The sequence below is a fragment of the Citrobacter sp. Marseille-Q5395 genome, assembly GCF_947057495.1.
Classification (GTDB): Bacteria; Pseudomonadota; Gammaproteobacteria; order Enterobacterales; family Enterobacteriaceae; genus Citrobacter; species Citrobacter murliniae.
In genome coordinates this window covers 1-56595 of the sequence record NZ_CAMSEL010000005.1, presented here as the reverse complement: position 1 = coordinate 56595, position 56595 = coordinate 1, and the positions used below count along the sequence as shown (strand labels likewise).

General features: G+C 51.6%; 59 protein-coding genes and 1 pseudogene (1 of these 60 only partly in view). 42 read left to right on the top strand and 18 right to left on the bottom strand.

What is annotated here, in order from left to right:
- The 4 genes from hslO to igaA all read right to left on the bottom strand — a co-directional run.
- Positions 1–18, bottom strand: the beginning of a protein-coding gene (gene hslO / locus OH663_RS06540; RefSeq protein ID WP_045449817.1) for an Hsp33 family molecular chaperone HslO. The gene continues 861 nt to the left of window position 1, outside the view; only the first 18 of its 879 coding nucleotides appear in the window; it begins with the start codon at positions 16–18; its stop codon lies beyond the left edge, outside the window.
- A gap of 24 nt (positions 19–42) precedes the next feature.
- Positions 43–444: a ribosome-associated heat shock protein Hsp15 gene (gene hslR / locus OH663_RS06535; protein WP_200013170.1), complete on the bottom strand. Its 402-nt coding sequence runs from the start codon at positions 442–444 to the stop codon at positions 43–45.
- Positions 445–454: 10 nt separating this feature from the next.
- Positions 455–1126: a GMP/IMP nucleotidase gene (gene yrfG, locus OH663_RS06530; RefSeq protein ID WP_045449815.1), complete on the bottom strand. Its 672-nt coding sequence runs from the start codon at positions 1124–1126 to the stop codon at positions 455–457.
- Positions 1127–1243: 117 nt separating this feature from the next.
- The gene (gene igaA, locus OH663_RS06525; RefSeq protein WP_200013171.1) at positions 1244–3379 is read right to left on the bottom strand and encodes an intracellular growth attenuator protein IgaA; all 2136 of its coding nucleotides are present in this window, start codon (positions 3377–3379) and stop codon (positions 1244–1246) included.
- 322 nt (positions 3380–3701) lie between these two features.
- Here igaA and nudE point away from each other — a divergent pair, with 322 nt between their 5' ends.
- Complete coding sequence (nudE, locus tag OH663_RS06520) at positions 3702–4262, top strand: ADP compounds hydrolase NudE (protein ID WP_045449813.1); 561 nt, start codon at positions 3702–3704, stop codon at positions 4260–4262.
- Between the two features lie 90 nt (positions 4263–4352).
- Here nudE and mrcA read toward each other — a convergent pair whose 3' ends face one another.
- Positions 4353–6905, bottom strand: a complete 2553-nt coding sequence (mrcA, locus tag OH663_RS06515; protein WP_200013172.1) for a peptidoglycan glycosyltransferase/peptidoglycan DD-transpeptidase MrcA — start codon at positions 6903–6905, stop codon at positions 4353–4355.
- A 120-nt stretch (positions 6906–7025) separates the two neighbouring features.
- Between mrcA and OH663_RS06510 the strand changes: the two genes are divergently transcribed.
- The 20 genes from OH663_RS06510 (at position 7026) to OH663_RS06415 (ending at position 24768) form a co-directional block, all read left to right on the top strand.
- A complete protein-coding gene (locus tag OH663_RS06510) occupies positions 7026–7805 on the top strand; it encodes a type IV pilus biogenesis protein PilM (RefSeq protein ID WP_200013173.1) in 780 nt (259 codons plus the stop codon).
- Entirely contained in the window at positions 7805–8344 is a 540-nt protein-coding gene (locus OH663_RS06505) for a PilN domain-containing protein (RefSeq protein ID WP_200013189.1), read from the top strand. Before OH663_RS06510 ends, OH663_RS06505 begins: the two co-directional genes overlap by 1 nt.
- The gene (locus tag OH663_RS06500) at positions 8328–8798 is read left to right on the top strand and encodes a HofO family protein (protein ID WP_200013174.1); all 471 of its coding nucleotides are present in this window, start codon (positions 8328–8330) and stop codon (positions 8796–8798) included. The genes OH663_RS06505 and OH663_RS06500 overlap by 17 nt, the downstream gene beginning before the upstream one ends.
- On the top strand, positions 8788–9192 hold the full coding sequence (locus OH663_RS06495) for a HofP DNA utilization family protein (RefSeq protein ID WP_045448425.1): 405 nt from the start codon (positions 8788–8790) through the stop codon (positions 9190–9192). The genes OH663_RS06500 and OH663_RS06495 overlap by 11 nt, the downstream gene beginning before the upstream one ends.
- The gene (gene hofQ, locus OH663_RS06490) at positions 9104–10342 is read left to right on the top strand and encodes a DNA uptake porin HofQ (protein WP_200013175.1); all 1239 of its coding nucleotides are present in this window, start codon (positions 9104–9106) and stop codon (positions 10340–10342) included. Before OH663_RS06495 ends, hofQ begins: the two co-directional genes overlap by 89 nt.
- 405 nt (positions 10343–10747) lie before the next feature.
- Positions 10748–11269, top strand: a complete 522-nt coding sequence (gene aroK / locus OH663_RS06485; protein ID WP_003023552.1) for a shikimate kinase AroK — start codon at positions 10748–10750, stop codon at positions 11267–11269.
- Between the two features lie 55 nt (positions 11270–11324).
- Positions 11325–12413, top strand: a complete 1089-nt coding sequence (gene aroB, locus OH663_RS06480; protein WP_048222884.1) for a 3-dehydroquinate synthase — start codon at positions 11325–11327, stop codon at positions 12411–12413.
- Positions 12414–12509: 96 nt separating this feature from the next.
- Positions 12510–13790 (top strand): cell division protein DamX, encoded by a 1281-nt coding sequence (damX, locus tag OH663_RS06475; protein ID WP_045448418.1) that lies wholly within the window; start codon positions 12510–12512, stop codon positions 13788–13790.
- A 117-nt stretch (positions 13791–13907) separates the two neighbouring features.
- Entirely contained in the window at positions 13908–14744 is an 837-nt protein-coding gene (gene dam / locus OH663_RS06470; RefSeq protein ID WP_045448416.1) for an adenine-specific DNA-methyltransferase, read from the top strand.
- A 17-nt stretch (positions 14745–14761) separates the two neighbouring features.
- Positions 14762–15439 (top strand): ribulose-phosphate 3-epimerase, encoded by a 678-nt coding sequence (gene rpe / locus OH663_RS06465; protein ID WP_045448414.1) that lies wholly within the window; start codon positions 14762–14764, stop codon positions 15437–15439.
- Positions 15432–16190 (top strand): phosphoglycolate phosphatase, encoded by a 759-nt coding sequence (gene gph / locus OH663_RS06460; RefSeq protein WP_200013177.1) that lies wholly within the window; start codon positions 15432–15434, stop codon positions 16188–16190. The genes rpe and gph overlap by 8 nt, the downstream gene beginning before the upstream one ends.
- Positions 16183–17187 carry a tryptophan--tRNA ligase gene (gene trpS / locus OH663_RS06455; RefSeq protein WP_045448410.1) on the top strand — a complete coding sequence of 335 codons (1005 nt, stop codon included), beginning with the start codon at positions 16183–16185 and terminating at the stop codon, positions 17185–17187. Before gph ends, trpS begins: the two co-directional genes overlap by 8 nt.
- A 166-nt stretch (positions 17188–17353) precedes the next feature.
- Complete coding sequence (gene yhfZ / locus OH663_RS06450; RefSeq protein WP_045448408.1) at positions 17354–18259, top strand: GntR family transcriptional regulator YhfZ; 906 nt, start codon at positions 17354–17356, stop codon at positions 18257–18259.
- A 14-nt stretch (positions 18260–18273) separates the two neighbouring features.
- A complete protein-coding gene (locus OH663_RS06445) occupies positions 18274–18636 on the top strand; it encodes a hypothetical protein (RefSeq protein WP_045448407.1) in 363 nt (120 codons plus the stop codon).
- Between the two features lie 83 nt (positions 18637–18719).
- Complete coding sequence (locus OH663_RS06440; RefSeq protein ID WP_200013178.1) at positions 18720–19883, top strand: YhfX family PLP-dependent enzyme; 1164 nt, start codon at positions 18720–18722, stop codon at positions 19881–19883.
- Positions 19883–21109, top strand: a complete 1227-nt coding sequence (locus OH663_RS06435; RefSeq protein WP_200013179.1) for a phosphopentomutase — start codon at positions 19883–19885, stop codon at positions 21107–21109. The genes OH663_RS06440 and OH663_RS06435 overlap by 1 nt, the downstream gene beginning before the upstream one ends.
- Positions 21106–21984: a phosphotriesterase-related protein gene (locus tag OH663_RS06430; protein ID WP_048222865.1), complete on the top strand. Its 879-nt coding sequence runs from the start codon at positions 21106–21108 to the stop codon at positions 21982–21984. The genes OH663_RS06435 and OH663_RS06430 overlap by 4 nt, the downstream gene beginning before the upstream one ends.
- 10 nt (positions 21985–21994) lie before the next feature.
- The gene (locus OH663_RS06425) at positions 21995–22348 is read left to right on the top strand and encodes a DUF2620 domain-containing protein (RefSeq protein ID WP_045448399.1); all 354 of its coding nucleotides are present in this window, start codon (positions 21995–21997) and stop codon (positions 22346–22348) included.
- Positions 22349–22358: 10 nt separating this feature from the next.
- Positions 22359–23663, top strand: a complete 1305-nt coding sequence (locus OH663_RS06420) for a YhfT family protein (RefSeq protein ID WP_200013180.1) — start codon at positions 22359–22361, stop codon at positions 23661–23663.
- A 10-nt stretch (positions 23664–23673) separates the two neighbouring features.
- On the top strand, positions 23674–24768 hold the full coding sequence (locus tag OH663_RS06415) for an aminotransferase class I/II-fold pyridoxal phosphate-dependent enzyme (protein ID WP_200013181.1): 1095 nt from the start codon (positions 23674–23676) through the stop codon (positions 24766–24768).
- An 80-nt stretch (positions 24769–24848) separates the two neighbouring features.
- Here OH663_RS06415 and cysG read toward each other — a convergent pair whose 3' ends face one another.
- The 5 genes from cysG to tsgA form a co-directional block, all read right to left on the bottom strand.
- Positions 24849–26222, bottom strand: a complete 1374-nt coding sequence (gene cysG, locus OH663_RS06410; protein WP_045448393.1) for a siroheme synthase CysG — start codon at positions 26220–26222, stop codon at positions 24849–24851.
- Positions 26223–26248: 26 nt separating this feature from the next.
- On the bottom strand, positions 26249–27052 hold the full coding sequence (gene nirC / locus OH663_RS06405; RefSeq protein WP_045449812.1) for a nitrite transporter NirC: 804 nt from the start codon (positions 27050–27052) through the stop codon (positions 26249–26251).
- Positions 27053–27191: 139 nt separating this feature from the next.
- Positions 27192–27518, bottom strand: coding sequence for a nitrite reductase small subunit NirD (gene nirD, locus OH663_RS06400; protein ID WP_045448391.1), 327 nt, complete (start codon positions 27516–27518; stop codon positions 27192–27194).
- Entirely contained in the window at positions 27515–30058 is a 2544-nt protein-coding gene (gene nirB / locus OH663_RS06395; RefSeq protein WP_200013182.1) for an NADPH-nitrite reductase large subunit, read from the bottom strand. The genes nirD and nirB overlap by 4 nt, the downstream gene beginning before the upstream one ends.
- A gap of 338 nt (positions 30059–30396) precedes the next feature.
- Positions 30397–31578, bottom strand: a complete 1182-nt coding sequence (gene tsgA, locus OH663_RS06390; protein ID WP_045448387.1) for an MFS transporter TsgA — start codon at positions 31576–31578, stop codon at positions 30397–30399.
- 277 nt (positions 31579–31855) lie between these two features.
- Between tsgA and ppiA the strand changes: the two genes are divergently transcribed.
- The 5 genes from ppiA to argD all read left to right on the top strand — a co-directional run bounded on the left by ppiA (position 31856) and on the right by argD (position 35192).
- Complete coding sequence (ppiA, locus tag OH663_RS06385; RefSeq protein WP_048222857.1) at positions 31856–32428, top strand: peptidylprolyl isomerase A; 573 nt, start codon at positions 31856–31858, stop codon at positions 32426–32428.
- A 106-nt stretch (positions 32429–32534) separates the two neighbouring features.
- A complete protein-coding gene (locus tag OH663_RS06380; protein WP_200013183.1) occupies positions 32535–32702 on the top strand; it encodes a YhfG family protein in 168 nt (55 codons plus the stop codon).
- A complete protein-coding gene (locus OH663_RS06375; protein WP_045448383.1) occupies positions 32692–33294 on the top strand; it encodes a putative adenosine monophosphate-protein transferase Fic in 603 nt (200 codons plus the stop codon). Before OH663_RS06380 ends, OH663_RS06375 begins: the two co-directional genes overlap by 11 nt.
- Before the next feature lie 31 nt (positions 33295–33325).
- Positions 33326–33889, top strand: coding sequence for an aminodeoxychorismate synthase component 2 (pabA, locus tag OH663_RS06370; RefSeq protein WP_263525705.1), 564 nt, complete (start codon positions 33326–33328; stop codon positions 33887–33889).
- Positions 33890–33974: 85 nt separating this feature from the next.
- Positions 33975–35192, top strand: coding sequence for a bifunctional acetylornithine/succinyldiaminopimelate transaminase (gene argD, locus OH663_RS06365; protein ID WP_045448379.1), 1218 nt, complete (start codon positions 33975–33977; stop codon positions 35190–35192).
- 43 nt (positions 35193–35235) lie between these two features.
- Here argD and OH663_RS06360 read toward each other — a convergent pair whose 3' ends face one another.
- Positions 35236–37323, bottom strand: coding sequence for a YccS/YhfK family putative transporter (locus tag OH663_RS06360; RefSeq protein ID WP_045448377.1), 2088 nt, complete (start codon positions 37321–37323; stop codon positions 35236–35238).
- A gap of 51 nt (positions 37324–37374) precedes the next feature.
- Complete coding sequence (gene crp / locus OH663_RS06355; protein ID WP_000242758.1) at positions 37375–38007, bottom strand: cAMP-activated global transcriptional regulator CRP; 633 nt, start codon at positions 38005–38007, stop codon at positions 37375–37377.
- 309 nt (positions 38008–38316) lie between these two features.
- Between crp and OH663_RS06350 the strand changes: the two genes are divergently transcribed.
- Positions 38317–38724 (top strand): OsmC family protein, encoded by a 408-nt coding sequence (locus tag OH663_RS06350; protein WP_045448374.1) that lies wholly within the window; start codon positions 38317–38319, stop codon positions 38722–38724.
- An 87-nt stretch (positions 38725–38811) separates the two neighbouring features.
- On the opposite strand, the gene OH663_RS06345 is transcribed toward OH663_RS06350, so the two are convergent.
- The 4 genes and pseudogenes from OH663_RS06345 to OH663_RS06330 form a co-directional block, all read right to left on the bottom strand.
- The gene (locus tag OH663_RS06345) at positions 38812–39681 is read right to left on the bottom strand and encodes a phosphoribulokinase (protein ID WP_045448372.1); all 870 of its coding nucleotides are present in this window, start codon (positions 39679–39681) and stop codon (positions 38812–38814) included.
- Between the two features lie 54 nt (positions 39682–39735).
- Positions 39736–39954, bottom strand: a complete 219-nt coding sequence (locus OH663_RS06340; protein WP_045448370.1) for a YheU family protein — start codon at positions 39952–39954, stop codon at positions 39736–39738.
- Positions 39951–41019 (bottom strand): annotated as a pseudogene (locus OH663_RS06335) (hydrolase). Before OH663_RS06335 ends, OH663_RS06340 begins: the two are co-directional and overlap by 4 nt.
- A gap of 29 nt (positions 41020–41048) precedes the next feature.
- Positions 41049–41774, bottom strand: coding sequence for an NUDIX hydrolase (locus tag OH663_RS06330; RefSeq protein WP_200013190.1), 726 nt, complete (start codon positions 41772–41774; stop codon positions 41049–41051).
- 189 nt (positions 41775–41963) lie between these two features.
- On the opposite strand from OH663_RS06330, the gene prs reads away from it, so the two are divergent.
- Together prs and OH663_RS06320 are read left to right on the top strand one after the other, a co-directional pair.
- Positions 41964–42824, top strand: coding sequence for a ribose-phosphate diphosphokinase (gene prs, locus OH663_RS06325; RefSeq protein ID WP_200013185.1), 861 nt, complete (start codon positions 41964–41966; stop codon positions 42822–42824).
- A 14-nt stretch (positions 42825–42838) separates the two neighbouring features.
- A complete protein-coding gene (locus OH663_RS06320) occupies positions 42839–44329 on the top strand; it encodes a nicotinate phosphoribosyltransferase (protein ID WP_200013186.1) in 1491 nt (496 codons plus the stop codon).
- Between the two features lie 70 nt (positions 44330–44399).
- Here the strand turns inward: OH663_RS06320 and OH663_RS06315 are convergent, their stop codons facing one another.
- The gene (locus OH663_RS06315; protein WP_045448362.1) at positions 44400–46301 is read right to left on the bottom strand and encodes an ABC transporter ATP-binding protein; all 1902 of its coding nucleotides are present in this window, start codon (positions 46299–46301) and stop codon (positions 44400–44402) included.
- A gap of 132 nt (positions 46302–46433) precedes the next feature.
- Between OH663_RS06315 and kefG the strand changes: the two genes are divergently transcribed.
- From kefG to slyD, 4 genes are all read left to right on the top strand, one after another.
- Positions 46434–46985 (top strand): glutathione-regulated potassium-efflux system ancillary protein KefG, encoded by a 552-nt coding sequence (kefG, locus tag OH663_RS06310; protein WP_048223473.1) that lies wholly within the window; start codon positions 46434–46436, stop codon positions 46983–46985.
- Complete coding sequence (gene kefB, locus OH663_RS06305) at positions 46985–48790, top strand: glutathione-regulated potassium-efflux system protein KefB (RefSeq protein ID WP_045448360.1); 1806 nt, start codon at positions 46985–46987, stop codon at positions 48788–48790. The genes kefG and kefB overlap by 1 nt, the downstream gene beginning before the upstream one ends.
- Positions 48791–48799: 9 nt before the next feature.
- Positions 48800–49000, top strand: a complete 201-nt coding sequence (locus tag OH663_RS06300; RefSeq protein ID WP_005121675.1) for a YheV family putative zinc ribbon protein — start codon at positions 48800–48802, stop codon at positions 48998–49000.
- Positions 49001–49094: 94 nt separating this feature from the next.
- On the top strand, positions 49095–49691 hold the full coding sequence (gene slyD / locus OH663_RS06295) for a peptidylprolyl isomerase (RefSeq protein ID WP_045448357.1): 597 nt from the start codon (positions 49095–49097) through the stop codon (positions 49689–49691).
- A 135-nt stretch (positions 49692–49826) separates the two neighbouring features.
- On the opposite strand, the gene OH663_RS06290 is transcribed toward slyD, so the two are convergent.
- Positions 49827–50045 carry a protein SlyX gene (locus OH663_RS06290; protein WP_003023639.1) on the bottom strand — a complete coding sequence of 73 codons (219 nt, stop codon included), beginning with the start codon at positions 50043–50045 and terminating at the stop codon, positions 49827–49829.
- 231 nt (positions 50046–50276) lie between these two features.
- Between OH663_RS06290 and fkpA the strand changes: the two genes are divergently transcribed.
- The 9 genes from fkpA to OH663_RS06245 all read left to right on the top strand — a co-directional run.
- The gene (fkpA, locus tag OH663_RS06285) at positions 50277–51095 is read left to right on the top strand and encodes an FKBP-type peptidyl-prolyl cis-trans isomerase (RefSeq protein ID WP_045448355.1); all 819 of its coding nucleotides are present in this window, start codon (positions 50277–50279) and stop codon (positions 51093–51095) included.
- A 165-nt stretch (positions 51096–51260) separates the two neighbouring features.
- Entirely contained in the window at positions 51261–51983 is a 723-nt protein-coding gene (locus tag OH663_RS06280; protein ID WP_003023643.1) for a helix-turn-helix transcriptional regulator, read from the top strand.
- On the top strand, positions 51983–52369 hold the full coding sequence (gene tusD, locus OH663_RS06275) for a sulfurtransferase complex subunit TusD (protein ID WP_200013188.1): 387 nt from the start codon (positions 51983–51985) through the stop codon (positions 52367–52369). Before OH663_RS06280 ends, tusD begins: the two co-directional genes overlap by 1 nt.
- Positions 52369–52728: a sulfurtransferase complex subunit TusC gene (tusC, locus tag OH663_RS06270; RefSeq protein ID WP_048222844.1), complete on the top strand. Its 360-nt coding sequence runs from the start codon at positions 52369–52371 to the stop codon at positions 52726–52728. Before tusD ends, tusC begins: the two co-directional genes overlap by 1 nt.
- 7 nt (positions 52729–52735) lie before the next feature.
- A complete protein-coding gene (gene tusB / locus OH663_RS06265; protein WP_045448350.1) occupies positions 52736–53023 on the top strand; it encodes a sulfurtransferase complex subunit TusB in 288 nt (95 codons plus the stop codon).
- Positions 53024–53148: 125 nt separating this feature from the next.
- Positions 53149–53523, top strand: coding sequence for a 30S ribosomal protein S12 (gene rpsL / locus OH663_RS06260; protein ID WP_003023654.1), 375 nt, complete (start codon positions 53149–53151; stop codon positions 53521–53523).
- 95 nt (positions 53524–53618) lie between these two features.
- A complete protein-coding gene (rpsG, locus tag OH663_RS06255) occupies positions 53619–54089 on the top strand; it encodes a 30S ribosomal protein S7 (protein ID WP_003023657.1) in 471 nt (156 codons plus the stop codon).
- Positions 54090–54185: 96 nt separating this feature from the next.
- Complete coding sequence (gene fusA, locus OH663_RS06250) at positions 54186–56300, top strand: elongation factor G (RefSeq protein ID WP_045448338.1); 2115 nt, start codon at positions 54186–54188, stop codon at positions 56298–56300.
- Between the two features lie 69 nt (positions 56301–56369).
- Positions 56370–56595: GTP-binding protein (locus OH663_RS06245; protein WP_001403315.1), on the top strand; the 226-nt coding region annotated here is incomplete at its 3' end.

Sequence of the window (56595 nt, the reverse complement as noted above, 5' to 3'; positions counted from 1 at the left end):
TTGGTCATGTTGCGGCATAATCATCTCTCTTGCAGGTGACAGTCATTCACTGTCGCCGTGTTTAAATCGTAACAGGTCGCGGCGCTCTTTTTTGTCCGGTCGTCTGTCCGGGTGCGGCATAGTCAGGGCGTTAAGCTTACGTGCCTGCGCCATTTTTTCGCGTTTTTCAACGCTCTCCGCGGTTTCTTCATACAGCGAAACGGCTTCAGTTGCCGGGCGACGCTGTTCGGTAATGGCCTTGATAATGACCGTCCGCTCGTCATTTCCCTGGCGCAGGGTGAGGGTGGCATTCAGTTCGACAATTTTACTCGGCTTACTGCGCTGCCCGTTGTAATGCACCTTACCGCCTTCAACCATTTCACGGGCTATCGCACGTGTTTTATAAAAACGTGCTGCCCACAGCCATTTATCCAGCCTGACTTCAACAGAGGGCTTCTCTTTCATGGCATCTCCTTCACATCAGTGAGGGGATCAGTCGGCGGTAGTCATTCAGTGACGGATGGCGTGCATACTGTTTTTCCGCAATACCTGAGTCGGGATTGGTCACGCCGAGGCAGTAACGAATGCCGAATTGAGCAGCGGCGTCGAGAATGGGTTCGCTGTCGTCTATAAACAGCGTCTTCTCGGCACTTATTCCCGTTTCTTCAGCCACAGCGTGCCATAACCGCTGATCCTCTTTGGGATAACCAAATGTGTGGGTGGAAAGTAATAAATCAAGGTGTGAGGCCAGTCCGGTATGCTCCAGCTTCACCGCCAGGTTGTGCGGATGTGCATTGGTGAGCAAAATACGTCGTTTACCGGACGCTTTTAAGGCATCAAGAAACGGAACCGTATCTTCACGCAGCACTGCACGCGGCCCCTGTTCCGTCGTCATGGCGCAAATATCCAGACCCAGGCACTCGCTCCAGTAATCCAGGCAGTACCAGTTTAGCGTATGCTGTACGGCATGATACTGCTGGCGAATATATTCCTGAGCTTCCCGGGGGGTAATGCCTTGCTGAGCGCCATAGGTTTCCGGCACCAGTTTTTGCCAGAAATAGTTATCGAACGCCAGATCGAGCAGCGTGCCGTCCATGTCCAGCAAGACCGTGTCGACATTCTGCCAGGCAATATCAATACACTTCATCATTCAAGCTGCCCCTGCGTTTGTTGACCCCAGAGACTGACTTTCATCAGCACCTGGGAATTATCCTGAGGAAAATTAGATGCGCGACAGGGTAGCATATCCTGTCGCGCGGGCGTGTTATCGAATCAGGCTTTCCGGGTCGTCAATCAGCGTTGGATTCAGGCAACTTTCGTAGTATCCCTGAATTTCCGCGATGCGGGAGCGGTGACGCTGGTAGCGTCTGAAGGCCTGAACGCCGTTGTATATGGCGCAACCCAGCATGCTAAACATCAACAGCGTGGTGCCAAGATAACGCCATAAGCCCGCGCGATCCGGGATTCGATGCAGGCCAATGTGCTGAGTGCCGTTGGCGTCGGTAGAGATATTGGTGACAATTCCTTCAGCGCGGAAGGGAGTCTGCATTAGCATCTGTGCCAGGCGCTGGAAGGCGCTCCACTGTTCTTGCGGCGGGTAGTCGTACAGAGAGGTCGATGGCCAGGCTTGATCGACCAGATCGCTGCCTTCATCACTAATAATCAGGAATCCCCCTGGGGCAGGGCTGTTTAGCGCCTGAGCCGCCCGTGCGGTCTCTCGTGAAATAAACGGTGATGTAGACGTATTCACCAGATTATCCAGCGACTCTGCGCTAACCGGTCGCAGCAGAACGTTTACGCCATCCAGCTTCCCAGCGTTTGCCCGCTTAACCAGCGCCGTCCAGTCTTTACTGTTGCCTAAATTAACCAGCGCATTTTTCAGGCGCACGCATTCATCCTCGGCGGCGCACAGATCGGCAGTTTTCAAGACAATTTCACCAAAATCATCCAGCAGTACCATACCGGATTTTTGGATTGCTGAACGTAGCGATGCGCTGACACGGGAGTCATCATCTGGTTTTGGATGGAGCTGACGGTTGACGGCCTGCGTTAGCGCAATGGCTTTATTCACCAGATCGGATTCTGGCAACGGCAGCGCACGGGCATCGTTCCAGATAATTTGCGAGCAGTCGAAAGGCGTAAAAGGCGTGGCGGGCAGCGCGCTCCAGCTCCCTGGTGTATGAATATTACACATTCCCGTACCGCTCAGATGCAGTGTGTCACCAACACGAACGCCTGCGTTTTCAAGCTGCTTAACGCTGGTGGCTTCGATAGTTTGTGCGCCTTTCATCCATGAAAGGGTGAATTTTATCGGCATATCCAGCGGGATCCAAAACAGCAGCATCAGCAGTACCAGCAACGAGCCGCCAGCGATGACGGCGCTGCGTAACCAATGCTGTAGCGGAAAGTTTTTTACTTCGTCGTGCAGGGATAAAAAACGGCCCTGGCGGACAACGTGGCGATCCAGATAAATATCGATATCCGTTTGCTGCCCGAGGTCCTGCGCAATGTATGGCTGCCAGTGAGGCGGGTAAATCAAATCGATAATTCCCAGCGAGATATTATTGATTTGCTCCTGGTCGTTTTCACCAAATAGTCCCCACCGGCGCGGGGTTCCACGCAGACAATGTATTTCCCGCAGCGCGGTTTTAGACGGCGGGGCAAACAATCCCCACAGCCCAGCGGCTAGCAGCAGCACGGCTCCGCCGACCATCCACGGCACGAAAGTATCCGGCATAATTAAACAGAAAAAGAACAGCAGGAACGAAGCCACAATCAGTAACGCTTCGCGCAGCCCCGCAGGGCGGCTAAGTACATACTCTTCGTGTGTTTCCTGGCGAATATTCAGCAGTTCAATCTGCTCACTCTCTTCGCCGCGAATGGATGCCTGCGTAGACGCGGTGTGTTGCAGCGCGTAGCCACGCGCCTCCTGCATATACTCTTGCAGTGTGTGCCCGTTTAAAGAGATAACCAAAGGCAGCGTATTGGTGTGGATCAGCTCAACGTTATTTTCGTCATTGATGTACTGTTCCCAGAATGGAGGCAGGTGTACCTCAACGGAGTCCAGATAGTAGCGCCATTTGTTAGGATCGTCGGTGGTGATGCCATAGCGCGTAATCGAATGAGTCAGAACGATGACGCTGTTACTTTGGGAATTCAACGTTAACGATACAGGCGCAGTACTGGCTCCTGTTGGGCCAGGAACTTGCTGAATTTGACTGAGGTTTTCAAGATAGTTTTCGACTGCACCACGCTCTTCGGGTGTCAGTTTACGCTTTGTCGCGTCTGAGAATACGTTGCTCCAGGGCAATTTTTGCCGCCTGGATTTTAATCTGAGTAGCCAACCTGCAAGTAACGAGCAGGCCAGCAAAGCAGCTAAAAAAATCAGAATGGTGCTCATGCTTTCCCCATCTTACTTAGTCTGTCAGGTGTAGTCAGTCGCACCTTGTACAATATTCGTGATTCTGTGGTTGGCTATCGGCAAGCGTGGAGTTGAACTTGAGCATCTTTATGAACAGCCCAGTAAATGCGAATAATAGCAAAATCACTAAAAACGGAATATCAGCAAATTCCTGGAGTTATTTCAACCTATTGACTTTTAATTTGAAATGAGAATTAACTTTTAGTACGTTACATAAATGTAAATAAACGGCAATTCACGTTGCCGAAACCGTGCGGTCTATCGCACAATGACCCCAGATTTCACAGCAAAGATCCTCATGATGAGCAAATCATTACAGAAACCCACGATTTTGAAAGTGGAAACCGTCGCACAATCCCGGTTGTTTAAAATCGAAAGCGTGGACCTTGAGTTCAGCAACGGCGTACGCCGTGTGTATGAACGTATGCGCCCGTCCACTCGCGAAGCGGTAATGATTGTGCCGATTGTTGACGACCACCTGATTCTCATCCGCGAATATGCGGTGGGGACAGAATCCTACGAACTTGGGTTTTCTAAGGGATTAATCGATCCCGGTGAAAGCGTGTTTGACGCGGCGAATCGGGAGCTGAAAGAAGAAGTGGGATTTGGGGCAAAGGACCTGACGTTTTTGAAAAAACTCAGCATGGCACCCTCCTATTTCTCCAGCAAGATGAACATCGTGGTGGCGGAGGATCTTTATCCTGAATCGCTGGAAGGCGATGAACCAGAACCGTTACCACAAGTGCGCTGGCCGCTGGCACATTTGATGGACCTGTTAGAAGATCCTGATTTTCATGAAGCGCGTAATGTGAGCGCACTGTTTCTGGTTCGCGAATGGCTGAAAGGACAGGGACGACTTTGATTTTTATGTCCGGTGGTGCTGTCGCTTATCCGGCCTACGATTTAGCCACTGTACGTAGGCCGGATGAGCAACGCACCATCCGGCAAAAGATTAGAACAACTCGTGTGTCTCACCATTATCGATAATGGTTGTCCCCACTTCATGCACAGCCTGCTGAGTTGGCTGCGTGCCCTCAATAAAATACTCTTCGCGACTGTTTCCGCCGCTCGCCAGTTGCCCAGTACTGCGATCAATATTGACCGTCACGATGCCAGGCGGTGGCGTCAGCGGCTGCTCAGGAACGCCTTCTAACACACTCTTCATGTAGGCATCCCACGCCGGCTGTGCGCTCTTTGCTCCACCTTCATAGCCAGAGATTTGATCTTTGATTGCACCAGAGGCGGTGGAGTGTCCGAGATTGCGGCGATGATCGTCAAAACCGATCCATACCGAGGTTACAACCCCAGGCCCATAGCCGGAGAACCAGGCATCTTTAGAGCTGTTGGTGGTCCCGGTTTTACCGCCGATATCACGACGTTGTAAATCGCGACCCGCACGCCAACCGGTTCCCATCCAGCCCGGCTCGCCGAAGATATTGGTGTTCAGCGCGCTTTTAATCAGGAAAGCCAGCGGTGTGTTGATCACGTGAGGAGCATATTCCTGTGTCCCGCTTTGTGCGACCAGCGCCTGATTAGCCTGCTCAAGCTTCGGCATCGGCACGGTGGAATTCTGCTGTTCCTGCGAGATGGCGACGTCCTCAACGTTACTGTTTTCCAGTACGTTAGACTTCTGGGTATCACCATAAATGACAGGAATATCACACTCCGGGCAGGCAATTTTCGGCTTCGCTTCGAAGATGACCCCGCCCTGATCGCTTTCAATCTTGCTGATAAACCATGGGTCAACCAGGAAACCACCGTTGGCCATAACCGCGTAGCCGCGTGCCACCTGCATTGGGGTGAATGATGCGGAACCCAGAGCCAGTGATTCGGTGTGGACAATGTTCTGTGCCGGGAAGCCGAAACGCTGCAGATATTCTGCCGCGTAGTCCACGCCCATCGCGCGCATCGCGCGAACCATCACGACGTTCTTCGACTGACCGAGTCCCTGACGTAAGCGGATAGGCCCGGCGTACTGTGGCGGTGAGTTTTTCGGCTGCCAGTCAGAACCGGCACCCGCATCCCAGCGAGAAATCGGCACGTCATTCAGCATACTTGCCAGCGTCAGACCTTTATCCATCGCGGCGGTATAGAGGAATGGTTTGATATTCGAACCGACCTGACGTAACGCCTGAGTTGCACGGTTGAATTTGCTCTGATTGAAATCAAAACCACCCACCAGCGCCAGTACCGCACCGTTTTGCGGGTTGATAGAGACCAGGGCGGAGTTAACGTCCGGTACTTGTGCCAACCACCAGGCATCGCCGACCTGGCGTACCCAGATTTGCTGACCTGTCTGGACGACATCTGTCACTTTACGCGGTGTCGGGCCTTGTTGTGTATCTGAACGGTATGGACGCGCCCAGCGCATGCCTTCCATGCGCAATGCAACCGACGTGCCGTCTGCCAGTGTAGCGGTTGCTTCCTGCGGATTAGCGCTGGTGATCGCTGCCGGTAGTAATGGTCCGTAGGTTGGGAGAGCTTTCAGCGAATCGGTGATTTTTTTGGTATCCCAGGCGCTTTCACCCACTTTCCACAACACATTCGACGGGCCGCGGTAGCCGTGGCGCATGTCGTAATCCATTACGTTGTTGCGTACTGCCTGCTGGGCTGCTTGCTGTACTTTGCGTGTGATGGTGGTGGTGATGCGATACCCGTCTTCATAGGCTTTTTCGCCATAACGGCTATACATCTCCTGACGTACCATCTCTGATAAATAGGGTGCAGAGAAGGCTATTTCCGGAGCGTGGTAGTTGGCGTCAATGGCTTCGCTACGCGCCTGATCGTACTGGGCCTCGGTAATGTAGTTCTCGCTCAACATACGTGACAACACGACGTTACGTCTCGCGGTAGCTCGGTCCATTGAATAGAGCGGGTTGAATGTTGACGGCGCTTTTGGCAGCCCGGCAATTACGGCTATCTCGCTTAAGCTGAGCTGGTCGACCGTCTTGCCGAAATAGACCTGTGCCGCGGCACCCACGCCATACGCGCGATACCCCAGATAAATCTTGTTCAGATAAAGCTCGAGGATCTCGTCTTTACTCAGCAATTGCTCAATGCGGATCGCCAGGAACACCTCTTTGATCTTACGCATCAGCGTGCGTTCCGGGCTAAGGAAGAAGTTTCTCGCCAGCTGTTGGGTAATGGTACTTGCCCCCTGCGACGCATGGCCGGAGAACAGCGCTACGCTTGCCGCACGGAAGATCCCGACCGGGTCAACACCATGATGCTCATAAAAACGGCTGTCTTCTGTCGCGATAAAAGCTTTGACCATTTCCGGCGGCATTTGATCCAGCGTTACCGGGATTCGGCGTTTCTCGCCATATTGCGCGATCAGCTCGCCGTCAGCGCTGTAAACCTGCATCGGGATTTGCAAACGTACATCTTTTAACGTCGCGACGTCAGGTAATTGCGGCTCAATATAGCGATAGAGGCCATAAATCGAGCCTGCTCCCAGCAGGATGCAACATACTGCAAGGACTAATAAATACTTTACGAACTTCACTGGAGATTTCCCATTTAGTGGCATTTGGGCAGTTTATAAACAAACGCGCGGTAGTATAAAGGCAAGCCAGACGCATTGATATACCCGTTAAAGCAACGGGTGATAAGGAGATCATCAGCAATGGCTTTCAGTATCTGGAAAATTGGTCTGCATATTCAGCAACATGAAGTGCTGGCTGTTGTCGTCTCTCGTGACGGCTCTGGTTGGTTTCTACCACGCTGGTGGCGTATGCCATTGGCACGTCAGGTTATCGTTGAGGGTCACATTCGCGAGCCTGAACAGCTTGCGGCAGTGTTAATGCCGTGGAGTCGTGAGCTTCCCCGCCGACACCATATCTATCTGTCCTTTCCCGCCAACAGGACACTACAAAAAAAATTTCCACGCCCTGCAATGAGCTTACGTGAGCCAGAACAAACGGCATGGTTGTCGGGGTCTATGGCACGTGAGCTGGATATGGAGCCGGATGCGCTGCATTTTGATTATAGTGAAGATACGTTAAGTCCGGCATTTAACGTGACAGCTGCGCAAAGCAAAGAAATTTCAACACTCCTGACACTGATGCAAACGCTGAAAGTACAGGTTGCTGCCATCACGCCTGATGCCAGCGCGCTACAACGCTTTATTTCCTATTTGCCACCGCATCAACAGTGTCTGGCCTGGCGTGACGATGAGCAATGGCTATGGGCGACCCGTTATGCCTGGGGACGTAAATCGGCAAGTGATATTACCGGTCTTGACGATCTTGCTTCGACATTATCTCTGGCAACAGAAAACATTGCTCTGTGCGCGCCCAAAGGATTCGATCCCTTAAGCGTCGTGTCTGTCCGCCAGCCGCCCATTCCTCCAGAAAGCCACGTTTTTGCCATTGCGCTGGGTCTTGCTATGGGGGACATGGAGTGATGACACCGACAATCAATCTTTTGCCCTGGCGTCAGTCACGACGCAATGCCTGCCTGCGGTTTTGGGGGGCTTTATTTAGCGGTTCACTGCTGTTGATTGTCGGCTGCGCGTTGAGCTATTACGCCGTTACCCGTGTAGAAAACCGGGCTGATACTGTGCTGATAACCGCCGAAAAAATGCGGGCTGATGCCCTGGCGGCGCTAAAGCCTCGTTTGCAACTACGTCAGCAACAATGGCAACAAGCTCAGCAACGAGAAAGACTGCGTGACCAGACGCGAAGTTGGCGGCCCATTCTGGAAGGGCTGGCGGCTCTGTTACCAGAGCATGCGTGGTTGACGAAAATGACCTGGCAGCAAGATACGCTGGAAATTACCGGCAGTACGCTGAACTTTTCTGCATTAAAAGTGCTGGAAAATCAATTGCATCAGCAGACCTTTCTTCAGGTAGGTAGCCCAGGGGAAACACAGCAGGATGCACAGGGCCGTTGGCATTTCCACTATCGTCTGATACGGAGCGCTACGCATGATAGCCCTCTGTGATGGCTGGTTGACACAATCGCCGCGTTTTCGCACCGCCTGTTGGGCTGGCTGGAGTTTTGCGCTGGTTATTATTGTCGCGTTATGCCTGTTTTACCCTGCGGTGCAGGCGCGAAATGCACAACGAACAGCGTTAACACAGCAACGTGCGGTAATTCAATTGCAGTGGCGAAACCTGTACCAGTTGGCTGCTTCGGTCGACTCAACGCTTTCGGCAACTGAAGAGAAGATAAATCCTTTTTCTGCTTTAGCGTTCCAGACCCCTGTTACACGTTTGATTCACTGGCAACCCTCCGCGCAGGGGGGCGAGCTGGCGCTGAGGTCAGCCTGGGATACGATCCCGCCAATGTTCGTGCGTTTGGCGGAGCAGGGAATGAATGTCAATCGGTTCTCTCTCAGCGTGGAGGACGCTGAGCTGCTATTAACGATACAGCTGGAGCGTCTGAATGAAGGGTAAACGCTGGCTGTTGGTGTGTTCCAGCTTGCTGATATTGACCGGTATGCGTAATCCCTTCCAGCCGCCAGAAGATCACTGTCAGCTTTCTGAACTATCGACGTGGCGCTATCAAGGCGCCGTGATAAAGGGAGAGCGAACGATAGGCCTGGTGCTGGATGGCAAGCATAAATGGCGGCGTGTAGAGCAGCACGATGTTTTGAACAGTGGCTGGACGGTCTCTCAGGTTACGGCGCAAAACATGACCATTGACACGGATAAAAATTGCGAGCCGTCACGGAGGCAATGGCAACGACAAGGAGAGGTGAATGAAGCGATGGATAGCGGCAGTTCTGATGACAATAGTTCCCACCTTGCTGGCGGGGAAAACGCAAAACGTGACGCTGGTGGTGGATGAGGTTCCAGTTGTTCAGGTGTTGCAGGCGCTTGCTGAACAGGAAGGCAAAAATCTGGTGGTTTCTCCTGATGTCAGTGGCGTACTGTCACTGCACCTGGCTGATGTACCGTGGAAGTTGGCATTCCAGACTGTGGTGAAAAGCGCCGGACTGGTACTGCGCCAGGAGGGAAACATCCTGCATGTGCATTCTGTTCGCTGGCAGAATGAAAATGCGGCACGTCAGGAGAGTGAGCAGGTACGGATTCAGGCGAGTCTACCGCTGGAACATCGCAACATAATTTTGCACTACGCTGATGCAACAGAGCTGGCTAAAGCCGGTGAGAAGCTGCTGAGTGCAAAGGGCAGCATGACGGTCGACAAACGAACCAACCGGTTATTACTGCGTGATAACAACGTTGCGCTGCTCGCTCTGGAGAAGTGGGTGGCGCAAATGGATTTACCCGTTGAGCAGGTTGAACTGGCGGCACACATTGTTACGATTAATGAGAAAAGCCTGCGCGAGCTGGGAGTTAAGTGGTCACTGGCTGATGCACAACAATCGGCGACGGTGGGTGATGTCACGACGCTTGTCAGCGATCTCTCCGTACCTGCTGCGACCACCCGTGTAGGGTTTAACATTGGGCGTATTAATGGGCGTTTACTTGAGCTGGAGCTTTCTGCGCTCGAGCAAAAGCAGCAGCTCGATATTATTGCCAGCCCACGGTTACTGGCATCTCACTTGCAACCTGCCAGTATTAAGCAGGGGAGTGAGATCCCTTACCAGGTTTCCAGCGGAGAAAGTGGCGCGACCTCCGTTGAGTTCAAGGAGGCTGTGCTGGGAATGGAAGTCACGCCAACTGTGCTGCAGCAAGGGCGGATTAGACTTAAACTGCATATCAGCCAGAATGTTCCCGGTCAGGTATTACAACAAGCGGATGGCGAAGTGCTGGCTATTGATAAGCAAGAGATTGAAACCCAGGTAGAAGTAAAAAGTGGAGAAACAATCGCGCTGGGTGGGATTTTTTCGCGTAAAAATAAATCTGCGGAGGACAGCGTCCCGCTGTTAGGCGATATCCCCTGGCTGGGTTATTTTTTTCGTCATGACGGCAAAGAAGATGAGCGACGCGAGTTAGTCGTGTTTATCACGCCAAGACTGGTCCCGACAGAATAACTTATGCAGGAAAAGCCGTTGTTTTTGCACTGAACACGTTTCAGGGATTTGACGTGCGGGTGTATTTAGCATACAAGGAGTACCGATTTGAGCGTCGGTACTTTTCTTTACTTATGCGAGCAGTGAACATGCCTTGCCTTTCTGGTGGTGTGTCATTGGCTTATTTGGCCTCATTTGGCTACGCGATACGTCGCTGAGCCTGATGTTTACGGGGTAGCTTATCTACCACAACCAGAAATGCGCAAGGATTGGTGATTTATTCAGTTGCCAAACCCGCTTGAGTATTGAGATAATTTTCAGTCTGACTCTCGCAATATCTTATGAGGTTTCAGTTCATGTCCTGCTGCGCTGTGTGTCTGCGAAGCGGGTTTACCATTAACGAATAGTCTTAGTAGTACCGAAAAAATGGCAGAGAAACGCAATATCTTTCTGGTTGGGCCTATGGGTGCCGGAAAAAGCACTATTGGGCGCCAGTTAGCTCAACAACTCAATATGGAATTTTACGATTCTGATCAAGAGATTGAGAAACGAACCGGAGCTGATGTGGGCTGGGTCTTCGATGTAGAAGGTGAAGACGGCTTCCGTGATCGCGAAGAAAAAGTCATCAACGAGTTGACGGAAAAACAGGGTATTGTGCTGGCAACTGGCGGTGGCTCTGTTAAATCACGTGAAACACGTAACCGTCTTTCCGCTCGTGGCGTCGTGGTCTATCTTGAAACGACAATTGAAAAACAACTTGCGCGAACTCAACGTGACAAGAAACGCCCGCTGCTGCAGGTAGAATCGCCGCCTCGTGAAGTTCTGGAAGCGTTGGCTGATGAACGCAATCCTCTGTATGAAGAGATTGCTGACGTGACCATTCGCACCGACGATCAGAGCGCAAAAGTCGTGGCAAACCAGATTATTCATATGTTGGAAAGCAACTGATTCTGGCTTAATACACTCGTCTGCGGGTACAAGTAACTAAGGTGGATGTCGCGTCATGGAGAGGATTACAGTCACTCTCGGGGAACGTAGTTACCCTATCACCATCGCGGCTGGTTTGTTTAATGAACCGGCTTCATTCTTACCGCTGAAATCGGGCGATCAGGTTATGTTGGTGACCAACGAAACTCTGGCTCCCCTTTATCTCGATAAGATTCGCGGCGTACTTGAACAGGCGGGTGTTAACGTTGATAGCGTGATCCTTCCCGATGGTGAGCAATATAAAAGCCTGACGGTTCTGGACACGGTTTTCACCGCGTTACTGCAAAAACCGCACGGTCGTGATACCACGCTGGTTGCTCTCGGTGGCGGCGTGATTGGCGATCTTACCGGTTTTGCTGCGGCAAGCTATCAGCGTGGTGTACGTTTTATTCAAGTTCCGACAACGCTGTTGTCGCAGGTTGACTCCTCCGTTGGCGGCAAAACTGCCGTAAACCATCCCCTCGGTAAAAATATGATTGGCGCGTTTTACCAACCGGCCTCCGTGGTGGTGGATCTCGACTGTCTGAAAACGCTTCCTGCGCGAGAGCTGGCATCGGGACTGGCGGAAGTAATCAAGTACGGCATCATTCTTGACGGTGAATTTTTCAGTTGGCTGGAAGAAAATCTGGACGCGCTGTTACGTCTGGATGGCCCGGCAATGGCGTACTGTATCCGCCGTTGTTGTGAGCTGAAAGCAGAAGTTGTCGCAGCAGACGAGCGCGAAATGGGCTTACGTGCTTTACTGAATCTGGGGCATACGTTTGGCCACGCAATCGAAGCTGAAATGGGTTATGGCAATTGGTTGCATGGTGAAGCTGTTGCAGCAGGTATGGTGATGGCGGCTCGTACGTCAGAGCGCCTGGGCCAGTTTACCTCCTCTGATACGCAGCGCATCATTACGCTGCTTAAGCGAGCAGGCTTACCGGTTAATGGACCTCGTGAGATGTCCACTCAGGCATATTTGCCGCACATGCTGCGAGATAAGAAAGTGTTGGCGGGAGAGATTCGTTTAGTGCTTCCGCTGGCCATAGGGAAGAGTGAAGTACGCGGCGGAGTGTCGCACGAGGTGGTTCTTAACGCTATTGCTGATTGCCAGCAGGTGTAACAACAAGAAAGGTCCGGCTTGCGTTGCAAAGCGTAAGTCTTTTAGCTTCAGGTTATGTGCAAAGTCGTAAGCATTAACCTTTGAGTGGGGTGTTAAATGGATGAATTCAAACCAGAAGACGAGCTGAAACCCGATCCCAGCGATCGTCGTACTGGTCGTTCTCGTCAATCGTCTGAACGTGATAATGAGCCGCAAATCAATTTTGATGATGTTGATCTGGATGCCGACGATCGTCGTCCAACGCGTGCGCGTAAAGAGCGTGATGAAGAGCAAGAAGTTGAAGAAGACTATGAATCTGATGACGAAGCTGTGGATGAAGAGCGTGTAGAACGTCGTCCGCGTAAGCGTAAACAAGCTGCCAGTAAACCTGCCTCTCGTCAGTACATGATGATGGGCGTAGGTGTACTGGTGCTATTGCTGTTGATCATCGGTATCGGTTCAGCGCTGAAGGCCCCCTCATCCTCCTCTTCCAGTGATCAGACTGCGTCTGGCGAGAAGAGCATCGATCTTTCTGGCAGTAACGCAACGGATCAAGCGAGCACGGCTCAGCCGGCTGGCAATACGCAGCAGGATGTTTCTCTGCCACCGATTTCCTCTACACCGACCCAAGGACAGGCACCTGCTGCCGCTGAAGGTCAGCAGCGGGTTGAAGTGCAGGGCGATCTGAACAATGCCCTGACGCAGCCGCAAGGTCAGGAACAAGTTAATAATGTGGTAGTGAATTCTACGCTGCCCACTGAACCTGCTACCGTTGCACCAATTCGCAATGGCAATACGGCACGTCAGACTGCTACCACAGAACCTGCGGAACGCCACGCAACTACGCGTCCGGCAGAACGCAAACAGGTTGTTATTGAGCCGAAGAGTAAGCCGCAAACTACAGTGAAAGCGACGCCGACAGAGCCAAAACCGGTTGCTCAGGCGAAACGCACTGAACCGACAGCGCCAGTCACTACGACGAAAGCGCCAGCCGTGACAGCTACACCAAAAGCGACAACTGAGCCAAAAGCAACCGTAAGTACGACGCCTGCCCAGACTGCTGCACCTGCGACAACGACTACAACACCTGTTGCTGGCGGCGCGAAAAGTGCAGGGAATGTTGGTGCTTTAAAATCCGCACCGTCCAGTCATTACACTTTGCAGCTCAGCAGTTCTTCTAACTACGACAACCTGAATGGTTGGGCGAAGAAAGAGAACCTGAAAAACTACGTGGTGTATCAGACGACGCGTAACGGTCAACCGTGGTATGTTCTGGTGACTGGCGTGTATGCGTCTAAAGATGACGCTAAACGTGCAGTGTCTACGTTGCCTGCCGATATTCAGGCGAAAAATCCGTGGGCAAAACCGCTGCATCAGGTTCAGGCAGATTTGAAGTAAGATAGGCTATGTTCTGCAATTGTTTGATGTTTCGCCCAATTGCGGGACAAAGACTAAAGCGCAGGATGCTGTCGGAGCTTTCTCCACAGCCGGAGAAGGTGTAATTAGTTAGTCAGCATGAAAAAAAATCGCGCTTTTCTGAAGTGGGCAGGGGGAAAATACCCCCTGCTTGATGATATCAAGCGGCATTTGCCCCAAGGTGAATGTCTGGTTGAACCCTTCGTGGGTGCCGGGTCGGTGTTCCTCAACACCGACTTTTCTCGTTATATTCTTGCCGATATCAACAGCGACCTCATCAGTCTCTATAACATCGTGAAGGCGCGTACTGATGAGTATGTGCAGGCTTCACGCGAGCTGTTTGTACCTGAAACTAATCAGGCTGAGGTGTACTATCAGTATCGGGAAGAATTTAATGCCTGTCAGGATCCGTTTCGACGTGCGGTGCTGTTCTTATATCTGAACCGTTTTGGCTACAATGGCCTGTGTCGTTATAACCTCCGTGGCGAATTTAACGTGCCATTTGGCCGTTATAAAAAACCCTATTTCCCGGAAGCAGAGTTGTATCATTTTGCAGAAAAAGCGCAGAATGCAGAATTCCATTGCCTTTCGTATGAAGAGTGCATGGATCGTGCCGATGTAAACTCTGTTGTCTATTGTGATCCGCCGTATGCCCCATTGTCTGCTACGGCGAATTTCACCGCTTATCATACCAACAGCTTCAGCCCAAAAGAGCAGGCCCGTTTGGCTGAGATGGCGGAAAAGCTGGTCAGTAAGCGAATCCCGGTGTTAATTTCGAACCATGACACGCCCGATACCCGAGAGTGGTACAAAGCGGCGAAACATTTTCAGGTCAAAGTGCGGCGCAGTATAAGCAGCAATGGCGGCACACGTAAAAAGGTGAACGAATTGCTGGCTCTGTACAAACCAGGGGTCGTAACGCCTGCGAAAAAATAATTCTCAAGGAGAAGCGGATGAAACAGTATTTGATTGCCCCCTCAATTCTGTCGGCTGATTTTGCCCGCCTGGGTGAGGACACCGCGAGAGCATTAGCTGCCGGTGCCGATGTCGTGCACTTCGACGTCATGGACAACCACTATGTACCGAATCTGACTATCGGGCCGATGGTGTTGAAGTCGCTGCGTAAATATGGGATCACTGCCCCAATTGATGTCCATCTGATGGTGAAGCCGGTTGATCGTATTGTCCCGGACTTTGCTGCGGCAGGAGCCAGCATCATTACTTTTCATCCTGAAGCCTCCGAGCATGTCGACCGCACTTTACAGCTCATCAAAGAGAACGGTTGCAAGGCGGGTCTGGTGTTTAACCCGGCAACACCGCTGAGCTACCTGGACTACGTAATGGATAAGCTGGATGTGATCCTGCTGATGTCCGTAAATCCGGGGTTTGGCGGGCAGTCTTTCATTCCTCAAACGCTGGAAAAATTACGTGAAGTCCGTCGCCGTATTGATGAATCCGGCTATGACATCCGCCTGGAAGTCGATGGCGGCGTCAAGGTAAACAACATTGGCGAAATCGCGGCAGCGGGTGCTGATATGTTTGTCGCAGGCTCTGCAATTTTCGACCAACCAGACTACAAAAAAGTCATTGATGAAATGCGCAATGAATTGGCGAAGGTAAGTCATGCATAAATTTCAGGACATTCGTGGCGTTGCATTCGACCTCGACGGTACGCTGGTTGACAGTGCGCCAGGATTAGCCGCAGCGGTGGATATGGCGCTGTACGCGCTGGAGTTACCGACGGCGGGTGAAGAACGCGTGATTACCTGGATAGGTAATGGCGCTGATGTGTTGATGGAGCGTGCGCTCACCTGGGCTCGTCTGGAGCGTGCCACGCTGCGTAAAACGATGGGTAAACCGCCCGTAGATGACGACATTCCTGCTGAAGAGCAGGTGCGTATTTTACGTAAGCTGTTCGACCGCTATTACGGTGATATCGCTGAAGAAGGAACCTTCTTGTTCCCTCATGTTGCTGATACGCTGGGTGCGTTGTATGCGCAAGGCCTGCCGTTAGGCCTGGTGACCAACAAACCAACGCCGTTTGTGGCGCCGTTGCTCAACGCATTGGACATCGCCAAATATTTTAGCGTGGTCATCGGTGGTGACGACGTGAAAAACAAAAAACCGCATCCCGATCCACTACTGTTAGTGGCTGACAGGATGGGGATTCCCCCCGAGCAATTGCTCTTTGTGGGCGATTCGCGCAATGATATTCAGGCCGCAAAAGCGGCTGGTTGTCCCTCAGTTGGCCTCACGTATGGTTATAACTACGGTGAAGGGATAGATCTCAGCCAGCCAGATGTAATTTACGACAGCATTAATGACCTTCTGCCCGCACTCGGGCTTCCGCATAGCGAAAATCAGGAATTGAAAAATGACTAAGCCCATCGTTTTTAGTGGCGCACAGCCCTCAGGTGAATTGACCATTGGCAACTATATGGGTGCGCTGCGTCAATGGGTAAACATGCAGGATGACTACCATTGCATCTACTGTATTGTGGACCAGCATGCTATCACCGTCCGTCAGGATGCTCAGAAGCTGCGTAAAGCAACACTGGATACGCTGGCGCTTTATCTGGCGTGTGGTATCGATCCTGAGAAAAGCACCATTTTTGTTCAGTCCCACGTACCAGAGCATGCACAGTTAGGCTGGGCGCTGAACTGCTACACCTATTTTGGTGAACTGAGCCGTATGACCCAGTTCAAAGACAAATCTGCACGCTACGCTGAGAACATCAACGCCGGTCTGTTTGACTATCCGGTACTGATGGCCGCTGATATTCTGCTGTACCAGACGAATCTGGTACCGGTAGGTGAGGATCAGAAGCAGCACCTGGAACTGAGCCGCGATGTTGCCCAGCGTTTTAATGCGCTGTATGGCGATATCTTTAAAGTGCCTGAGCCGTTTATTCCTAAATCTGGTGCGCGCGTGATGTCCCTGCTGGAGCCGACGAAGAAAATGTCTAAGTCGGATGACAACCGTAACAACGTGATCGGCCTGCTGGAAGATCCGAAATCAGTGGTTAAAAAAATCAAACGTGCAATGACGGATTCCGATGAGCCGCCTGTTGTGCGCTACGATCTGCAGAATAAAGCGGGTGTTGCTAACCTGCTGGATATTCTCTCTGCCGTGACCGGCCAGAGCATTCCAGAACTGGAACAGCACTTTGAAGGCAAAATGTATGGTCACCTGAAAGGCGAAGTTGCGGAAGCTGTTTCCGGTATGCTGACTGAGCTTCAGGAGCGCTACCACCGTTATCGTAATGATGAAGCTTTCCTGCAGAAAGTAATGAAAGACGGCGCAGAAAAAGCCAGTGCTCGTGCATCTGAAACGCTGAAAGCGGTTTATGAAGCGATTGGTTTTGTCGCTAAGCCGTGATTCATTCAGTGTTATTAAAAAAACCGGGTAAACCCCGGTTTTTTTTCGTCTGTGTTTTTTGCAACCCACAAAAATTGTGAAGCGCTTCGCCGTTTGCACATTCCCCCATTGCGTTATACCTTCAATTTAATGAAGATATAAATATTCAATTTAATGAAAATATATGATGAGCCGGACATTTATCAAGAAAGAGGGGGTTGTGCAGACAACCCTGGCCCGTTACTTGCTCGGAGAGAAGTGCGGTAACCGATTGAAAACGATTGATGAACTGGCAAATGAATGCCATTCATCGGTAGGGTTAACGCAGGCCGCGCTTAAAACGCTGGAATCCTCAGGGGCGATCCGTATTGAACGTCGCGGGCGCAACGGTAGCTATCTGGTGGAGATGGATAATCGGACGTTGTTGAAGCATGTCGACATCAATAACGTGGTCTGTGCAATGCCGCTGCCCTATACCCGTTTATATGAAGGACTGGCGAGTGGGTTGAAGGCACAGTTTGACGGCATTCCATTTTATTACGCGCATATGCGTGGGGCAGATATTCGTGTGGAATGCTTGCTAAATGGTGTCTACGACATGGCGGTTGTTTCCCGTCTGGCGGCGGAAAGCTACCTTGCGCAAAATGGGCTTTTCATCGCACTGGCGCTGGGGCCGCACACTTATGTAGGTGAACACCAGTTAATCTGTCGCAAGGGTGAGTCCGGGAGCGTGAAGCGTGTTGGGTTGGATAATCGTTCGGCGGATCAGAAGATCATGACCGAAGCCTGTTTTGGCGAGCGTGATGTTGAGCTAATTGATCTTCCTTATCACGAAAGCCTTCAGCGTATTGCGAAAGGGGATGTAGATGCGGTTATCTGGAATGTGGTTGCGGAGGCTGAACTGGCGGTGCTGGGATTAGAAGCTACACCGCTGACTAACGACCCGAGATTCCTTCAGGCCACGGAGGCTGTGGTGCTGACCCGGACAGATGATTATCCGATGCAGCAATTGCTACGTACCATCGTTAACAAAGAGGCGCTGCTTGCCCATCAGCAACGAGTGGCAAATGGCGAGCAGGAACCCAGTTATTAAGCGAAGGGCATGGGATGGAAAACAGACTGAACCTGCTGTGTGACGCAGGCGTTATCGACCAAGATATCTGCAGCGGCATGCTGCAGGTTGTGAAGCGACTGGATGAAGAGTGGCGTTTGCCGGTTTATTCCGAGCAAGGGACGATGGCGATGACCCATATGGCAAGTGCATTAATGCGCAGTCGTCGGGGAGAAGTGATTGAAGCGCTGGATGATGAACTGTTGACAGAACTGACGCAATCCAACCTCTGGCCAACTATTTTGTTGGTACACCAGATTTTGCTGAAAGAGTTTGCGGTGACACTGCATCCGAATGAAGAGGGGTATCTGTTGGCAAATCTGTACGGTTTGTGGATGGCGGCGCACGAAGTCGTCTGAAGTAAATAGAGTATCGGCGTATTGCACTTTAAATATTCAAAAAAATGAATATTTAACTGAGGGATTAGAAACGAGGCATACAGATGTTTATACATGCATTGAAACGCCAGAACCCTGCTCTTATTACTGCTGCGGTTAGCTTGTGGCAGAAGGGAAAGATCGCTCCGGACAGTTGGGTCATTGATGTTGACCAGGTGATGGAGAATGGCAAACGCCTGCTAGACGTAGCCAGACAGCACGGTATGTCACTCTATTTGATGACGAAGCAGATAGGTCGTAATCCCTGGCTGGCGGACAAGCTTTTACAGCTGGGATACGAAGGCATTGTGGTCGTTGATTACAAAGAAGGTCGGGTCATGCGACGTGCGGGGCTGCCGGTCGCACATCAGGGACACCTGGTGCAGATCCCTTCGCGACAGGTTAGTGAAGCGGTAGCTCAGGGGACCGACGTTATTACCCTGTTTTCGTTGGAGAAAGCGCGTGAGGTTTCTGCAGCAGCGCTAAAGACCGGTCGTGAACAGAGCGTAATGCTTAAAGTGTATGGCAAAGATGATTTTCTTTATCCGGGACAAGAAAGCGGTTTCCCGGCGACGTATCTGAATGAAGTGGTAAGTGAAATACGTCGTTTACCTGGCCTTCGCCTGAGCGGCTTAACGCATTTTCCTTGTCTGCTATGGGATGAGAAATCTGCCGAAACGGTACCGACGCCAAACCTGCACACTCTGGTGGAAGCCAGACGTCAGTTAGAGGCAGCGGGAATTGAGATTGAACAACTTAATGCCCCTTCTGCCAGCAGCTGCGCGTCGCTGCCGCTACTGGCGAAATATGGTGTAACTCATGCTGAACCAGGACATGCCCTGACAGGGACTGTCCCTTCCAATCAAAAAGGTGATCAACCTGAACGTATTGCGATGCTCTGGCTGAGTGAAATTTCGCACAATTTTCGTGGAGATAGCTATTGCTATGGCGGTGGTTATTACCGTCGCGGTCATGCGCAAAATGCACTGGTTTTTACTCCTGACAGTAATACGCCCATTGACGCGAAGCTGAAACCTGTGGACGCCAGCAGTATCGATTATTACCTGCCTCTGGCTGGAGAGTTCCCGGTGAGCAGTGTGGTGGTGTTCTGCTTCCGTACCCAAATTTTTGTGACGCGCAGTGATGTGGTGTTGGTATCCGGGATTCAACGTGGTGCGGCAGAAATTGTGGCCCGTTACGACAGCCTTGGCAACGTTCTGGAGGACTGATGGCCCGATTCGTGGTGTTGGTGATCGATAGTTTTGGCGTTGGCGCAATGAAAGACGTGGCTCGGGTCAGGCCGCAGGATGCCGGGGCAAATACCTGCGGGCATATTCTTGGCAAATTACCGCAGTTGCAGCTTCCCACGCTGGAAAAACTGGGGCTGATTAACGCGTTGGGCTATACGCCTGGTGTGATGAATCCTTCTGCGTCAGCGGTTTGGGGCGTTGCTGAATTGCAACATGAAGGTGGCGACACCTTTATGGGACATCAGGAAATTTTAGGAACCCAACCACAGTCTCCGTTACGTATGCCGTTTAGCGAAGTTATTGCCGACGTTGAACGGGCACTGATTGCCGAAGGCTGGCTGGTAGAGCGACGTGGTGGCGAGTTGACGTATTTGTGGGTCAACCAGGCGGTTGCAGTGGGTGACAACCTCGAAGCCGATTTAGGTCAGGTCTATAACCTTACCGCGAACCTTTCTGTTATCCCGTTTGATGAGGTGTTGAAGATAGGGCACGTGGTACGCGAACAAGTACAAGTAGGGCGGGTGATTGCCTTTGGTGGGCAGCTTAATGACAGCCAACGCATTCTGGATGCCGCTGAGATAAAAGAAGGCCGCTTTATCGGTATTAACGCTCCGCGTTCCGGTGCTTATGAACGTGGTTTCCAGGTAAGACATATGGGCTACGGCGTTGATGATCGGGTACAGGTACCACAAAAGCTGTATGAGGTGGGAGTGCCTACGGTTCTGGTTGGTAAAGTAGCGGATATCGTCAGCAATCCTCACGGCCGCAATTGGCAAAACCTGGTAGACAGTCAGCAGATTATGGATATCACGCTGAATGAATTTCAGGACAAATCAACAGTGTTCATCTGCACCAACATCCAGGAAACCGACCTCGCCGGACACGCAGAGGATGTCGCACGTTATGCCGAACGTTTACAGCTTGTCGACCGTAATCTTACACGTCTTCTGGCGGCTATGGCGCGGGATGATTGTTTGGTCGTCATGGCCGATCACGGCAACGATCCGACCATCGGACATAGTCACCATACCCGCGAAGTCGTACCGATATTGGTTTATCAGCAGGGACTGGAACCCGCCCGGTTGGGCGTTCGTACCACGTTGTCGGATGTAGGGGCAACGGTTTGCGAGTTTTTTGGCGCGCAACCTCCACAAAACGGCACCTCTTTTCTTTCATCGTTGCGACTTACAGGAGACACCTTATGAAGATTGATACGACGGGCTATACCTACGTCCACGAGCATTTGCATATCGATCTCTCTGGTTTTAAGAACAACCTCGATTGTCGACTGGATCAGTACGATCTCATCTGTCAGGAGATGAAGGATCTGCGGGCGTTGGGCGTTCGCAACATTATTGAGATGACTAACCGATACATGGGGCGGGATCCACAATTTATGCTCGATATCATGCGTGATACGGGGATGAACGTGGTGGCCTGTACTGGCTATTACCAGGATGCGTTTTTCCCGGAGCATGTTGCGACCCGCAGCGTGGAGCAGCTTGCTCAGGAGATGATTGATGAGATCCTTATCGGTATCGATGGCAGCGAACTCAAAGCTGGGATTATTGCGGAAATTGGCTCCAGCGAAGGGGTGATTACGCCACTGGAAGAGAAGGTGTTCATTGCCGCCGCACGAGCGCATAACGAAACCGGGCGACCGGTTTCGACCCATACCTCTTTTAGCACCATGGGGCTGGAACAGCTGGCGCTACTGAAAGCGCAAGGCGTTTCGCTCTCTCGCGTGGTTGTAGGCCACTGCGATTTGAAAGATAACCTCGACAATATTCTGCACATGATCGATCTCGGCGCGTATGTGCAGTTCGACACCATCGGTAAAAACAGCTACTACCCGGACGAAAAGCGTATTGGGATGCTGCATGCGTTACGCGATCGTGGGTTGCTTAACCGCGTGATGCTCTCAATGGATATTACCCGCCGCTCCCATCTGAAAGCCAATGGCGGTAATGGTTACAACTACCTGTTAACCAACTTTATTCCACAGCTGCGCCAGTCAGGATTCAGTCAGGCCGATGTGGATACGATGTTACGTGATAACCCCTCTCAATTTTTCCAATAAGGACAGAATCATGAAAAAGATTGGCGTTGCTGGCTTACAGCGTGAGCAGATTAAAAAAACTATCGAAACAGTGGCTCCTGGCTGCTTTGAAGTCTCTATTCATAACGATATGGAAGCGGCGATGAAGGTGAAATCCGGGCAACTGGATTACTACATTGGCGCTTGTAACACCGGTGCAGGCGCGGCGTTGTCGATTGCCATTGCTGTGATTGGTTACAACAAAAGCTGCACCATTGCCAAGCCGGGGATTAAGGCGAAAGACGACCATATTGCAAAAATGATTACGGAAGGAAAAGTCGCGTTTGGTCTCTCCGTTGAACACATTGAACACGCAATCCCAATGCTGATTAACCATCTGAAATAAAGGCACTAATATGGATCTGTATATTCAGATTATCGTGGTGGCCTGCCTGACCGGTATGACATCACTGCTGGCGCATCGGTCAGCTGCCGTATTCCATGACGGCATTCGCCCAATTCTGCCGCAGCTTATCGAAGGTAACATGAACCGCCGCGAGGCGGGGAGTATTGCCTTTGGTCTGAGCATTGGTTTTGTGGCGTCAGTGGGGATTTCGTTCACCCTGAAAACCGGGTTGCTCAACGCCTGGTTGCTGTTCCTGCCGACGGACATCCTCGGTGTGCTGGCGGCCAACAGTCTGCTGGCGTTTGGTATGGGGGCTATCTGGGGCGTATTGATCCTCACCTGCCTGCTGCCGGTAAACCAGTTGCTGACAGCGTTGCCGGTCGATGTGCTGGGGAGTCTGGGTGAGCTGAGCTCTCCGGTTGTTTCTGCATTCGCACTTTTTCCGCTGGTGGCGATTTTCTACCAGTTCGGCTGGCAACGTAGCCTTATCGCTGCGGTCGTGGTGCTGATGACCCGCGTTATTGTCGTGCGCTACTTCCCGCATCTGAACCCCGAATCGATCGAGATTTTCGTGGGGATGATCATGCTGCTGGCGATCGCTATCACGCACGACCTGCGTCATCGGGGCGATGAAGGAATGGATACCAGCGGGCTATCGGTGTTTGAAGAGCGTACCTCGCGGATCATTAAAAACCTGCCGTATATCGCGATTGTCGGGGCATTGATTGCAGTGGTTGCCAGTATGAAGATTTTCGCGGGTAGTGAGGTGTCCATCTTTACGCTGGAAAAAGCCTATTCCGCAGGTATTACACCGGAGCAGTCGCAAACACTGGTTAATCAGGCGGCATTAGCTGAATTTATGCGCGGTTTAGGTTTTGTGCCGTTGATTGCCACTACGGCGCTGGCGACCGGGGTGTACGCAGTGGCGGGCTTTACCTTTGTCTATGCCGTGGGCTATTTAGCGCCGAATCCGTGGATTGCGGCACTTCTTGGCGCACTGGTCATTTCCGCAGAAGTCCTGTTGCTGCGCTCTATCGGTAAATGGCTGGGACGTTATCCGTCCGTGCGTAACGCATCGGATAACATTCGTAACGCCATGAATATGTTGATGGAAATGGCGCTGCTGGTCGGCTCTATTTTTGCTGCGATTAAGATGGCGGGCTATACCGGTTTTTCTATCGCCGTCGCGATTTATTTCCTCAACGAATCGATTGGACGCCCGGTACAGAAAATGGCTGCACCCGTGGTGGCAGTGATGATAACCGGCATTGTGCTGAATATTCTTTACTGGTTGGGGCTGTTTGTCCCGGCATAAGGTGGCGTAAATGAAGACGTTTCCGTTGCAAAGTTTGACACTTGCTGAGGCGCAGCAAAAGCAGTTTGCGCTGGTAGACTCCCTCTGCCGCCACTTTCCCGGTGTAGATTTTCTGTCGGGCGGCGACCTGGGGCTGAGCCCTGGGTTGAATCAGCCCCGGGTGACGCAGCGAGTGGAACACGTGTTGGCTGATGCCTTTCATGCGGAAGCGGCGGTGTTGGTTCAGGGCGCAGGAACCGGGGCGATTCGCGCGGGGTTGGCGTCGTTACTCAAACCTGGGCAGCGGCTACTGGTGCATGTTGCGCCGGTTTATCCCACCACGATGGTGCTCGTTGAGCAGATGGGAATTGAGCTGGTCAGGGCCGACTTCAATGACCTTGCGGCATTAAGACAGGTTATCGCTGAACATCGCCCCGATGCAGCGCTGGTACAGCATACCCGTCAGCAGCCGCAGGACAGCTATGTGCTGGCTGAAGTACTGGCGGAGATTGCCCGGTGTGGGCTGCCAACGTTAACCGATGACAACTATGCGGTGATGAAAGTTGACCGTATTGGCTGTGAATGTGGGGCGACGCTCTCTACCTTCTCCTGTTTTAAGCTCTTTGGGCCGGAAGGGGTGGGGGCGGTGGTTGGCAAGGCGGATATTATCGGTAGAATCCGTGCGACACAGTATTCCGGCGGCTGCCAGATTCAGGGAGCGCAGGCGTTGGAGGTACTTCGGGGGCTGGTTTTCGCCCCAGTGATGCATGCGGTGCAGGCAGGCGTGTCTGAGCGATTGCTAACGTACCTGAATAGCGGGGGGCTTCCCGAGGTGAAACTGGCGGCGATCGCTAATGCGCAGTCGAAGGTTCTGATCGTCGAGTTTCATCAGCCGATAGCTAAAAGGGTATTGGAAGAGGCGCAAAAACGAGGGGCGCTGCCGTATCCGGTGGGTGCGGAGTCGAAATATGAGCTCCCTCCTCTGTTTTATCGCCTCTCCGGGACTTTTCGTGAAGCCAGTCCGGGGCTTGAGGAATATGCGATTCGCATTAATCCAAACCGTAGTGGAGAGCAAACGGTGCTACGTATTTTGCGGGAAAGCATTAAGCAAGTCATGACTGGCTGAAAATGGGTGACGACAGGCATAAAAAAACCGGGAAACTCCCGGTTTTTTTATTGGCTTCATACTGCAGTGTTAGCGTCGAATTAGTGATTCGAAAACCAGTTCAGCTTATCGCGCAATCCAACAACACGACCAACAATAATCAGGGCCGGACTTTCAACCTGCTGCGCCAGTTCACCGAGTTGCGTCAGCGCTCCGTTGACGACGCGTTGTTTAACGGAGGTTCCGTTTTCTACCAGCGCAACCGGCATATCAGCCTGCATACCAAACTCGATCAATTTTTCCTGGATAGTGGCAGCCTGGTTCAGTCCCATATAGAACACCAGTGTCTGCTTTTCTGCTGCCAGGTTTTCCCAGTCCAGCTCGCCGCCAGTTTTCAGGTGGCCGGTGACCAGACGTACGCTCTGGGCGTAATCTCGATGTGTCAGTGGAATACCCGAATATGCAGAGCAGCCAGAAGCTGCGGTAATGCCTGGAACCACAGAGAACGGAATGCCTGCGTGGCACAGCGTTTCCAGCTCTTCGCCACCGCGTCCAAAGATGAACGGATCGCCGCCTTTCAGGCGTACTACGCGTTTGCCCTGTTGCGCTTCGCGTAGGAGGATCTGGTTAATTTCTTCCTGCGGTACACAGTGATAGCCTGCGCGTTTACCGACAAATACACGATCTGCATCGCGGCGCACAAGGTTCATGATGTCATCAGAAACCAGGCGGTCATACACCACGACATCGGCCTGCTGGATCTGCTGTAGTCCTTTCAGCGTCAGCAGCCCAGCGTCACCAGGGCCGGCGCCAACCAGTACCACTTCACCTCGATGATCCAGCGGTTCGCTGAGCAACTGTTCGGTGGTTTCCTCAATCGCTTTCTGATCGTTATTTGCCAGCGATTGCGCCAGACGATCGTTAACGAACAACTTTTCCCAGAAACGGCGACGTTCGCCCATGCTGGCAAACTGTTTTTTCACCCGGGAACGTAGTTGCCCCGCATACTGCGCGACCTGGCCCAGATGCTGCGGTAACACGGATTCGAGCCGTTCACGCAGCAGGCGGGCAAGGACAGGTGAGGTGCCACCAGAGGAGACTGCCACCATTAACGGCGAGCGGTCGATAATGGAAGGCATGATGAAACTGGCGGCTTTTGGCGCATCGACCACGTTACAGAAAATACGTCGTGATTCAGCGGCATTGCTGACGCGAAGGTTGACGGCATCGTCATCGGTTGCGGCGATCGCCAGCCAGCAGGAGTCGAGCAGGGCTTCATCGAACGGCCCTTCAACCAGCGTCAGCATTCCTTCATTTGCCCATACGGTAAACTGAGGAATAAACGCAAGTGCATTAACCGTTAAACGGGCACCCGCTTCCAGCAGTAACCGCGCTTTGCGTTCTGCGACATCACCACCGCCGACGATCAAGCAGTCGCGGTCACGTAGTTGACAAAATATAGGCAAATGATCCACGACATTACCCCTTAATGATTTGGCTGTTATGCCAGATTCTCAGTTTGGTTGATTTTTGCCGGAACAGGGCGCTCCGATTTTGGCGTAGCATACCAATAACCCAATCCCATGAATACGACACCGGACAAAGTATTACCTAGTGTTACCCACAGCAGATTATGACCAATTCCAGCCAACGTATAAGCATCGCTGTGGTGACCGAACCATGAGAGGGCAAACAGCGTCATATTGGCAACAGAGTGCTCGTAGCCGGAAGCGATAAAAGCCAGCAGGCACCACCAGATAGCGAGGAATTTCGCCGCACCTTCAGTACGGATTGCCATCCAGATCGCCAGGCAAACCAGCCAGTTACACAGCGCACCTTTAAAGAACAGTACTGTTGCAGGTGCGGTGGTTTTTGCCAGTGCTACCGTATGTACGATGCTGGTATCGACCGGTAACAGGCTGCCGCCGCCCCAGCTGTACAGCAGGGCAACGAATACGGAACCGACCAGATTTCCCAGCCAGGTTTGCGGCAGAATTGCCCACATCTGGCTGTGGCTGATGGTGCCCGCTTTCACGCCAAGTGTCAGAAACATTGTGTGGCCGGTGAACAGTTCAGAACCGGCGATAATCACCAGCGTTAAGGCAATACCAAAGGTTGCACCCATTACCAGAGGACGTACGGATGGGTCGAGCAGATTACCGAGAGTAAAAATAAGGATGATGCCGAGGCCAACGTAGGCCCCTGCCATAGCTGAGCTGACCCAGAAGCCAAGTGGATTATTAGCCGACAGGCGTGCAATGCGCGCAGCGTTAGCCGCACACTTATTAATAGTGTCTGTGAACATATGTTGATTATCCTTGAAGTACAAAAATAAAAAGAAATCGTAACCGTAGGCCGGATGGCGCTATGCTTATCAGGACTACCAATAAAAGAACTACAAATACGTCAAAAAAGGGGAGGCATTGCGCCTCCCTAAAAATTAATTAACCGCGCAGTTGCACCATGCCGTCTTTCACCCGAGCTTCGTAATGTTTTACAGAAAACTGTTCGTCTTCCATGCACAGACCGTCGCTTAAGCGAAAACGCTGTTTTTTCAGCGGGCTGGCAACCCACAATTCGCCCTGATGTTCAGCAATCAGCCCGCGAGAAAGCACGCTGGACTCAAAGAACGGGTCGATATTGCTGATCGCAAACACCTGATCGCTGTGATATGGGCGGAAAATAGCAACCTGCTCAGTACCTAACAGGGCGCAGACGCCTGTTGCAGGCAGAATGTCATCGATTTTGCAGATGTTTTTCCACTGGCTCATGCGTTTTCCTCCACCAGAGTGACCGGGATGCGCTCATATGGCGTGGCCGGACGATGTTGTTCACGTTCAGGCACAACCTGGACATTCGGATCGCGTTTATCGCTGTTGATAAAGTGTTTAAAACGAACCTGTGCAGATGGGGTGTTGACGGTTTCCGTCCACTCGCACACGACGGCTTCACGCAGACGCGCCATTTCTTCTTCCAGGTGTTCATTCAGACCCAGTTTGTCGTCAATAATGACGGACTTCAGATACTCAATGCCGCCTTCCAGGTTATCTAACCACGGTGCGGTACGGGTCAGTTTGTCTGCAGTACGAATGTAGAACATCATGAAACGATCAAGATATTTGAGCAGCGTTTCGCGATCGATATCCGCCGCCAGCAGATCAGCATGGCGTGGTTTCATCCCGCCGTTACCACAAACGTACAGGTTCCAGCCTTTTTCAGTGGCGATGATACCCACGTCTTTACCCTGGGCTTCAGCGCACTCACGGGTACAACCAGAGACACCAAATTTCATTTTGTGCGGCGTACGAATGCCCTTGTAGCGGTTTTCCAGCTCAACGCCGAAACCTACGCTGTCACCCACGCCATAGCGGCACCAGGTGCTGCCTACGCAGGTTTTCGCCATACGTAATGCTTTAGCGTACGCATGACCAGTTTCGAAGCCCGCTTCAATCAGCTGACGCCAGATTTCCGGCAGGTCATCTTTCTGCGCACCGAACAGGCCAATACGTTGAGAGCCGGTGATCTTGGTGTACAGGTTGAATTCGCGTGCGATACGACCAACGGCAACCAAACCTTCCGGAGTAATTTCACCACCTGCAGAACGCGGGATAACGGAGTAAGTACCGTCTTTCTGGATGTTCGCCAGGAAGTTGTCGTTAGTATCCTGCAGCGGCGTGTGCTGCGGTTTAAGAATGTATTCATTCCAGCAGGAGGCCAGCAGGGAGCCAACGGTCGGTTTACACACTTCACAGCCGTAACCTTTACCGTGTTTTGCCAGCAACTCTTCGAAGGTTTTAATACCTTCCACACGGATGAGATGGAACAGTTCCTGACGCGAATACGGGAAGTGTTCGCACAGGTTGTTGTTGACTTCAATCCCTTGTTTCGCCAGTTCAGCATTCAGTACCTGGGTAACCAGAGGAATACACCCGCCGCAACCGGTACCGGCTTTGGTTTCAGCCTTCAGCGCCGCAACGGTATGGCAGCCTTTGTTGATAGCGGCGACCAGCATGCCTTTGGTGACGTCAAAGCAGGAGCAAATTTGCGCGCTGTCCGGCAGCTTATCCACGCCTATTGAGGGTTTACCGCTGCCTGCGTGCGCTGGCAGAATCAGTGAATCCGGATTTTCCGGCAATTCGATATCGTTCAGCACCAGCTGCAACAGGTTACCGTAATCGCTGGTGTCACCCACCAGGACCGCACCGAGTAGCGTTTTGTTATCTTCGCTGACAATCAGGCGTTTGTAGACTTCTTTGCTTTCGTCGAGATAGACGTAGCTGCGGGCACCCGGCGTGCGTGCGTGTGCGTCGCCAATACCGCCAACATCGACACCCAGCAGCTTCAGTTTGGCACTCAGATCCGCGCCTTCGAAGGCATTTTCGCTACCGAGAATATGGTCAACAGCGACCTGCGCCATTTTGTAACCAGGGGCAACCAGGCCATAAACACGGTTGTTCCAACTGGCGCATTCGCCAATGGCGTAGATATCCGGGTCAGAGGTCTGGCAGGCATCGTTAATCACGATACCGCCGCGTGGTGCCACGTCCAGGCCGCACTGGGTTGCCAGTTTGTCGCGCGGGCGAATACCCGTGGAGAAAACGATAAAGTCAACTTCCAGTTCGCTACCGTCGGCAAAACGCATGGTTTTACGTGCTTCAGTACCTTCCTGGACGATCTCTTTCGTGTTTTTGCTGGTGTGCACACGCACGCCCATGCTTTCAATTTTGCGACGTAACTGTTCGCCACCCATATGATCCAGCTGTTCAGCCATCAGCATCGGGGCGAATTCAATTACGTGGGTTTCAACGCCTAAGCTTTTCAGGGCGCCGGCGGCTTCCAGACCTAACAAGCCACCACCGACAACGGCACCGCGTTTGCTACGGCGAGCGCAGGATTCAATGGCATTGAGATCTTCGATGGTGCGGTAAACGAAACAGTCCTGAGTTTCTGAGCCTTTAATTGGCGGGATCCACGGGAAGGACCCGGTCGCCATGATCAGTTTATCGTAATAGACCGTACGGCCTGCGCTGGAGTGGATCACCTTCTCCTGACGGTTGATGGTAATCGCGCGTTCACCGACTAATACTTTAACGCCATGCTTCTCGTAGAATCCCTCGCGCACCAATGACAGTTCTTCAGCGGTGTGGTGAGAGAAGTAAGAAGACAGGTGTACACGGTCGTATGCTTTGCGGGGTTCTTCACAGAAGACGGTAATATCAAACTTGTCCGCATCAGATTTATCAAGAAGATCCTCAATAAAGCGATGGCCGACCATACCATTACCAATAATAGCGAGTCTGACTTTGCTCATTTTTGCCTCGATTTCTTTTCTATTACTGCCTACCTTAACGATTCAGCAACCCCGCTTATTGATACAAATCAAATTCGCCCTTATATACTCCTTAAGAGGTATATAACTGATTTGTCAGCATTTTTATAAGTCACGGAATTGACAGGCTTTTCATGTTTGTATGAAAAGCATACAAATCGAAGGGTTTTGGCGTGAGTTATCCTGCCTCTTAAGATTGCGAGGTCTACGCAGTCTGGAGAAGGGAAGGCGGATGATCAAAGGCCGGATGGTCATCCGGCCTGGGGAATGCTTTTATACGCCGGATAAGGTGCTTTAACATCATTATCCGGTATTCAGATTTAATGTGCGGCTGGTGTGCTGTGCTGACGATGGCGCGTAACGAATCCAAGGATAAAGCACATCACGAACACCACGGCATACAGTCCGTTAGCCGTCTGTAATGCAGCCAGAGGACCACTGTGGGCGACAATAGGGCCAGTGACCACGAAGGTCAGCATGGTACCAATAGTGCCGCAGGTCAGTACGAAATTAACCAGTTTTGGTGATGCGACTTTAGTCTGCTGAGAGCCGAGGGTGATAATAGTGGTATAGATCGCGCTGGAGAAGAAGCCCAGTGTCAGAATGAACCACGGCATATGCTCTGGCGTGCCAGTGATGAACAGATACATCAGCACAGTAGCCAGACCGGCCAGTACGGTCAGAATGCGCTGCAAATCAAAGAAACGAAGGATAAAGCTAAACGCCCACATGCCGACCATGTAAGACATCCAGAAGTCACTCACCAGTTTACCCGCATCGTTCAGGCTCATACCGAGGCTTTTGGCGTATTCCGGTACCCAGGAGATAAAACCAAGTTGACCAAGGATGTAGCACAATGCAGCAATAGCCAGGAACAGCACACCTATGCCCCATTTCTCTTTCGCCACTGGTGTTTCCGGCTGCTGTGCATGTTTACCCAGCGCCGGGAATTCACAGCCGAAGGTCAGAATGAAAATCGCGACATAAACCAGGCCAATGCAAGCGTAAACCCAATACCATTCAATGCTGCGTGCCAGCAGGAATGCCGCGACCATTGGGAAAATCATCCCTGCCATGCTGAAGAATGAATCGGTAAACAACAGACGGGAACCACGCTGGCGACCTTCATACATCTGGGTAACCAGGAATGTCCCAATTGACATGGTGATACCACTGACCAGGCCCAGTACAAACATCGCCGCTGAGAACAGCGCCAGACTATGGCTGAGCATCAGCCCGGCGACGGCCAGCACCATCAGGACGAAGCCAAAACGCAATTGCGTTTTCAGGGGCACAATTTCCATCAGCCAGGCATTGAGAAAAATAGAGATCAGGATCCCGGCATTCAGGAAGGTGAAAGTGTTACTCATACTGGAAACAGGCAAATGAAAATATTCTGCGATGTTTCCCATCACCATCCCGGTGACAATTACCAACGCACCTGTCAGGGCGTAAGAGAGAAAGCTAATCCATGTGAGCTTGATACGATTGCTGTTAGTCATGACTGGCCTGTATTGAAGTGTAAAGCGCGTTGACAGCGCTATGAGCGGGCAGATTTTAGGCGTTTTAGTGATGTATTTAAATGTTTATTGGTAAATTGTGTTTGCGTTACATTTTTTAATGTGATCAAAATCACTTTATAAGGTTTGGGTGGCGGGATAATCCGCATCGTTACATTTGTTTCAGGTTCGTAAAATTAAGTAAAGGGATGGCCTTGTCCATGAAGGCTCTTTAGAATCAATTCACTTGCTTTATTTCTGCTCTTGTTAAGGAATTCTCATGCTCAAATCGACTCTGGCGGCTGTTGCAGCTGTTCTCGCCCTTTCTGCTCTCTCTCCCGCAGCACTGGCAGCGAAAGGTGACCCACATGTCCTGCTGACAACCTCTGCCGGTAACATTGAGCTGGAGCTGAATAGCCAGAAAGCCCCGGTATCAGTGCAAAATTTTGTCGATTATGTAAATAGCGGTTTCTATAACAACACCACGTTTCACCGTGTGATCCCTGGCTTTATGGTACAGGGTGGTGGTTTTAACGAGCAGATGCAGCAGAAGAAACCTAATCCGCCAATCAAGAATGAAGCCGATAATGGACTGCGTAATACCCGCGGTACCATTGCCATGGCACGTACTGCGGACAAAGACAGCGCGACCAGTCAGTTCTTTATCAACATTGCGGACAACGCCTTCCTTGATCATGGCCAGCGCGACTTTGGTTACGCTGTCTTCGGTAAAGTTGTGAAGGGTATGGATGTCGCGGATAAGATTTCTCAGGTTCCGACTCATGATGTCGGTCCATACCAGAACGTGCCATCAAAACCGATTGTTATCCTGTCAGCGAAAGTCCTGCCATAATCGAATTTTGCGCGGGCAGTTCCTGTCCGCGTTCTCTCCCTTCTCTGCGTAACCCGAAATTGCTGCTTATACTTGTGGCAAGTGTCGGCACATTCAGGGAGGTCACGTGAAAAAACTCACCGATAAACAAAAGTCCAGTCTCTGGGTACAACGGCGAAACGGCAATTTTCAGGCTAGCCGGCGGCTGGAAGGCGTGGATATTCCACGGGTTACTCTGAGCGCTGAAGACGCACTGGTGCGCCTTGAAGAATTGAGGAGGCACTATGAGCGATAAATTTGGTGATGGACGTGATCCCTATTTGTATCCAGGTCTGAACGTCATGCGTAATCGTCTGGGCGTTCATCAAACTCAGCGTCTTGAGCAGGCCGCCTGGGAGTTGACGGCGTTGCGTGCGGCGACGATTGAGCTGGGGCCGCTAAAACGGGGCCTGCCGCATCTGTGTGCTATCCATCGCCAGCTGTATCAGGATATTTTCGACTGGGCAGGTCATCTGCGTGAGGTCGACATTTATCAGGGGGATACCCGTTTCTGCCATTTTGCATATATCGAGAAAGAGGGTAATGCGCTGATGCAGGATCTTGAAGAAGAGTCCTGGCTGGCAGGATTACCGGAAGAAAAATTTGTCGACCGGCTCACGCATTATTATTGCGAAATTAATGTGTTGCATCCGTTTCGTATCGGCAGCGGTTTGGCGCAACGTATTTTCTTTGAGCAGTTAGCGATTCATGCCGGGTATGTGCTCAACTGGAATGGCATTCAGGTCGCGGAGTGGAACCTGGCAAATCAAAGTGGTGCAATGGGTGACCTGTCTGCGTTGCGAGCGATATTTCGTAAAGTGGTAAGCGTAGCCGAGGAAACTGAGTAGAATAGCGCGGTTCTTATGTACCGGAGCCGCCATGATCCTGCTTATCGATAACTACGATTCTTTTACCTGGAACCTGTATCAATACTTCTGTGAACTGGGCGCTGATGTTCTCGTCAGGCGTAACGACGAGTTGACGTTGCCGCAAATTGACACGCTTAATCCGCAAAAAATCGTTATTTCTCCCGGACCCTGCACCCCGGATGACGCCGGGATCTCGTTGGATGTGATTCGACATTTTGCGGGAAAAACGCCCATGTTGGGTGTTTGCCTGGGGCACCAGGCGATGGCACAGGCATTTGGCGCGACCGTGGTTCGGGCGGCGAAAGTGATGCACGGTAAAACATCACCGATTACGCATAACGGACAGGGGGTGTTTCAGGGACTCGTGAACCCGTTAACGGTCACGCGCTATCACTCGCTGGTTGTTGCCCCTGCGACACTCCCTGATTGTTTTGAGGTAACGGCCTGGAGCGACACCAGGGAGATCATGGGGATTCGCCATTGGGAGTGGGATCTTGAAGGGGTACAGTTTCACCCAGAGAGTATTCTCAGTGAACAGGGGCATCAGCTGCTGGCTAATTTCCTCAACCGTTGATTTGTGGTTGCTATTCAGTGATTTTTTATTCATATTTTGTGATTATAATTTCACTAACATTTCTGCTTAACTGGGTGGTAATGACATGGCAACTGAACAAACTGCAATTACGCGCGCGACATTCGATGAAGTGATTCTGCCGATTTATGCACCGGCGGAGTTTATTCCGGTAAAAGGGAAAGGGAGTCGAGTCTGGGATCAACAAGGGAAAGAATATGTTGATTTCGCGGGTGGAATTGCCGTTACCGCATTAGGGCATTGTCATCCGGCACTGGTCGAAGCGTTGAAAAGCCAGGGCGAAACGTTGTGGCATACCAGCAACGTTTTCACTAATGAGCCTGCTCTGCGCTTAGGCCGCAAAATCATCGACGCGACCTTTGCCGAACGTGTGCTGTTCATGAACTCTGGTACTGAAGCTAACGAAACCGCTTTTAAGCTGGCGCGTCACTATGCCTGTGTACGCCATAGCCCCTTTAAAACCAAAATTATCGCCTTCCATAATGCGTTTCATGGTCGCTCACTGTTTACCGTTTCCGTGGGCGGACAGCCAAAATATTCTGATGGCTTTGGTCCAAAACCGGCGGACATTATTCATGTGCCGTTTAACGATCTGCATGCAGTGAAAGCAGTGATGGACGACCACACCTGTGCGGTGGTGGTTGAGCCAATTCAGGGGGAAGGTGGCGTAACCGCAGCGACACCAGAATTTCTGCAAGGCCTGCGTGAATTGTGCGATCAGCACCAGGCACTGTTGGTATTTGATGAAGTGCAGTGCGGGATGGGGCGTACAGGTGACCTGTTTGCCTATATGCATTTCGGTGTGACGCCGGATATCCTGACCAGCGCCAAAGCCCTCGGCGGCGGATTCCCGGTGAGTGCTATGCTAACGACTCAGGAGATCGCCTCGGCGTTTCATGTGGGATCTCACGGTTCGACCTATGGCGGTAATCCTTTGGCCTGCGCGGTTGCAGGAGCGGCGTTCGATATTATCAATACCCCGGAAGTGCTGGAGGGTATTCAAGCCAAACGTCAGACGTTTGTTCAACATTTACAGAAGATTGATGCGCAGTATGACATTTTTAGCGACATTCGCGGCATGGGCTTGTTGATCGGTGCGGAACTGAAGCCACAGTTCAGAGGCCGGGCACGTGATTTCCTTTACGCTGCAGCGCACGAAGGGGTGATGGTGCTGAATGCTGGCCCGGACGTAATGCGTTTTGCGCCGTCGCTAGTGGTGGATAAAACGGACATTGATGAAGGCATGCAGCGCTTTGCGCAGGCGGTAGCGAAGGTCGTCGCCTGATTACCCGATAGTGCGCTGCTTTCAGGCCTACAGGAAAACAGCGTTAACCCTTCATGTCTCGCAACCGGCGGCTAAGCCAGATGCCATGATGCGGCCTTTGACGCCATGCTACCGACGAAATGGTGTGCATGGTGTTCAGGTGGCCAAGTATACGTTGCAGATGCTGTTCCAGGGTGCTTAACGGGCCTTGGGACAGCATTTCCGAAGACTCGAGAATATTCACATCGCCGGAACTTCCCGGCCCGTCATACTCCAACCGCTGCTGGCAACGCTGGATAGCAATTTCACAGGATTCCAGATACCGCTGTGCTAAATCCGGCGTCAGTATCGTATGTTCCCTTGCCAGAGTGGTCATCGCGTTAATGTGCTCGACAATAAACTGGCTGTGCGTAACCCACAGTTTCATATCTGCCAGATAGTGTGAGTTAAACCCTGGTTCCTGCATCGCCTGGTTCAGTGAGTTAAACAGAGTGTTATGCGCCTGATTAACCCGCATACGCTGATATGCCAGCGGTGTAGCCTGCGGGTCGTTGCTGAGAATCAGGCGAATGGCTTCCTGATCGGATTCTAGCGCATCGTGGGCGTTCTTACGCAGCAGGCCGCTCTGCCATTGCGGCCACAGCCAGAGTGTGCCGCCAAAGGCGATCAAACAGCCCATCACCGTATCGACAAAGCGCGGTACGATAAACTGCTCCCCATTCAGCGTCAGTAGTTGCAGGGTATACACTGCCGTGACAGTAAAACCTACTGTGGCCCAGCCGTAGTTTTTGCGGATAATCAGGTAGCTCACCAAAGTGATAAGCAACATAGCCGCCAGCGTGAAACCCTCGGGGATATGGAAGTGCAATGTGACGCCAGCGATGATAAGCCCAACGAGAGTACCTGCCGAGCGATGCAGAATACGCACCCGGGTTGCGCCGTAGCCATTTTGCGTGACGAACAATATCGTCATCAGGATCCAGTATGGTTTTGGCAAATGTAAGGCGCTACCCATCAGGCTGGCGATACTTAACATGACGCTGATACGCCCCGCATTACGCAGCGCAGGGGATTTAAACGACAAATAGCTTTTCAGAGCAGGGAGCAACGGCAATCGGCGCTGCTTATCAGCCATCAAATCCCGGGCATAAAGCGGGCGCTGGGTACGCAGCACGCGGGCAATGCGGCTAAAGTGCCAGTAGCAGAACTGTCCAACGGGATTATCCGGATGCTGCCTGGCAATTTTTTCCAGGGTGCCAATCTGCTTTTCCATTGAAAATCGCGTAGGCAAGCGGTGATACAAAATGTCATCTGCCAGCACTCGTAGTCGGGCGGCGACAGTTCGCGCATTCCAGCGAATTACCTGCTCTGCATGGCTGCGTTCGACCAGTTTCTGCACCTCTTCCGGTTGATGCAGGCTGACGGAAATATGCTCCTGTAAATCCAGAGCCTCCTGAAAGGCACGCAGCAGGCGTTTGTACTCATTGTTGTGATGTGCCGACAGCATGTGCATCTGCTGATAACACTGGGTAATGAGATCGACTGCTTTCTGCTGGCGTATCAGCAGCGGAGGCAGCGCTTTTTCAGGATCGATGTGCTGGGTCAGCAGACTGTATTTAGCCTCACAGTAATCGGCCAGTTCGCGGTATAGCAGGCTGAGTGATTCACGTAGCGGCTGCTCGCGCCACAGCCAAAACCAGAACCAGTTGAACAGACCGTACCACAATGTACCCAGCGCATAGATTAACAGTGGCTCCCAGACGGGCATGTTCCCGGCAAGGCTAAGCGTGAAAATTGCAGCAATGAGCGAGGCAGGCAACAATCGTGCATGCAGAGGACTTAACTCTGCAGTTACGCCGAGAATAAGCGTCAGGCCGGTGAGGATCAGCGGTAACGGTATGGTCTGCGCCAGTAGTAGTTGCATGATCAAACTGCATCCGGCAAACAGCGACGCACCAATAATTAAGCGTTTAAAAAAGCGTTTATGTGGGGTGTCAAGACCGGCAATGTTGCAGCAGGCTGGGACGAGGGAGAAAAGCAGCCCCAGATGTAGTTGACCGATGATAAGACCGACACCCACAGGTAAACACAGCACCAGCGTCTGTCGTAGTGCGTAGTTGATCTCGGGGTGATAAATCAGTCTTCGCCACATCAGTGTAAACAAAAATGGCGCATTACTGAGTAACGCGCCATTTTGGCGGAATTAACGTGTGCCGTAAACGACGATGGTTTTACCGTGCGCGGAGATCAGGTTTTGATCTTCCAGCATCTTCAGGATGCGACCAACGGTTTCACGGGAGCAACCCACGATCTGGCCAATTTCCTGACGGGTGATTTTGATCTGCATGCCGTCCGGGTGAGTCATCGCATCAGGTTGTTTCGCCAGGTTCAACAGCGTCTGGGCGATACGGCCTGTCACGTCGAGGAAGGCAAGGTTACCCACTTTCTCGGACGTAACTTGCAGACGACGAGCCATCTGGGAAGACAGACGCATCAGAATATCCGGGTTCACCTGGATTAACTGACGGAATTTTTTGTATGAAATTTCAGCGACTTCACATGCGGTTTTAGCTCGTACCCAGGCGCTACGTTCCTGGCCTTCTTCGAACAGGCCCAGTTCGCCAATAAAATCGCCCTGATTCAGATAAGAGAGGATCATTTCCTTCCCTTCTTCATCTTTGATCAGCACTGCCACTGAGCCTTTAACGATGTAATACAACGTTTCCGCTTTTTCACCCTGGTGAATCAGCGTGCTCTTCGATGGGTACTTATGAATATGGCAATGAGACAAGAACCATTCGAGAGTCGGGTCTGTTTGCGGTTTGCCAAGCACCATGCGCGGTTATCCTCTGTTATAAGCTGTCTCCAGAGCCAGAAAACGACGCTGCCTCTGGGGTTGCAAAAATGTGCTTCCCGCTACCTGGGAAGGGGGCTGCTAAAAAGTGCACTGCAGCCTGTAATGTGATGTCCTCTGCATACATGCAGTACGTCATTGTATTACTGTAGCATCCCGACTGTTTTAGCATAGCTTTCGCCGTGTGTCTCCTGGTGTCTCGCTTCAGCATGACGCAGGTCGCCTTCCGTTGCGAGAATTGTTATGTGCGCGTAATCTGTCAGGAAAATTGAAACATTGGAGTTACGAATTATGCAAGCGCGTGTAAAGTGGGTTGAGGGGTTAACCTTCCTTGGTGAGTCCGCCTCTGGCCACCAAATTCTGATGGACGGTAACTCCGGTGATAAAGCGCCGAGCCCGATGGAAATGGTGTTAATGGCTGCGGGTGGTTGCAGCGCAATTGATGTGGTGTCGATCCTGCAAAAGGGTCGCCAGGATGTGACCAACTGTGAAGTGAAACTCACCTCTGAACGTCGTGAAGAAGCACCGCGTCTTTTTACCCATATCAATCTGCATTTCATTGTCACCGGCCATGACCTGAAAGATGCCTCCGTGTCCCGCGCGGTAGATCTTTCGGCTGAGAAATATTGCTCCGTGGCGTTGATGCTGGAAAAAGCGGTGAATATCACCCATTCCTATGAAGTGATTGCTGCTTCGTAATGCACGCCTGATGGCGTCATACTTATCAGGCCTGCATGATGTAAACCCGTAGGCCGGATAAGGCATCAGCCGCCATCCGGCAACACTTCACTCGATCCTCTTTCCTTCCATCAGTCGTTGCACTAACGGCAGCATGATCAATTCCATTGCCAGCCCCATCTTGCCACCCGGTACGACTAACGTATTGATGTGGGAGATGAATGAACCCTGCAGCATCGCCAGCAACCAGGGATAATCGATCCCTTCCAGGTTGCGGAAATGAATCACCACAAAGCTCTCATCCAGTGACGGAATACTCTTGGCCGCAAAGGGATTGGAGGTGTCGACAGTTGGCACACGCTGGAAGTTAATATGCGTGCGGGAAAACTGTGGAGTGATGTAATTGATGTAGTCGTCCATTGAACGCACGACCGAGTCCATCACCGCTTCACGTGAGTGTCCGCGCTCGCTGGTATCACGGGTCAGTTTCTGAATCCATTCCAGGTTGACGATTGGCACAACGCCAACCAGCAGGTCGACATGTCGCGCCACATTTTGTTGCGGAGTGACGACACCGCCGTGCAGTCCTTCGTAGAACAGAACGTCAGTCGGCTCAGGTAGTGGTTGCCAGGGGGTAAACGTACCTGGAACCTGGTTCCACGGAACGGCTTCGTCGTAAGTGTGCAGATATTTACGCGACTGGCCTTTTCCTGCCTGACCATACTCAATGAAGGTTTGTTCTAACAGGCCGAAGTCATTGGCTTCGGGGCCGAAATAGCTGATATGCCGTCCGGCATCGCGCGCTTTGCGGATCGCCATGTCCATTTCCGGGCGGGTATAGCGATGAAAACTGTCACCTTCCACCTCGGCAGCACGCAGATTTAACTGCGCGAAAATTTTACGAAACGCGAGGCTGGTGGTGGTGGTCCCCGCGCCGCTGGATCCTGTTACCGCAATCACCGGATGTTTGGCAGACATAACAACTCCATAAATAGGTTGGTTTTTTTATTATAGTCAGCCGTCGGCAGCGGATTACTCGTGAAGCTGTTTCCTTGGCATAATGTTGACCGTTTCATGCAGTTCGGACCACACCAGCACGGCTTCACCAGATTGTAGTTGGCGTTTGACGTCGGCGACTTTTTGTTCGAGCGAGCGTTCATGTTCACCATAATCGGTGCCTTCGCGCAAGACAAAGCTTTCAATCAGGTTGTCCAGTGCTTCCGGGGAGATATCCTGCCACGGGATCATCATGATGACGCCTCCAGGTATGTTGTCAGCCAGTCTGGGATACGGGATTCCAGCCACATCTCAGGATGGCGCAATGTGCCACCAATAAATCCGACGTGTCCGCCGTGTTCGGTTAACTGATATTCCACCTGCGATGGCAGGTTTTCCGGTTTGGGGATCACATGATGATCCATAAAAGGATCGTCTTTGGCATGAATAATCAGCGTCGGTTTGGCGATCTGATTCAATAACGGCATGGCACTACACTGACGATAATAGTCTATAGCATCGGCAAAACCGTGGATTTTGGCGGTGATGAGATCGTCAAAATCGCGAATGCGGCGCAGGGATTTCAGTTGCGCCAGACTGACCGGCAGTGAGCCTGGATAGGCTTCGAGTTTACGTGAGGCATTGGCTTTTAAAAGATTGAGCAGATAGCGCTGATAGACCCGGGAGAAACCTTTCTCCATATGGTAGCTACAGGCTTCGAGCACGAAAGGTGCGGATACAATAACCGCCGCATCTATCGGAATGTCTCGCCCTTCTTTTGCCAGCAGGCATGCCAGCATATTGCCGCCGAGCGAATAACCTACCGCCGCAGTTGGTACGCGGCCGTATTCACGTTCCAGCCAGTGTAAAAACCAGGTGCCGTCTTCGGTTTCGCCGGAGTGATAAATTCGGTTCAGGCGATTCGGTTCGCCACTACAGCCGCGAAAGTGCATCACCACACCCAGCCAGCCGCGCTTTTGCGCTGCTTCAATCAGTCCATGAGCATATGGACTATTCAGGCTACCTTCCAGGCCGTGAAAAACCACCAGACGCGGTTTATGTTTTGCCTGCTGTGGATCTTCACTCCAGGCCAGATCGACAAAGTCGCCATCAGGTAACTCGAGCCGCTGCCAGTGGGCGTCGAACTTCACTTTACGGCGAATCAAACGCGGTAGCATCGTCTGTAGATGGCGATTACGGATCCCGCGCATCGGACGGAATTCTCGTGAATCGTCGGCGGATGGGGTCATTTCTGTAGGAGTGATTTCAACCATAACACCAGAGCAATCAATAAACGGAATGAGCAACTATACCGCGCAGAAGGCCTGCGGGTTAGTCAATATGTAAGTTTACGCTAAGTCAGTCAGTAGGTTACGCGAGAAAAGATGGATATCCACGCCGGGTTTACGCCGCCATAAACGGGCTTTTCGCGTGCCTGTCGCCATACTTTCACCGGTATCTTCAAACATGCCTGATGCTTCAAAGCGGCGGATCAGACTTTTACGCTGAATGGACTGGCCAAGGATTACCTCAGTGGCTTCCTGGAGCTGACCATGAGTAAAGGTATCCGGTAAACAGTAAACGGGCAGTAAAGAATACATCGTTTTTTGCCGTAGCCGATACAGGGCCGCCTCAATGATTTTCTGGTGGTCAAATGCGAGTGGATAGTCGGCAAGTTTATCAACAGGAACCCAACGGGCATCACTGACGCTGGCAATGTGCGGCTCACAGTCTACCCAGGCGATCAAGGCGAACCAGGTGACGGTCAGGCTCCAGCCGCGCGGATCACGATCTGGTCCGGAAAACGTATCCAGTTGTTCCAACCAGGAAGGAGAAACACCTGTTTTTTCAGTGAGTTTACGCATTGCCGTGGCACGGGTGGAATCATCGTGGGCCATATCAATGAAGCCACCGGGTAATCCCCAGCACCCCTTTTGTGGCTGGTTTGCCCGTTCTACCAGCAACACACACAGCGCCTGTTGATGCAGGGTAAACAACACACTATCCACTGTCACCAAAGGGGAGGGAAAGCGGCGGGCATCATACTGATTCAGATAGTCAGCTTCGGTGGTCATAAGGTACTCACGATGATTTGCAACGCTCACAAGTGTACCAGCCCAACCATGGGGGGCAAGTTTCGTTTTTTCTTGTTACTTATCAGTTGATTATCACCATGGTGAAGATTAATGCATATTATGCTTGCTTTAAATATGTCTTAAGGACATTATTAATTGTGTCTAAGGGACACAATTAAGGGGAGAGCGATGAGCGTAAAATTGACATTAACCCTGGATGAGCAGGTGTACACAATTGCCAGCGGTGTTTTTCCTGACGGGGCCGCCTGGTTGAAAGTAACCGATGCGTTGCCATCCTCTGCTCGTCTGATGCGCATTCGGGCGATGGCAATGCGTGATATGAACGACTTTATGCTGGTGGCGCAACTAGTGGAAGCGGTTCGCCACCAAACCGATGTACTGGTCAGTCACCTCGAACTCCCCTGGCTGCCATGGGCGCGCCAGGACCGACATATGGTCGCGGGTGACAGCTTTGCGCTGAAAGTCTTTGCCAGTCAGCTCAATACACTGAAGTTTGACAAGGTAAAAGTGCTCGACCCACACAGCGAAGCCGCGGCAGCGGCAATAGATAACTTTGTGGCTATTTCGCAGGAGACCTGTCTGCAACAAAGCGCGACCCTGCTGCGCCAGTTTCAACAAAAAGCGTTGATGCTGGTTGCACCAGATGCCGGATCGTTGAAGAAAATTGATGCTGTCGCCAGAGCGGTAGGTGTCTCTGAATATGCCATTCTGAGCAAAAAACGTGATGTGGCAACTGGCAATCTGACCGGGTTTGCACTGGTTGCGGGGAATGTTAAGGGCAGAGATCTGCTGATTATTGACGACCTGTGTGATGCCGGTGGCACCTTTATTGGATCAGCTCAGGTTTTACGTGATGCCGGAGCCCGCAGCGTTAGCCTGTATGTCACCCACGGTATCTTTTCTAAGGGTGTTGAACATTTGTTCGCCAACGGAATCGATGCCATCTACACCACAACCTCTTTAGCTGCATCTGCGCTGGCACATCCGCAGCTTGAACTTATCGATATTGACGCGATTTACCGCGCCTGAGGGAGATAATTATTATGAAAATGAACCCTATTCTGGCCATCGACGGCTACAAAGTTTCTCACCGCGTACAGTATCCGCAAGGAACCAGCCGGGTCTATTCCAACTTTACGCCACGCAGCGATCGCTTTTTTTCGTCACCACTGCCGGATGGCAAGTTGGTGTTCTTCGGTCTGCAGGGATTTCTGCAGTGGTTTCTGATCGACCTGTTTAACGAGGCGTTCTTTGCTCGAGCGCAGGAAGAGGTGGTAAAGGAATACAAGCAGGTAATGGACAGCTATCCTGGAAAAGATGCTGTAGCGGTTGACCACATTCGTGCGCTGCACCAGTTGGGTTATTTGCCACTGCATATCAAGGCGCTGGATGAAGGTAGCAAAGTTCCGATGGCGGTGCCGGTATTAACCATCATCAATACCAAACCTGAGTTTTTCTGGCTGGTGAATTACCTTGAGACTGTGTTGTCGGCGGAACTGTGGAAAGCGTCAACTAACGCTACTATTGCTCACCACTATCGCAAAATCTGCGAACGTTGGGCGGAGAAAACCTGTAGCGATCAGACACATCTCGATTTCCAGTGTCATGATTTTTCATTTCGGGGCATGTCTGGTTTGCAGGATACCATGCAGGCAGGAAGCGGGCATCTGCTGAGTTTTAAAGGTACTGACAGCATTCCATCGTTGCTCTATGCCCGCGATTATTACACTGACGGCGAAGGATATTTTATCGGCGCCAGTATTCCCGCAACTGAGCACAGCGTAATGTGTATGGGGGAGCGCGAGCATGAGATTGAAACTTTTCGTCGCCTGATTGCTGATCTCTACCCGCAGGGATTTGTGTCGATAGTCTCAGATACCTGGGACTACTGGCAGGTGTTGACGGAATATACCCTTGAACTAAAGCACATCATTTTGGCGCGTGAGGGCCGGGTAGTATTCCGCCCGGACAGCGGTAATCCGGTAGATATTCTGTGCGGCACCGGCGCGGATGAAGATTCTCGTGCCGATCGTACCCCGCAGGAGAAAGGCTCAGTGGAAGTGCTGTGGGAAATTTTTGGCGGCACGATTAACTCCAAAGGGTATAAGGTGCTCGACCCACATGTCGGGTTGATCTATGGCGATTCCATTACCCTTGAGCGGGCGAATGAAATCCTGCGTCGCCTGGAAGCAAAAGGATTTGCCAGTTCAAATGTGGTATTTGGGGTTGGTTCATTCACTTATCAGTACAGCACGCGTGATACATTTGGTTTTGCGATGAAAGCAACATGGGGGGAGGTTGACGGTAAAGGACGGACGATCTTTAAAGAGCCGAAAACCGACAATGGTCTGAAACGTTCAGCCCGGGGACTGCTGCGCGTCGCGCGTGATGATCAAGGTGAGCTATGCCTGCATGATGAACAAAACTGGGGACAGGAGATGGAAGGAGAGTTGAAAACGCGCTTTCTTGACGGCAAGCTTTTCAATCGTGAACATTTCGAACAAATTCGCCAGCGTCTGGCGACGCAACGCTAACTTACATCCTCCCATTAATCTTTCGCTAGGCCGGATAAGACGCTTTCGCGCCTTTATCCGGCAATCAAGACTACTCGGCAAGCATTTGCTCAAGCTGTTCCTGCGCGTCCAGCCAGGCCATTTCGCACTCTTCCAGCCCGGATTTTGCGCTCGCCTGTTGTTGCAGGCATGCCGTTAGTTCAGCTTTGCGACTTTGGTCGTACAGTTCGCTGTCGCCAAGCTTCTCTTCCGCCTGTGCCAGTTGTGCGTGTAGCTTTTCCATCTCTTTTTCCAGACGGGTTATCTCTTTACGCAGTGGTTGCGTCAGGGTTCGCAGCTCTGCTTCGCGGCGCTTCTGGTCTTTACGCGCCTGGGCGCTGTTGACACTCTCTTTCGCCGGTTCGTCGCTCTGGTTTTCCTGCTTTTGTACGTCACTTAGCCACTGCTGATAATCTTCCAGATCGCCATCAAATGGCTCGACCTTCTTATCGTGTACCAGATAGAGGTCGTCGGTAGTGGATCGAATCAGGTGACGGTCGTGCGAAACCACAACCAGTGCGCCTTCGAAATCAATTAATGCTTCGGTCAGCGCCTGACGCATGTCGAGATCCAGGTGGTTAGTCGGCTCATCGAGCAGCAACAGGTTCGGGCGTTGCCAGACGATCAGCGCCAGCACCAGACGCGCTTTTTCACCGCCGGAGAAGCGCGCGGTCTGTTCGGTAACTTTATCTCCCTGGAAGCCGAATCCGCCGAGGTAATCGCGTAGTTTCTGTTCCAGCTCTTGCGGCGCCATGCGTGCCAGATGCTGAATAGGGGATTCATCAGCCCGCAGGAACTCCAATTGATGCTGAGCGAAATAGCCGAGCTTAATACCCTTCGCCAGACCGATTTCACCACTGATCGGCGCCAGTTCTCCCGCCAGCAGTTTAATCAGCGTTGATTTACCCGCACCGTTACGTCCTAACAGGCCGATACGTGACCCCGGAACCAGGTTCAGTTTGATGGAGTCTAGGATGACGCGATCGCCATAGCCTGCGCTGACTTTTTCCATTTTCAGCAATGGATTGGGCAGGCTTTCCGGCGCGCGGAAACTGAAATGGAACGGGTTATCGACATGAGCCGGAGCGATGAGCTCCATGCGTTCCAGCATTTTAATACGGCTCTGTGCCTGCTTTGCTTTAGTTGCTTTGGCGCGGAAGCGATCGATATAGCTTTGCAGATGCGCCACGCGCTCCTGCTGGCTTTCGTACATCGCCTGCTGTTGTGCGAGACGCGTAGCGCGCTGAATTTCAAACGCGCTGTAGTTACCGGTGTACTCGAACATCGTCTGTTGTTCGATATGAATAATTTTATCTACCACCGGATCGAGGAAATCACGGTCATGAGAGATCAGGATCAGCGTGCCCTGATAGCTTTTCAGCCACCGTTCCAGCCAGATTACCGCGTCGAGATCGAGGTGGTTGGTCGGTTCATCAAGCAGCAGAAGATCTGAACGACAAATCAGTGCCTGAGCAAGGTTGAGGCGCATACGCCATCCGCCGGAGAAATCGCTGACCGGACGTTCAAGCTGCTCATTCGAAAAACCGAGGCCGTGTAACAGGCTGGCGGCACGCGAGCGAACCGTCCATGCATCAATAGCGTCCAGTTTGCCGTGTACGGTCGCAATGGCGTTTCCATCGTTACGTTCGTTGGCATCGTTCAACTGTGCTTCCAGCTGACGATATTCGCGGTCACCGTCAATCACGTACTCCAGCGCAGGCTGAGGAAGTGCTGGTGTTTCCTGGTTCACCCAAGCGAGCTGCCAGTTACCAGGGAACGTAAATCCCCCGGCGTCGGCGCTGATTTCATTTTTCAGCAATGCCAGCAGGGTAGATTTACCGCAGCCATTTTTACCGACCAGACCAACCTTCTGCCCTGGATTAATGGTGGCCGTGGCATTGTCCAGTAAGACGCGCACGCCGCGACGAATTTGTAACGAGGAGAAAACAATCATAAGGCGCCGTATGTTCAGACTATGTTAATTTATCATTATGATAATGTAATGTGCGGGCGCTTTGCCGCACCGAGGCGCAATGGTAGCCCAAAACGTCGAAAATAGACAAAAGACATAACCGGGAGGGGAATGATGTTCCAGCCAGCGAAAGTTTTGCTGCTGTATGCCCATCCGGAATCTCAGGACTCGGTCGCGAACCGGGTTCTGCTTAAACCGGCCATGCAGCTCAGTAATGTTACCGTGCACGATCTTTATGCACACTATCCCGATTTTTTTATCGATATTCCGCACGAGCAGGAACTGCTGCGTGAGCATGATGTGATTGTTTTCCAGCATCCGCTATACACCTATAGCTGTCCGGCCCTGTTAAAAGAATGGCTTGACCGTGTTCTCAGTCGTGGATTCGCCAGCGGTCCGGGTGGAAATCAATTGGCGGGAAAGTACTGGCGGAGTGTCATCACTACCGGTGAGCCGGAAAGTGCTTACCGTTATGATGCGCTGAACCGCTATCCGATGAGCGATGTGCTGCGCCCTTTTGAGTTGACGGCCGGAATGTGCCGGATGCACTGGATGAGCCCTATTATCGTTTACTGGGCCAGGCGGCAGACAAAGCAGGAGCTGGACAGTCATGCTAAAGCGTATGGCGACTGGCTGGCAAATCCGATTCCTTCGGGAGGCCGCTGATGGAAGGTTCTGATTTATTACTGGCGGGAGTGTTATTCCTCTTCGCGGCGGTAGCTGCGGTGCCGTTGGCATCGCGGCTGGGCATTGGCCCTGTTTTGGGGTATTTGCTGGCGGGGATCGCTATTGGTCCGTGGGGACTAGGGTTCATCAGCGATGTGGATGAAATCCTCCACTTCTCTGAATTGGGTGTGGTTTTTCTGATGTTTATCATTGGGCTGGAGCTTAACCCTTCCAAGCTATGGCAGTTGCGACGCTCAATATTTGGCGTCGGCGCGGCTCAAGTGATGCTCAGCGCAGTGGTTCTGGCTGGCCTGCTGATGCTCACGAATTTCTCCTGGCAGGCGGCAGTAGTGGGCGGAATCGGGTTGGCGATGTCCTCAACGGCGATGGCGCTGCAGCTGATGCGGGAAAAGGGGATGAACCGCAGCGAATCCGGGCAACTGGGTTTTTCGGTATTACTATTTCAGGATCTGGCGGTGATCCCCGCGCTGGCGTTGGTTCCGCTGTTAGCCGGTTCTGCTGACGAACATTTTGACTGGATCAAAGTAGGAATGAAGGTGCTGGCCTTTGCTGGCATGTTGATTGGTGGGCGTTATCTGCTCCGTCCCGTTTTTCGCTTTATCGCGGATTCCGGTGTACGGGAGGTATTTACCGCAGCCACGCTGCTCCTGGTACTGGGTTCTGCTTTATTCATGGATGCATTGGGGTTGTCGATGGCCCTTGGAACTTTTATCGCGGGCGTGCTGCTGGCGGAAAGCGAATATCGACATGAGCTGGAAACGGCAATTGATCCTTTTAAAGGTCTGTTGCTTGGTTTGTTCTTCATATCTGTGGGGATGTCGCTAAATCTTGGCGTTCTGTATACCCACATTCTGTGGGTGGTCGCGAGCGTTATTGTGCTGGTAGTTGTTAAGACGCTGGTGCTGTATCTATTGGCGCGACTGAATGGGATGAGAAGCTCGGAGCGTATGCAGTTTGCCGGTGTGTTAAGCCAGGGGGGAGAATTTGCCTTCGTCCTTTTTTCAACGGCATCATCACAACGACTGTTTCAGGGCGATCAAATGGCGCTGCTGCTGGTGACCGTCACATTGTCGATGATGACGACACCGTTGTTGATGAAGCTGATTGATAAATGGCTCTCCCGCCAGATTAACGGCCCGGATGATGAAGATGAAAAACCTTGGGTGGAAGATGATAAACCGCAGGTGATTGTGGTGGGGTTTGGGCGCTTTGGGCAGGTAATAGGCCGTTTGCTGATGGCGAATAAAATGCGTATTACCGTGCTGGAACGCGATATCAGCGCGGTTAATCTGATGCGTAAATATGGCTATAAAGTTTATTACGGCGATGCGACACAAGTAGAACTTTTACGTTCCGCTGGTGCTGAAGCGGCGGAGTCGATAGTGATCACCTGTAACGAGCCTGAAGATACGATGAAGCTGGTGGAACTGTGTCAGCAGCATTTTCCGCATTTGCATATTCTTGCGCGAGCGCGCGGACGCGTGGAAGCACATGAGTTATTACAAGCTGGTGTAACGCAGTTTTCCCGCGAAACCTTTTCGAGTGCGCTGGAATTGGGACGTAAAACTCTGGTTTCATTGGGTATGCATCCGCATCAGGCCCAACGTGCTCAGCTGCATTTCCGGCGGCTGGACATGCGTATGCTACGGGAGTTGATCCCGATACATACCGATACGGTACAAATCTCTCGTGCCAGAGAAGCCCGGCGCGAACTGGAGGAAATTTTCCATCGAGAGATGCAGCAAGAGCGACGACAGCTGGATGGCTGGGATGAATTTGAGTAGGGGATAACCATGGCAATTCGTAAACGTTTTATTGCAGGTGCAAAATGTCCGTCCTGCCAGGCGCAGGACTCGCTGGCGATGTGGCGCGAAAATAATATCGATATTGTTGAGTGTGTTAAGTGTGGTCATCAGATGCGGGAAGCCGATAAAGAAGCACGCGAGCACGTTCGCAAAGAAGAACAAGTGATAGGGATTTTTCATCCGGACTAGCGATATGGCGCAGCTTTTTTTAAGCTAGAGGGTACACGGGTGCAGAATTCCGCTACAATCTGCGCCACTATTCTTTCCATGCTCAGGAGATATCATGAAAGTAGCAAAGGACCTGGTGGTCAGCCTGGCCTATCAGGTACGTACAGAAGACGGTGTGTTGGTTGATGAGTCTCCGGTGAGTGCACCGCTGGACTACCTGCATGGTCACGGTTCCCTGATCTCTGGTCTGGAAACAGCGCTGGACGGTCATGAAGTTGGCGATAAATTCGATGTTGCTGTAGGCGCAAACGACGCTTATGGTCAGTATGACGAAAACCTGGTGCAGCGCGTTCCTAAAGATGTATTTATGGGCGTTGATGAACTGCAGGTTGGCATGCGCTTCCTGGCTGAAACCGACCAGGGACCTGTACCGGTAGAAATTACCGAAGTGGAAGACGACCACGTAGTGGTTGACGGTAACCACATGCTGGCTGGCCAGAACCTGAAATTCAACGTTGAAGTTGTTGCGATCCGCGAAGCAACCGAAGAAGAACTGGCTCACGGTCACGTTCACGGTGCGCACGGTCATGACCACGATCACGACCACGACGGTTGCTGCGGCGGTCATGGCCACGACCATGGGCACGAGCACGGCGGCGAAGGTTGCTGCGGCGGTGGCGGTAAAGGTAATGGCGGCTGCGGTTGCCACTAATACCCTTCGTCTTTCAACCCACAGCGGTATTGGCTGTGATTTGAAATCCTTTGGGTATATATGAGTAGGCCGGATAAGATGTTTACGTCGCTATCCGGCACAAAAAAAGCGGGAATTCCCCGCTTTTTTTATGTCTCAATAATGCGGCGGCGGTGTCTCTTCGGACTGCGACGCAATATGGGACGGCTGAGTTGCTTTGAGCTTCTCCGTCAGTAGACGCAGATGATCGCGCAGTTTGGCCATTTCCAGTTCGTGAGCAGTTACCGTCACATTAAGCTCTTCAATGGTAATTTCCTGAAATGCCAGGCGACTCTCCAGTTCAGCCAGCCGAGTTTCCATCGTTGTATCCTGCATGATTCACCTCTTCTGTTATTTCCGGCAGATCGCGGACTGCGGCGAATTCTACTCAACTTTGCCTGTTTGCACAGCACTCATTCCCGTGTGACGAAACTAATTTAAACAAAAAGAGTCTGAAATGTGGTGATAATAGGGCGTGTCTGTATGTTGATTTGTTCTACAACGCTTTATAGTACGTTTTTATGTTAGCTAACCCTGGGGTGAGATGCCCCGGCCCTGGAGAGATGGATGAAATCACTGTTTAAAGTAACGTTGCTGGCGACCACAATGGCCGTTGCTCTGCATGCCCCGATCACCTTCGCTGCTGATACTGCGAAACCAGCCGCTACCGCTGACAGCAAAGCAGCATTCAAGAATGACGACCAGAAAGCGGCTTACGCGCTGGGAGCATCCCTGGGGCGTTACATGGAAAACTCCCTGAAAGAGCAGGAGAAACTGGGCATCAAACTGGATAAAGATCAGCTGATCGCTGGCGTTCAGGATGCGTTTGCGGACAAGAGCAAATTGTCTGACCAGGAAATCGAACAAACTCTGCAGGCGTTTGAAGCGCGCGTGAAGACTTCCGCCCAGGCGAAAATGGAAAAAGACGCGGCTGATAATGAAGCCAAGGGTAAAGCGTACCGTGAGAAGTTTGCCAAAGAGAAAGGTGTTAAAACCTCTTCTACTGGTCTGGTCTACAAAGTAGAGAAAGCCGGTACAGGTGAAGCACCGAAAGACAGCGATACCGTGGTTGTGAACTACAAAGGTACGCTGATTGATGGTAAAGAGTTTGATAACTCTTACACCCGTGGCGAGCCACTCTCTTTCCGTCTTGACGGTGTTATCCCGGGCTGGACAGAAGGCCTGAAAAACATCAAGAAAGGCGGTAAAATTCAGCTGGTTATTCCACCGGATCTGGCTTATGGCAAAACCGGCGTTCCGGGTATTCCGGCAAACTCCACGCTGGTCTTTGATGTTGAGCTGTTAGATATCAAACCGGCGCCGAAAGCGGATGCGAAGGCAGACGCTGCACCGGCAGATAAAGCTGCAGATGCCAGCAAAAAATAAGGTACCAAAAACCGCCGCCCACAGGGCGGCGGTTTTTTATTATCGACAGGATATAATTAATACTGGAAAGCGCCTTGTGCGCTGTATTACTTTAGATGCCCCTAATAGTGATGAGCCTGCCCTGACAACATAACGACAGGCTCCTGAAAAGGAGTGCTTTTTTTCATGTCCAGGTCGCTTTTAACCAACGAAACCAGTGAGCTAGATTTGCTGGATCAACGTCCTTTCGATCAAACCGACTTCGATATCCTTAAATCCTACGAAGCGGTAGTGGACGGGTTGGCGATGCTCATTGGTTCCCATTGTGAAATCGTATTGCACTCTTTGCAGGATTTGAAATGCTCGGCTATTCGCATCGCCAACGGTGAACACACGGGCCGAAAAATCGGCTCACCGATTACCGATCTTGCGTTGCGTATGCTGCATGATATGACGGGTGCGGATAGCAGCGTGTCGAAATGTTATTTCACACGTGCGAAAAGCGGTGTCTTGATGAAGTCGGTGACGATTGCCATTCGCAACCGTGAGCATCGCGTAATTGGTCTGCTGTGCATCAATATGAATCTTGATGTACCTTTCTCGCAAATAATGAATACCTTTATTCCGCCGGAAACCCCGGAAGTGGGCTCAGCCGTAAACTTTGCTTCATCAGTGGAAGATCTGGTGACACAGACGCTGGAATTCACGATTGAAGAAGTGAATGCCGATCGTAACGTATCTAACAATGCGAAGAATCGTCAGATCGTCCTGAATCTGTATGAGAAAGGCATCTTCGATATCAAAGATGCTATTAATCAGGTCGCTGACCGTCTGAACATCTCCAAACATACTGTTTACCTCTATATTCGCCAGTTCAAAAGTGGTGATTTCCAGGGGCAAGACAAGTAATGCGTTTTGCCATCATGGTGACAGGACCTGCCTATGGCACACAGCAGGCGAGCAGCGCGCTGCAATTTGCACACGCGTTGCTTGAGGAAGGGCATGAGTTAAGCCGTGTCTTTTTTTATCAGGAGGGGGTATATAACGCTAACCTTCTGACATCACCCGCCAGTGATGAATTTGATTTGGTGCGAGGCTGGCAGCAACTCAATCAACAATTTGGTGTAGAGCTTAATATTTGTGTGGCGGCGGCGTTGCGTCGTGGCGTTGTTGATGAGACCGAAGCGAAGAGGCTTGGGCTGACAAGTTCGAACTTACAATCAGGTTTTAACCTCAGTGGGCTTGGCTCGCTGGCCGAGGCATCCCTGACGTGCGATCGCGTGGTACAGTTTTAATGAAACGTGTTGCTTTTGTTTTTTCCACTGTGCCGCACGGCAGTGCATCAGGCCGCGAAGGTCTTGATGCATTACTGGCGACTTCAGCATTAACGGAAGACCTTGGTGTATTTTTTATTGGTGATGGCGTCTTCCAGATCCTGCAAGGACAAAAACCGGATGCTGTCCTCGCCCGTGATTATATCGCGACTTTTAAACTGCTGGGGCTGTACGATATAGAGCAATGCTGGCTTTGCGCCGCCTCCCTGCGTGAGCGAGGGCTTGATCAGGGGGCCAGTTTTGTGGTCGATGCGACGGTTCTTGAACCCCATGATTTGCGCCGTGAGCTTGGCAACTATGATGTTATTTTGAGGTTTTGACATTCTCATGCTGCATACTTTACATCGCTCCGCGTGGCTTACTGATTTCTCCTCTCTTCTTCGTCTTGTTGGTGAAGACGATGAGCTTTTATTGCTCCAGGATGGCGTGACGGCGGCAATAGATGGTACCCGCTTCCTTGAAAGTCTGCAGAATGCCTCCATTAAGGTCTATGTACTGGAAGAAGACATTAAAGCTCGCGGGTTAGATGGTCAAATTTCAGACAGTGTCGTCAGGGTTGGCTATACTGACTTCGTCAGACTTACGGTGAAGCATCCCAACCAGATGGCCTGGTAATTGTGGGATCGTTGTATATTTCTTGACACCTTTTCGACACCGACCTAAAATTCTGCGTCCTCATATTGTATGAGGTCGTTTTATTACGTGTTTACGAAGCAAAAGCTAAAACCAGGAGCTATTTAATGGCAACAGTTAACCAGCTGGTACGCAAACCACGCGCACGCAAAGTTGCAAAGAGCAACGTGCCTGCGCTGGAAGCATGCCCGCAGAAACGTGGCGTATGTACTCGTGTATATACTACCACTCCTAAAAAACCGAACTCCGCACTGCGTAAAGTTTGCCGTGTTCGTTTGACTAACGGTTTTGAAGTGACTTCCTACATCGGTGGTGAAGGTCACAACCTGCAGGAGCACTCCGTGATCCTGATCCGTGGCGGTCGTGTAAAAGACCTTCCGGGTGTTCGTTACCACACCGTTCGTGGTGCGCTTGACTGCTCCGGCGTTAAAGACCGTAAGCAATCACGTTCCAAGTATGGCGTGAAACGTCCTAAGGCTTAATGGTTCTCCGTTAAGTAAGGCCAAACGTTTTATATTAATGTCAAACTAAACTCTTAGAGTTTTGGACAATCCTGAATTAACAACGGAGTATTTCCATGCCACGTCGTCGCGTCATTGGTCAGCGTAAAATTCTGCCGGATCCGAAGTTCGGATCAGAACTGCTGGCTAAATTTGTAAATATCCTGATGGTAGATGGTAAAAAATCTACTGCCGAAACAATCGTATACAGCGCGCTGGAGACCCTGGCTCAGCGTTCTGGTAAAAATGAACTGGAAGCTTTCGAAGTAGCTCTCGAAAACGTGCGCCCGACTGTCGAAGTTAAGTCTCGCCGCGTTGGTGGTTCTACTTATCAGGTACCAGTTGAAGTCCGTCCGGTCCGTCGTAATGCCCTGGCAATGCGTTGGATCGTTGAAGCTGCTCGTAAACGCGGTGATAAATCCATGGCTCTGCGCCTGGCGAACGAACTTTCTGATGCTGCAGAAAACAAAGGTACTGCAGTTAAGAAACGTGAAGACGTTCACCGTATGGCAGAAGCCAACAAGGCGTTCGCACACTACCGTTGGTAATCCCTTCGGAGTATTAGTCACCAGGCGGGCGCTTCTTGTAAGCAGCCCGCTTTGGGCTACTTAAATTGAACGCCTAAAAGATAAACGAGGAATCAAATGGCTCGTACAACACCCATCGCGCGCTACCGTAACATCGGTATCAGTGCGCACATCGACGCCGGTAAAACCACTACTACCGAACGTATTCTGTTCTACACCGGTGTAAACCATAAAATCGGTGAAGTTCATGACGGCGCAGCCACCATGGACTGGATGGAACAGGAGCAGGAGCGTGGTATTACTATCACCTCCGCAGCGACTACTGCATTCTGGTCTGGTATGGCTAAGCAGTATGAACCGCATCGCGTAAACATCATCGACACCCCGGGGCACGTTGACTTCACTATCGAAGTAGAACGTTCCATGCGTGTGCTTGATGGTGCAGTAATGGTTTACTGCGCAGTTGGTGGTGTTCAGCCGCAGTCTGAAACCGTATGGCGTCAGGCTAACAAATATAAAGTTCCGCGCATTGCGTTCGTTAACAAAATGGACCGTATGGGCGCGAACTTCCTGAAAGTTGTTGGTCAGATCAAAACCCGTCTGGGCGCGAACCCTGTTCCGCTGCAGCTGGCAATTGGTGCTGAAGAAAACTTCACTGGTGTTGTTGACCTGGTGAAAATGAAAGCCATCAACTGGAACGAAGAAGATGCAGGCGTAACCTTCACTTATGAAGATATCCCGGCTGACATGCAGGAACTGGCTGAAGAATGGCACCAGAACCTGATCGAGTCCGCCGCGGAAGCTTCAGAAGAGCTGATGGAGAAATACCTGGGTGGTGAAGAACTGACTGAAGAAGAGATCAAGAAAGCTCTGCGTCAGCGCGTTCTGAACAACGAAATCATCCTGGTAACCTGTGGTTCTGCGTTTAAGAACAAAGGTGTTCAGGCGATGCTGGATGCGGTAATTGATTACCTGCCATCCCCGACTGATGTACCTGCGATCAACGGTATTCTGGACGACGGTAAAGATACTCCGGCTGAGCGTCACGCTAGCGATGAAGAGCCGTTTGCTGCTCTGGCATTCAAAATCGCTACCGACCCGTTCGTGGGTAACCTGACCTTCTTCCGCGTGTACTCTGGTGTGGTTAACTCCGGTGATACCATCCTGAACTCCGTGAAATCTGCACGTGAGCGTTTTGGCCGTATCGTTCAGATGCACGCCAACAAACGTGAAGAGATCAAAGAAGTTCGCGCGGGCGACATCGCTGCTGCGATCGGTCTGAAAGACGTGACCACTGGTGATACCCTGTGTGATCCAGATTCTCCGATCATTCTGGAGCGTATGGAATTCCCGGAACCGGTAATTTCCATCGCGGTAGAACCGAAAACCAAAGCTGACCAGGAAAAAATGGGTCTGGCTCTGGGCCGTCTGGCTAAAGAAGACCCGTCATTCCGCGTATGGACTGACGAAGAATCTAACCAGACTATTATCGCCGGTATGGGTGAGCTGCACCTCGACATCATCGTTGACCGCATGAAGCGTGAATTCAACGTTGAAGCGAACGTCGGTAAACCTCAGGTTGCTTACCGTGAAGCGATTCGCGCGAAAGTTACCGATATCGAAGGTAAACACGCTAAGCAGTCTGGTGGTCGCGGTCAGTATGGTCATGTTGTTATCGACATGTACCCGCTGGAGCCGGGTTCAAACCCGAAAGGCTACGAATTCATCAACGACATCAAAGGTGGTGTAATTCCTGGCGAATACATCCCGGCCGTTGATAAAGGCATCCAGGAACAGCTGAAATCTGGCCCGCTGGCTGGTTACCCGGTTGTTGATCTGGGCGTGCGTCTGCACTTCGGTTCTTACCATGACGTTGACTCCTCTGAGCTGGCGTTTAAACTGGCCGCTTCTATCGCCTTTAAAGATGGCTTTAAGAAAGCGAAACCAGTTCTGCTTGAGCCTATCATGAAGGTTGAAGTAGAGACTCCGGAAGAGAACACCGGTGACGTTATCGGTGACTTGAGCCGCCGTCGTGGTATGCTTCGTGGTCAGGAATCCAACGTCACTGGCGTTGTGATCCACGCTGAAGTTCCGCTGTCTGAAATGTTCGGATATGCAACCCAGCTGCGTTCTCTGACCAAAGGCCGTGCTTCTTACTCCATGGAGTTCCTGAAGTACGACGATGCGCCGAACAACGTTGCTCAGGCCGTTATTGAAGCCCGTGGTAAATAAGCCACAGGATTAAAACCTAAGTCCCGTGCTCTCTCCAAAGGGGAGAGCACTATAGTAAGGAATATAGCCGTGTCTAAAGAAAAATTTGAACGTACAAAACCGCACGTTAACGTCGGCACCATCGGCCACGTTGACCACGGTAAAACTACCCTGACCGCTGCAATCACCACCGTTCTGGCTAAAACCTACGGCGGTGCTGCTCGTGCTTTCGACCAGATCGATAACGCTCCGGAAGAAAAAGCTCGTGGTATCACCATCAACACTTCTCACGTTGAATATGACACCCCGACTCGCC

What these genes read in the sequence shown, in the direction of transcription:
- hslR (WP_200013170.1), bottom strand. Translation starts at nt 444, where the DNA reads ATGAAAGAGAAGCCCTCTGTTGAAGTCAGGCTGGATAAATGGCTGTGG.
- yrfG (WP_045449815.1), bottom strand. Translation starts at nt 1,126, where the DNA reads ATGAAGTGTATTGATATTGCCTGGCAGAATGTCGACACGGTCTTGCTG.
- igaA (WP_200013171.1), bottom strand. Translation starts at nt 3,379, where the DNA reads ATGAGCACCATTCTGATTTTTTTAGCTGCTTTGCTGGCCTGCTCGTTA.
- nudE (WP_045449813.1), top strand. Translation starts at nt 3,702, where the DNA reads ATGAGCAAATCATTACAGAAACCCACGATTTTGAAAGTGGAAACCGTC.
- OH663_RS06510 (WP_200013173.1), top strand. Translation starts at nt 7,026, where the DNA reads ATGGCTTTCAGTATCTGGAAAATTGGTCTGCATATTCAGCAACATGAA.
- OH663_RS06505 (WP_200013189.1), top strand. Translation starts at nt 7,805, where the DNA reads ATGACACCGACAATCAATCTTTTGCCCTGGCGTCAGTCACGACGCAAT.
- OH663_RS06500 (WP_200013174.1), top strand. Translation starts at nt 8,328, where the DNA reads ATGATAGCCCTCTGTGATGGCTGGTTGACACAATCGCCGCGTTTTCGC.
- OH663_RS06495 (WP_045448425.1), top strand. Translation starts at nt 8,788, where the DNA reads ATGAAGGGTAAACGCTGGCTGTTGGTGTGTTCCAGCTTGCTGATATTG.
- hofQ (WP_200013175.1), top strand. Translation starts at nt 9,104, where the DNA reads ATGAAGCGATGGATAGCGGCAGTTCTGATGACAATAGTTCCCACCTTG.
- aroK (WP_003023552.1), top strand. Translation starts at nt 10,748, where the DNA reads ATGGCAGAGAAACGCAATATCTTTCTGGTTGGGCCTATGGGTGCCGGA.
- aroB (WP_048222884.1), top strand. Translation starts at nt 11,325, where the DNA reads ATGGAGAGGATTACAGTCACTCTCGGGGAACGTAGTTACCCTATCACC.
- damX (WP_045448418.1), top strand. Translation starts at nt 12,510, where the DNA reads ATGGATGAATTCAAACCAGAAGACGAGCTGAAACCCGATCCCAGCGAT.
- dam (WP_045448416.1), top strand. Translation starts at nt 13,908, where the DNA reads ATGAAAAAAAATCGCGCTTTTCTGAAGTGGGCAGGGGGAAAATACCCC.
- rpe (WP_045448414.1), top strand. Translation starts at nt 14,762, where the DNA reads ATGAAACAGTATTTGATTGCCCCCTCAATTCTGTCGGCTGATTTTGCC.
- gph (WP_200013177.1), top strand. Translation starts at nt 15,432, where the DNA reads ATGCATAAATTTCAGGACATTCGTGGCGTTGCATTCGACCTCGACGGT.
- trpS (WP_045448410.1), top strand. Translation starts at nt 16,183, where the DNA reads ATGACTAAGCCCATCGTTTTTAGTGGCGCACAGCCCTCAGGTGAATTG.
- yhfZ (WP_045448408.1), top strand. Translation starts at nt 17,354, where the DNA reads ATGAGCCGGACATTTATCAAGAAAGAGGGGGTTGTGCAGACAACCCTG.
- OH663_RS06445 (WP_045448407.1), top strand. Translation starts at nt 18,274, where the DNA reads ATGGAAAACAGACTGAACCTGCTGTGTGACGCAGGCGTTATCGACCAA.
- OH663_RS06440 (WP_200013178.1), top strand. Translation starts at nt 18,720, where the DNA reads ATGTTTATACATGCATTGAAACGCCAGAACCCTGCTCTTATTACTGCT.
- OH663_RS06435 (WP_200013179.1), top strand. Translation starts at nt 19,883, where the DNA reads ATGGCCCGATTCGTGGTGTTGGTGATCGATAGTTTTGGCGTTGGCGCA.
- OH663_RS06430 (WP_048222865.1), top strand. Translation starts at nt 21,106, where the DNA reads ATGAAGATTGATACGACGGGCTATACCTACGTCCACGAGCATTTGCAT.
- OH663_RS06425 (WP_045448399.1), top strand. Translation starts at nt 21,995, where the DNA reads ATGAAAAAGATTGGCGTTGCTGGCTTACAGCGTGAGCAGATTAAAAAA.
- OH663_RS06420 (WP_200013180.1), top strand. Translation starts at nt 22,359, where the DNA reads ATGGATCTGTATATTCAGATTATCGTGGTGGCCTGCCTGACCGGTATG.
- OH663_RS06415 (WP_200013181.1), top strand. Translation starts at nt 23,674, where the DNA reads ATGAAGACGTTTCCGTTGCAAAGTTTGACACTTGCTGAGGCGCAGCAA.
- nirC (WP_045449812.1), bottom strand. Translation starts at nt 27,052, where the DNA reads ATGTTCACAGACACTATTAATAAGTGTGCGGCTAACGCTGCGCGCATT.
- nirD (WP_045448391.1), bottom strand. Translation starts at nt 27,518, where the DNA reads ATGAGCCAGTGGAAAAACATCTGCAAAATCGATGACATTCTGCCTGCA.
- nirB (WP_200013182.1), bottom strand. Translation starts at nt 30,058, where the DNA reads ATGAGCAAAGTCAGACTCGCTATTATTGGTAATGGTATGGTCGGCCAT.
- tsgA (WP_045448387.1), bottom strand. Translation starts at nt 31,578, where the DNA reads ATGACTAACAGCAATCGTATCAAGCTCACATGGATTAGCTTTCTCTCT.
- ppiA (WP_048222857.1), top strand. Translation starts at nt 31,856, where the DNA reads ATGCTCAAATCGACTCTGGCGGCTGTTGCAGCTGTTCTCGCCCTTTCT.
- OH663_RS06375 (WP_045448383.1), top strand. Translation starts at nt 32,692, where the DNA reads ATGAGCGATAAATTTGGTGATGGACGTGATCCCTATTTGTATCCAGGT.
- pabA (WP_263525705.1), top strand. Translation starts at nt 33,326, where the DNA reads ATGATCCTGCTTATCGATAACTACGATTCTTTTACCTGGAACCTGTAT.
- argD (WP_045448379.1), top strand. Translation starts at nt 33,975, where the DNA reads ATGGCAACTGAACAAACTGCAATTACGCGCGCGACATTCGATGAAGTG.
- OH663_RS06360 (WP_045448377.1), bottom strand. Translation starts at nt 37,323, where the DNA reads ATGTGGCGAAGACTGATTTATCACCCCGAGATCAACTACGCACTACGA.
- crp (WP_000242758.1), bottom strand. Translation starts at nt 38,007, where the DNA reads ATGGTGCTTGGCAAACCGCAAACAGACCCGACTCTCGAATGGTTCTTG.
- OH663_RS06350 (WP_045448374.1), top strand. Translation starts at nt 38,317, where the DNA reads ATGCAAGCGCGTGTAAAGTGGGTTGAGGGGTTAACCTTCCTTGGTGAG.
- OH663_RS06345 (WP_045448372.1), bottom strand. Translation starts at nt 39,681, where the DNA reads ATGTCTGCCAAACATCCGGTGATTGCGGTAACAGGATCCAGCGGCGCG.
- OH663_RS06340 (WP_045448370.1), bottom strand. Translation starts at nt 39,954, where the DNA reads ATGATGATCCCGTGGCAGGATATCTCCCCGGAAGCACTGGACAACCTG.
- OH663_RS06330 (WP_200013190.1), bottom strand. Translation starts at nt 41,774, where the DNA reads ATGACCACCGAAGCTGACTATCTGAATCAGTATGATGCCCGCCGCTTT.
- prs (WP_200013185.1), top strand. Translation starts at nt 41,964, where the DNA reads ATGAGCGTAAAATTGACATTAACCCTGGATGAGCAGGTGTACACAATT.
- OH663_RS06320 (WP_200013186.1), top strand. Translation starts at nt 42,839, where the DNA reads ATGAAAATGAACCCTATTCTGGCCATCGACGGCTACAAAGTTTCTCAC.
- OH663_RS06315 (WP_045448362.1), bottom strand. Translation starts at nt 46,301, where the DNA reads ATGATTGTTTTCTCCTCGTTACAAATTCGTCGCGGCGTGCGCGTCTTA.
- kefG (WP_048223473.1), top strand. Translation starts at nt 46,434, where the DNA reads ATGTTCCAGCCAGCGAAAGTTTTGCTGCTGTATGCCCATCCGGAATCT.
- kefB (WP_045448360.1), top strand. Translation starts at nt 46,985, where the DNA reads ATGGAAGGTTCTGATTTATTACTGGCGGGAGTGTTATTCCTCTTCGCG.
- OH663_RS06300 (WP_005121675.1), top strand. Translation starts at nt 48,800, where the DNA reads ATGGCAATTCGTAAACGTTTTATTGCAGGTGCAAAATGTCCGTCCTGC.
- slyD (WP_045448357.1), top strand. Translation starts at nt 49,095, where the DNA reads ATGAAAGTAGCAAAGGACCTGGTGGTCAGCCTGGCCTATCAGGTACGT.
- OH663_RS06290 (WP_003023639.1), bottom strand. Translation starts at nt 50,045, where the DNA reads ATGCAGGATACAACGATGGAAACTCGGCTGGCTGAACTGGAGAGTCGC.
- fkpA (WP_045448355.1), top strand. Translation starts at nt 50,277, where the DNA reads ATGAAATCACTGTTTAAAGTAACGTTGCTGGCGACCACAATGGCCGTT.
- OH663_RS06280 (WP_003023643.1), top strand. Translation starts at nt 51,261, where the DNA reads ATGTCCAGGTCGCTTTTAACCAACGAAACCAGTGAGCTAGATTTGCTG.
- tusD (WP_200013188.1), top strand. Translation starts at nt 51,983, where the DNA reads ATGCGTTTTGCCATCATGGTGACAGGACCTGCCTATGGCACACAGCAG.
- tusC (WP_048222844.1), top strand. Translation starts at nt 52,369, where the DNA reads ATGAAACGTGTTGCTTTTGTTTTTTCCACTGTGCCGCACGGCAGTGCA.
- tusB (WP_045448350.1), top strand. Translation starts at nt 52,736, where the DNA reads ATGCTGCATACTTTACATCGCTCCGCGTGGCTTACTGATTTCTCCTCT.
- rpsL (WP_003023654.1), top strand. Translation starts at nt 53,149, where the DNA reads ATGGCAACAGTTAACCAGCTGGTACGCAAACCACGCGCACGCAAAGTT.
- rpsG (WP_003023657.1), top strand. Translation starts at nt 53,619, where the DNA reads ATGCCACGTCGTCGCGTCATTGGTCAGCGTAAAATTCTGCCGGATCCG.
- fusA (WP_045448338.1), top strand. Translation starts at nt 54,186, where the DNA reads ATGGCTCGTACAACACCCATCGCGCGCTACCGTAACATCGGTATCAGT.